The organism is Pontibaca methylaminivorans (assembly GCF_900156525.1).
Taxonomy (GTDB): domain Bacteria; phylum Pseudomonadota; class Alphaproteobacteria; order Rhodobacterales; family Rhodobacteraceae; genus Pontibaca; species Pontibaca methylaminivorans.
In genome coordinates this window covers 113,653-169,744 of sequence record NZ_FTPS01000002.1, presented here as the reverse complement: position 1 = coordinate 169,744, position 56,092 = coordinate 113,653, and the positions used below count along the sequence as shown (strand labels likewise).

Sequence of the window (56,092 nt, the reverse complement as noted above, 5' to 3'; positions counted from 1 at the left end):
TCCGCGCACTTCGCGCCGGCCTCGTGCTCCGTCAGGATGCCGATGATCTGTTCGTCCGTAAATCTCGTTCGCTTCATTGTCCGTCCCCAAGTTGGACCGGACTCTAATCGACGGTGGAGGAAAAATCCCGTGGCAGGTCATCTTCGATACGCTTTCCATCAATAGCACCCGCTCTTTCCTCCGCGCTGTTCAGCGGGTAAAATCATTGGGGAGTAGCTCGTAGCGCCGCTATGCTAGCATCCTTTCATGGAGCTCGATCGCCTGCTCCAGATTCTCGAAATAGCTAATACGCCCGTGTTCAAGCACGAGCCCCGCGTCACAAAATTGACGGAGCTGGTTCATGGAATGGCTTACCATGATCGCATTTGAGGTCTTCATGCGTTCGCGGAACACAGCCTTGCTCTTACGCTTGAAGGAGGCATCGCCGACGGCGGTCACCTCGTCCACCAAGTAGGTATCGAAATGGATCCCCATCGAAGTGCCGAAGGTGAGGCGCGAGCGCATGCCGCTTGAATAGCTGCGCACCGGCATGTGGAAATATTTCCCAAGCTCGGTAAAATCCTCGACGAATTCCAGCAGACTGTCGGTATCCACCCCGTAGATGCGGGCGATGAAGCGCACATTCTGCGCCCCCGTCAATTCACGGTGGAACGACCCGCCGAACCCGACCGGCCAAGAGATGCTGCCGTCGGACCAAATCCGCCCGCGATCGGGGCGCAGGGTGCCGGCGATCAATTGCAGCAGGGTCGATTTCCCGGCCCCATTGCGCCCCAGCAGCGCCAGTGAGCGCCCCGAGGGCAGAGTCATGTTCAGATCGTCGATCACCAGCTTGCGTTCGCCGCGGATGCGGAAGCTTTTGGTGAGATGTTCGAAATGGATCATGCGCCCGGCCCTTCTTGCACGCCAGATTTGTGCCGCCGGATCAGGCGTCGCGGGCGGCGGGTGTCAGCTGCGGTCGCGGATACTGTAATAGATCAGCGCCCCGACCGCCCAGACCAGCAGCAGGAACACCCCTGTGAGCAGGAAGATCAGCCAGCGGCGCGGATATTGCGAGGATCCGGCGAGCGTCGGTTTGATGTAGACCGCAAGATAGCGGCTGTTGCGAATCGCCTCGTCACGAGCCGATTCGAGCGCCATGAGCGAGGCACGATAGACCTGTTCGGCGAACTCTCGATCCAAGTTCAAACTTTCGTATTCCGAGATCAGGCTCGGGTAATCCTTGCCTAAGCCGCCGGTATCAGTGTTGTCCGAAGCGAAAGTCTGGCGCTCAATCCGGATACGCTGGCGGATCACGTCGATTCGCTTACGCGCGGTGACCATGCGCGGATCATCTTCGCGGGTGGTGCCCTGCAGAAGATCATAACTGATCAGCGCCTCCGCCAGCTGCTGCTGGAGGTTGTTCATCACTCCCATGCGACCCTGGATATCGGCCTCAGGATCGACGATCTGAGTGCGGCTGCGGAAGCCGGTCATGGCCTCGCGGGCTCCGCGCAGCCGCTCGAGCGCCTCTTCCACATCGGCGCGGGCATGGCGCAGCGTATCCTCACGCGCTTGCTCGCTCAGTTCGTTGATGCGCTTTTCGCTCTCATTGACGATGATACCGGCGATCTTTTGCGCTGTATCGGGATCATAAGCCAGAACTTTGATTTCAGTCAGTCCGCTCGAACTATCATAAGCCAGCCGCACCACCCGGCGCCAGTACCAGATCAGATCCTCGAGCGTGGAGCGGGGCCAGAGCGCAAAGGCGAAATCGCGCGGCCAGTTCTGTGTATAATGCTCGCGCAAATCGACCTGTTGGTTCACCGCAGTGACCATTTCCTGGCTCTGGATGAAGGCATAAAGGATGTCGCTGTCGGTGGCGATCCCGCTGCCGCCGGCGAACTGCGCCAGTCCACCGACGAGATCCGAACCCGAGGCGGCGTTTTCCTGGCGCACCGCGAAGCCAGCGGTGGAACTGTATTGATCGACCGAAAGCAGCCCGAGATAAAGCATCACCAGAAATAGCGGCACCATCACGAGGGCCAGGAAGCTGCCGACGAGCCCGCGGTGGCGGGTCTGCATTCGGGCGCGCTTAGCTAACGGGCGCACTAGGAGCGCCCCGGCCCGCGCCGCTCGGCTGCCAAGGGCGCGGGCGCTTTCCGCCCCCGGCCGGTTGGGCAATTGGTCCGCCGGTTTCAGCCGATCCCGGACAGTCGCCTTCAGGCCGGGCTTGCGGGCGGGTTTCCGCCCGGGCCTCTCGCCGGCGGGCGGCTGCGCCGCGGGGCGGCGGGGATTGCCCGCGCCGGGCTCCCGGGGGTCGTCTGCGCCCCGTCTGGCGAGACCACCATCGGTGCCGCCGGCGGCGGCGCCAGCGGAAGTGTCGGACTTGCCATCCATGCGCATGCGCTCCAGCACGAGGCCGTTTGAACTTCTCCGGCGTTTCTTACATAGTCGCGCGGGCAAATACCAGCATCGCCCGCGCGGCTATAATCCCGAAACCCAAACATCTGTTCTGAAATCTCTTACCGAATCCCCCATGTCAGAGCCTGCCTCTCCCACTGCTGATTCCCCGTCCCATGAAAATGCGTCCGCCATGGCGCCGTGCCCAGAGCACCGCCCGGCCCGCAGCTTCGCCACTATGCGCGTGATCGCGGCGCTGCTCCTGCGCGAGATGTCCACGCGCTATGGCAAGACTCCGGGCGGATATATCTGGAGCATCATCGAGCCCCTCGCAGCCATCATGGTGCTCAGCATCGGTTTCGCGTTGATCCTGCGCACCCCGCCGATCGGAACCAGCTTCATGCTGTTCTACGCGACCGGTTATATGCCATACGGTATGTTCAACACTGTCGCAAACATGGTGGGGCGGTCGATCTCGTTTTCGAAACCGCTTCTGCAATATCCGGCTGTAACCTGGGTCGATGCAGTGCTGGCGCGGTTCCTGCTCAACAGCCTGACCTCAACATTTATCACCCTGATCCTGATCACCGTCATCCTGGTGTTAAGCGACACACAAGCCGTGCTCGACATGATCCCGATCCTGAGGGCAGGCCTACTGGCTTTACTGCTAGCCTTTGGGGTCGGGGTGCTGAACTGCGCGATTTCGGGGCTATTTCCGCTCTGGGAAGTGATCTGGTCGGTGATCACGCGCCCCCTATTCATCGCCTCGGGAGTATTCTTCCTTTACGATGACATGCCCCAGCTCGCGCGCGAGATTCTCTGGTACAACCCCTTGATCCACGTGATCGGCGAATTTCGCTCCGGCTTCTATCCGATGTATATAGTTGATTACGTCAACAATCTTTTCGTGCTGTCAGTGGCACTAGTCAGCCTGGTCATGGGGCTTGTTCTGCTCGGCCGCTATCACCGCGAGATCCTGATCCGCTGAAGGCCGCGAACAGGGCCTGCCCCGGAATCCAGGCCGGATTCAGCCCTTTTCAGGCCCGGATTTCGACCCTTCCTCGACCGGCCCGGGTTCGGAGCCGGTGCGCGCCAGTGCCAGGATCTCCTCGTGTGTCGCATCCAGTCTCTGCGCCAGCCCGTCGCGAATGGCGCGCGTGATCAGGCGCAGAAAGACCCGCCGTTCGCCGCCATGGTGGCGGATCTTGAGCAACCATTTCGGCAGCACCGCAAGCAGCGCCGGCCAGAACAGCCAGCCCGCCGCCGCGCGATAGACGATCAGCAGGTTGCGATGGTGGTAATAGCTTTTCCACAAGAGACGGAAGCGGCGCTCATGCGCCTGTATGGTCGAGAAGTCATGCTCGAAGCGCAGCGCCGGGTCGAATGCGATGCGCCCGCCGAGGCGGCGCAGGTGCAGAGTGTAAAGCACGTCATCGCCATAGACGAACAGCCGCCCGTCGGGATAGCCGGCCCGCAGGACCGCCGCCCGCGACAGGAATAGCCCGACGAAGGAAACCCCGTCCACCGCCCTGAGCGCCGTTCCCTCGTAATCCGCGGGGCCGAGGTGGAACCCCTCGCGCCCCCCTCCCCGAAGCGTGCGCAGGAAGGCGGCGCGGTTCCAGAACGGATTGATCGAGGGGCGGTTGATGTCGCAGATCCGCCCGTCGGGGTGACGCACCGCCGCCGCCCATGCGTCCCAGCCGCTGCGGTCGCCTGCGTGGAACACCGCGAGCGCCCCGGGTTCGGGGCGGCCGTCGTCATCCATGAGCAGGATCCAGTCGGGATCAAACCGCGCCACCGCCTCACGCATGGCCAGCTCGAACCCGCCGGCGCCGCCGAGGTTGCGCGGGCTCGTCACCACCTCGAGGCGGGGATCCTCCGGCTCCGCGAGCCAGTCCCCGGTGCCGTCGCTGCTCGCGTTGTCGACCACCAGCACCGCCGTGAGCATGTCCGGCCCGGAGTCGAGCAGCCGCCCGAGCGTCCGGCGCAGATGCGCAAGGCGGTTATGCGTCACCACCACGGCAACGAGACTGGCGGAAGGCGGGTTCACATGTCACTCCTGACGACTGGCCCGGCTAGGCACATAAAAGCCCGGACAAGTCAATTGCGCCCTGATTGCGGAAAAACAAGGTCAGCTTTGCTGTCGTATTGTTTCGCGCGCGAAACAATGGGGCAACTACTGTGACCTTTTTCTTTGTGCCCTGAGCCAGTCCTCAAGCGCCTCGTAAAGCTCCTGCGTGACCGGGGCCCCCGTGATCTCGATCCGGTTGCGGCTGGCGGTAAAGCCGAGGGTGAGGCCGGGCAGGGGGGTCGTGTTCACGCGCTCGCCCGCGGCCATATCCGGCCCGGTCGAGCGCAGGCGCGGACGCGGACCCGCCGGGGCGGCTGTCCCGGGGGCGGGCGGCGGTGTCGCCCGGGCAGCATCCTGTCCGGATCCGTCCCGCTCCGTTCCGTCCGGCCTTTGCAGCTCCTCAAGCGCATCGCCAAGCGCCCGCATCTCGGCCTCTGCCCCCTCGGGCGGCGCCATGCGCAGGATGCGGCGCAGATGCTCGCCCGCGCCCGGATCCGCCGCGAGCGCCCGCGACAGCGCAAGCCCCAGCCGTTCGCTGATCGCGGTCGGGTGGCGCAGCACGGAATCGAGCGCCTCGACCACGGGGATGAAACTGCCGATCTTGGAGCGTTTCGAGCGCGTGGTCGCGCCGAACAGCCCCTGGAGCGCGGCGCGCTCGGTCTCGTAAAGATCCTGCTGCATGGCGCGGATGGCGATGCGGGCGCGCTCGTAGAGGCTGAGATTGACGCGGATCTCGTTCTCTTCGACCATCGCCACATAGGCGTCCCGCGCATTTCCCGGGGCGATGGTGATCGCGCGCACATGGGCAAAGCGGGGATCATCCGTCTCGCGATAGAGCCGCTCGAGCGCGCTCACCCGCCGCCAGCCGGACACGAGCCCATGGGTTTTCCCCTGCACCCCGCCACCCCCGGGCCGCTCGAGCGCCACCACCTCGATCGCGGTCTGCTGGCCCCGGGCCCGCAGCGAGGCCATGAGCGCCTGCATCTCTTCCTCGTCCTGCTCGATCCGGTCGCGCATCAGGTAATGCACATCTACCGCCGAGAGCGGGATTTCCTCGATCAGCCGCCCCGATTCGCGGGCGTCGTCCAGCGCCCCGGCGAGTTCGGCGAGCGCGGCGCTGGCGGCGGCCTCGCCCGCGACCTGCGCGATCGGGGCGGGGCCGAGCCCCCGATGCAGGGCAGGGGCATCAGCCCCCTCCGGGGTGCCGCTGCCGCCGGGCCGGGCGGGGGAAAGGCGCTTGCGTCGGGCCATGGTCAGGTTCCTGTTGCTTGCGCCGCGGTGTCGGCATCGGCGGCGATCTGGTCGCGCCGCCAGATGCCGAGCAGGAGGCGCTTGAAGGCGGCATAGGTTTCATCAAAGGTCTCGCGGCCCCGCGCATAGGTCTCGCGGTTGAAATCGCGGTAATCGGCCTCGTAGATGCCGGCGACCTGTTCGCCCGCCTGGCCGATCAGGGCGGTGAAATCCTGGCGGTGCGGCGACAGGGTCGGCCCGAGATAGGCCTGGATCAGCGCCGCCATCTCGCCCTGCTGGACGGCGTCATAGCGGGTGATCACCGCGCGCACCGCATCCCATTCAAAGGCGATCCCCGGGCGGCCAAGGGCGCGGGCGGCAATGTTTTCGCCCTCCTCGATGCTGGCGAAGGTCGAATGCAACATGTCGAAGAACCGCCCGGTCGAATCGAATTCGAGAAAGGACGCGCCAAGCGGCACGAGCAGGATATCCGCCGCCGCCAGCCCGTTGATGGTCAGGTAACCAAGCGCCGGGGGCGTGTCGATGAAGACAAGGTCATAGTCCGCCAGCACCCCGTCGGCCGCGAGCCGCTCGGCCAGCGCATCCCAGAGCTTCCAGCCCCGCGCCGCCATGCGCCAGACCGGGATCTGGAACTCGGCCCAGTAAAGGTTCAGCTGCGCCCCGATCAGGTCGATATTGGGCCAGTGGGTGGTCTGGATCACGTCCCCCGCGCGCATCCCGAGCGCGGCATCGAGCGCCTCGTCCAGCGGCTGCGGCGCCTCGCCCCGGTCCAGCCGGCGCTGGTTCTCGGCGCGCAGATATTCGCCGTAATGGCGCGCCAGCAGCGGAAAGGCGGTCTGCCACTCATCCGCCACCTGCCCGCCGAAGATCGAGGTCATGGAGCCCTGTGAATCAAGGTCGATCACCAGCACCCGGTACCCGTCGAGCGCCGCCGACATGGCCAGATGCGCCGTCGTGCTGGTCTTGCCGACGCCGCCCTTGAAATTCGCGACCGCCACCATCTTGGCCGGCAGCCCCTCGGGGCGCCAGGGCAGATAGTCCTTGGCCCGCGACCCCTGCGCCGCGAAATGGGCGCGCAGCAGCAGCACCTCGTCCAGGGTGAACCACTTGGCGCCGCCCGGGGTCTCGCTGTGGCCCTGGGGCAGGTCGGGATTGGCGCGCAGCACGCGGCGGAAATGGGCCTGGGCGACCGGGATCAGGTAGCGGGTGATTTCCCAGGTCGAAAACAGCCGCAGCGCCTTGCGCCCGGCCTCGTTCAGCCCGCGCCCGGCCAGATCGTTGCGCCCCTCGGCGCAGGCCCCGGCGATTGCGGCAAAGCCCGCCGTGTCGGTCGGGGCGCCCAGTTCGGCCAGCGCCGCATCCGGGTCGATATTGAAATAGGGCGGGCTCTCTCGGTTCTTCATGCTGCTGCTCTGTTCCCGGATATTCGGTCAGGTATCGCGTTTCGACCCTTATATCACGAAAGGCAGCATATGGAAGCAAAAGCGTGACTCCCATCCTGTTTTTCTTTGCCGATCCGGCACTTGCAGCAGGCGCGGGGGCGGCTGTGGTGGCCCTGCCGGGGCAGGCGGGAAAAAATTTCCCTGTTAGATTCGTGTTATTTATAGTTAGGGCACCGGATGCTGTCCTGAAAAGCCCGGTGCTGCAGGGGCTTGGGGCGGATTTTGGGGCCTTGGGTGACTCTGAACCCCCGAAAGAATGATTCCCGAACCCCGATCAGGTGACTCCGATCCCACGATCCGCAACCCGCCCGACCGTTGTCAGCCGATGTGGATAACTCTAGGGTCGGTGTCATCGAAACCACGAAAGCGATTCCCGCCCCGAAGCGGGAACGGAACGGGCAGGGCGGCATGGGCAGGACGGCGGTTGCGGATCGGGCGGGGGGACTGTTGCCCGGTCATGCGCGGGGGGATTTCTTCCTCTGCGATATTTTCGGCGCGATCCCCAAGGACGACATCGCCAGCATGGAACATCCGCTGTTCTCGCTCGCGACCCGCCCCGACCGGCGCATCCTCTCCTATGAGCACAACGGGGTCGGGATCACCGTCACCCCCTCGGTGCGCGGGCTGGCCACGATCCACGACAAGGATATCCTGATCTTCTGCATCAGCCAGCTGATGGCGGCGCTGAACGCCGGGCGGCGGGTGTCGCGGCGGCTGCAGCTCAAGGCCCATGACCTGCTGGTCGCCACCAACCGCGAGACCTCGGGCGATTCCTACCGCCGCCTGCGCGACGCCTTCGAACGCCTCGCCGGCACCCGCATCACCACCAATATCGTCACCGGCGAGACCGAGACCACGAGCGGCTTCGGCCTGATCGAATCCTGGGAGATCGTGCGCCGCACCCGCGGCGGGCGCATGGTGAGCGTGGCGGTGACGCTTTCGGAATGGCTGTATCGCGCGGTGCTGGGCAAGGCGGTGCTGACCCTGTCGCGCGATTACTTCCGCCTGCGCAAGCCGCTCGAGCGGCGCATCTATGAACTTGCGCGCAAGCATTGCGGCCGGCAGGACAGCTGGCGGGTCTCGGTCGACACATTGCTGAAGAAATCGGGCTCCACCTCGCCGCGGCGCGTGTTCCGCCGAATGATGCGCGACATGATCGAGGAACAGAACCTGCCCGATTATACCCTTGCCGAGGAACCGGGGGATCTGATCCGCGTTACCCGCCGCGAGGCCTTGATCGAGACCCCGCCGCCGGTGCTGAGCGAATCCGCTCTGGACCAGGCGCGCGCCCTCATGCCCGGCGCGGATGTGCACAGCCTTGCGGCCGAATGGCGCGGGGTCTGGGCGCGCACGGGGGGGCCGCGCCTGCGCAGCGCCGATGCGGCCTTTCTCGGCTGGCTGCGCAAGCAGGCCGGTTAACCGCACCCGAAGCGGCGCTGTTGCCTGGATAGCCCATGCGGGATAACCCTCGGATGGGAACATGTGCGGGAACATGGCCGGAAAACATATGGGGGCCGCGGCAGCAAGGGGCAGGGGCAGAATTGCAGATCGAAGAGACAGCCATTCCGGGGGTGCTGATCCTGACCCCGGCCCGCCATAGCGATGGGCGCGGGTTCTTTTGCGAGACATGGAACGCGCGCCGCCTGGGTGAGGCCGGCATCACGCTTGATTTCGTGCAGGACAACCAGTCGCTTTCGCATGTGCCCGACACGGTTCGCGGGCTGCATTACCAGGCGCCGCCCCATGCCCAGGCCAAGCTCGTGCGCTGCGGGCGCGGCGCGCTTTTCGATGTGGCGGTGGATGCGCGCCGCGGCTCGCCCGCCTGGGGACAATGGGTCGGGGTCGATCTCACCCCCGAAGACGGGCGCCAGCTGCTCATTCCCGCCGGCTGCCTGCACGGTTTCGCGACCCGCGCCCCCGATACCGAAATTCTTTACAAATGCAGCGATTTCTACGCCCCCGACTGCGACGGGACGGTGCGATGGGACAGCTGCGGCATCGACTGGGGCCTTGGCGGTGCCCCGGTGCTGAGCGAAAAGGACGCGGCCGCCCCCCCCTGGGCCGAATTCGATAGTCCCTTCACCTGGCCCTTTACCCGGGAGGGTACCCCATGCGCCTGATCGTGACCGGAGGGGCGGGTTTCATCGGCTCGGCCGTGGTGCGCATGGCGGTCTCGCGCGGCCATGACGTGCTGACCGTCGATGCGCTGACCTATGCCGCCTGCCTCGACAATCTCGCGCCGCTCGAGGGCGCGCCGAACCACGCCTTCCTGCAGGCCGACATCCGCGATCCCGCCGCCATGGCGCGCGCCATGGCCGGGCACCGCCCCGATGCGGTGATCCACCTGGCCGCCGAATCCCATGTGGATCGCTCGATCGACGCGCCCAGCAATTTCATCGACACCAATGTGCAGGGAACCTTCATCCTGCTCGAGGCGGCGCGCGAGTGGTGGGACGGGCAGGGGTGCCCCGAAACCTTCCGCTTCCTGCATGTCTCGACCGACGAGGTCTTCGGCAGTCTCGGCCCCGGGGGGATGTTCACCGAGACCACCCCCTATGATCCGCGCAGCCCCTATTCGGCCTCCAAGGCGGCAAGCGACCACCTCGTGCGGGCCTGGTTCCACACCTACGGGCTGCCGGTGCTGATCGGCAACTGCTCGAACAATTACGGCCCCTACCAGTTCCCCGAAAAGCTGATCCCGGTGGTGATCCTGAACGCGCTCGCGGGGCGCGAAATCCCGGTCTATGGCGAGGGCGCCAATGTGCGCGACTGGCTCTATGTCGAGGATCACGCCGATGCGCTGCTGTGCATCCTCGAAAACGGGCGGATCGGGCGCTCCTACAACGTGGGCGGCGAGAACGAGGCGCGCAACATCGACCTCGTGCGCCGCATCTGCGCGATCCTCGACCAGTTACGCCCCATGCCCGCGCCCCATGCCGACCGGATCACCTTCGTCGCCGACCGCCCGGGTCACGACGCGCGCTATGCGATCGACCCCTCCCGCATCCGCGAGGAGCTCGGCTGGCGCCCCTCGCTCACTCTCGAACAGGGGCTTGAACGCACGGTGCGGTGGTATCTCGACAATGACTCCTGGTGGCGCGCGCTGCTCGGGCGCGACGGGGTCGGTCGCCGCCTCGGCCGGGGCAGGTGACATGCTTCTTCTGGCGAAAAATATCCTCGCCGAAGGCCCGGCTTTCGCCAGAAAGCCGGTCAGGGGCGCAAAAGCGCGGATCCGGGGCCGGGAGGCACGTCCGTGACCCTGCTGGTATTCGGCGAAAGCGGCCAGCTGGCCCGCGAACTCGGCCGCGCCGGGGGTGTCACCTGCCTGTCGCGCGCGCAGGCCGACCTCACGGACCCCGAGGCCTGCGCCGCAATGATCCGCGCCCATGCGCCCGCGGGCGTGATCAATGCCGCCGCCTTCACCGATGTGGACCGCGCCGAGTCTGACGAGGCGCTCGCCACGCGCATCAATGGCGCTGCCCCGGGCGCGATGGCACGGGCCTGCGCCGGGCTCGGGATTCCCTTCGTCACGGTCTCGACCGACTATGTCTTTGACGGCAGCGGCAGCGCGCCCTGGGCGCCCGCGGACCGGCCGGCGCCGCTCAATGCCTACGGGCGCTCGAAACTCGCCGGCGAACGACTGGTACTGGACGCGGGCGGGGCGGCGGTGGTGCTGCGCACATCCTGGGTGGTCTCGGCCCACGGGCGCAACTTCGTCCGCACCATGCTGCGCCTCGGGCGCGAACGCGATCACCTGGCGGTGGTCGCCGACCAGATCGGCGGCCCGACTCCGGCGCGGGCGCTGGCCGGGGCCTGCCTGGTGATTGCACAGACCCTGCGCGACCATCCCGGACATCGCGGCATCCACCATTTCAGCGGCACCCCCGATATCAGCTGGACCGGCTTCGCCCGCGCCATCTTCGATCAGGCCGGGCTTGCGGTCCGGGTCGGGGACATCCCCACCAGCGATTACCCGACCCCGGCCAGACGGCCGCTGAATTCACGCCTCGATTGCGGCGCGACCCTGGCCGCCTTCGGCCTTGCGCGCCCGGACTGGCGCTCGGGGCTGCGCGACATCCTTGACGAACTGGAGGCGGCGACATGACCATGCGCAGGGGCATCATTCTGGCCGGGGGCAGCGGCACGCGGCTTTACCCGATCACCATGGGGCTTTCGAAACAGCTTCTGCCGATCTACGACAAGCCGATGATCTATTACCCGCTCAGCGTGCTGATGCTGGCCGGGATCCGCGAGATCTGCGTGATCACCACCCCCGAGGACCGGGAACAGTTCATCCGCACGCTCGGCGACGGCAGCCAGTGGGGCATCCGCCTGTCCTATGTCGTGCAGCCGCGCCCGGACGGGCTTGCCCAGGCCTATGTGCTGGCCGAGGATTTCCTCGACGGCGCCCCTTCGGCGATGATCCTTGGCGACAACATCTTCTTCGGCCACGGCCTGCCCGAGCTCATGGCGGCGGTGTCCCCCGGGGGCGGCACGGTGTTCGGCTATCACGTGGCTGATCCCGAACGCTACGGGGTGGTCGATTTCGCCCCCGACGGCGGCGTGCGCGCGATCATCGAGAAACCCGCGGACCCGCCCTCGCGTTTTGCCGTGACCGGACTTTATTTTCTGGACGGCAGCGCCCCCGAGCGCGCCCGCCGCGTCACGCCCTCCGCGCGGGGCGAACTGGAAATCACCTCCCTGCTTGAAATGTATCTCGCCGACGGGGCGCTCTCGGTGCAGAAGATGGGGCGCGGCTATGCCTGGCTTGATACGGGCACCCATGGCAGCCTGCTCGATGCGGGGAATTTCGTGCGCACCTTGTCCGAACGCCAGGGGCTGCAGACTGGCTGCCCCGAGGAGATCGCCTGGAACCAGGGCTGGATCAGCGCCGCGGATCTCGCCGCCCGGGCCGGGATCTTTGCCAAGAACGGCTATGGCCGCTATCTTGTCGGACTGCTGGAATAGAGCCTGATCCGGGCCCGGATCTAGGCCCGTATCAGGCTCTGTAAAAGGGAAAGCGACGAATGAATGACGATGGCCCGGACCATCTGGGCGAGGCGATCGCCCTGGCCGAAGGCAATGTCCGGACCGGCGGGCGCCCTTTCGGTGCGGTGCTGGTCAGGGATGGCGTGGTGCTCGGGGCGGCGGTGAACGAGGCCCATCTGAGCGGCGATCCGACCGATCATGCCGAACTGCTCGCGATCCGGCGCGCGGTCCGCGACTACGGGGTGGCGGCGCTTGCCGGTGCCACCATTCATGCCAGCGGCCAGCCCTGCCCGATGTGCCTGGGCGCCTGTCATGCGGTGGGCATTGCCCGCGTGGTCTTTGCCGGATCGAATGCCGAGGGCGCGCCGCATGGCCTTTCGTCGCAATCCGCGCTCGAGCGGATCTGCCGCCTGCTCGGGCCGGAAAGCGGGTCGCCGGAGCCGGAGTGCGAACCGGGCATGAGGGTCGAACATAAGCCCCGCCCGGACCGGATCGCGGCCCTTTACCGGGACTGGGTCGGGCGCGCGCAGGGGTGAGGGGACGGGACGGAAGGAAGGGCGGCAATCCGCTGTTAACCTTTTTGCAAGGCTTGCGCTGTTTCCTTCACAACCGGGTCGGCGTAAGACACGCCTTAGGATCAGACAAGACAATCGGGCCTTTGCAGGAAGACGGATGAGAATGGTGCGCACCCTTGTTCTCGGAGCAAGCGGGCGGCTTGGCGGCATGCTGCGGGTCTTCTGGGGGGTGCGGCCCGCGGTCCTCTGGCAGAGCCGCCGTGCCGGGATGCCGGGGGCGCTGTGCTTCGATCCGCTGGACCGGGGGGCCCTGCTGCGGGCGGCCCGGGGCGCGGAGACCATCCTCTGCCTGGCCGGGGTGACGCCGGCGCGGGCCGCGCAGGGCGCGAATCTGGCCGAAAACAGCGAACTTGCGCTCGCGGCGCTGCGCGCGGGGGCCGAGACCGGGGCGCGAGTGCTGCTCGCCTCTTCGGCCGCGGTCTACGGGCGGGGCAATGGCGGCGGGCCGGTGCTGGATGAGGATGCGCCGCCTGCCCCGCAGAGCGCCTATGGCCGCGCCAAGGCCGAGATGGAGGGCCGGGCCCGCGATTTTGCCGCGCGGCGCGGAGTGCCGCTCTGCCTGCTCAGGATCGGCAATGTGGTCGGGGCGGATGCGATTCTCGGCGGCTGGCGTCCCGGTTTCGTGCTCGACCGGTTGGCCGACGGGACCACCCCCCGGCGCAGCTATATCGGGCCGGCCACATTCGCCGGCGTGATGGCGGGGCTCTGCGGGCTTGATGCGGAGCGCAGGAGTCGGCCGGATCTGCCGCAGGTGCTGAACATCGCCGCCCCCGGCGCCCCAGAAATGGGGGCGCTGCTCGCGGCGGCGGGGCTGCCCTTTGCCTGGCGTCCGGCCCCGGCGGAGGTGATCCCCCGGGTCGAGCTTGCGACCGAGCGGCTTGAACGGCTGGTACCGCTTGCCCCCGATGTGGGGTACCCTGCGACGCTGGTGCGGGAATGGCGCGACTGGCGCAGGGCCGCCCCATGAGCCCGGGAAAGCGCGTCCTTGATCTCGTCCTTGTCGGAATCCTCGCCCTTCCGGTGTCGCTGGTGCTTTCGGGGCTGCTTATCTGGCTTGCGTTCAAACAGGGGCGGCCGCTGTTTCACGTGGCCGAACGCATGAAGGGGGTGGACCGGCCGTTCTGGCTCTGGAAGCTGCGCACCATGCACGTGGCTGCGGAGGACCGCGGGGTATCGGGCGGCGACAAGAACGCGCGCATTACCCCGGCCGGGGCCTGGCTCCGGGCGCGCCGCCTTGATGAACTGCCCCAACTCTGGAACATCCTGAAGGGCGATCTGAGCTTTGTCGGTCCGCGTCCGCCCCTGCGCGAATATGTCGAACGCTTCCCCGATCTCTATGCCCGTGTGCTGGAAAGCCGTCCCGGAGTGACAGGACTGGCCACTCTGGTTTATCATCGCCACGAGGAGCGCCTGCTCGCGCGTTGTGCCACGCCGCAGGAAACCGACGCGGTCTATGCGCGCAGCTGTGTGCCCCGGAAGGCACGGCTCGACCTGATCTATCAGCGTCACCGGAACGTATGTTTCGATCTGCGGCTGATGCTGCACACGCTCGGGCCACTTCTGCGGTATCAATCATGAGCGCCCCTTTCCCCGTGCCGCCCCGGATTCCGGCAGCGGTCCTGTGTTTTTCCATTCCCGTTCCTCTGGTGGAGGGTCCATGCTGCTGAAGCTGATCACCTCGCTCAACCGGTCGCAGAAGGCGCTGATCTTTCTTAGCGTCGACCTTCTGATGGTGCCGCTCGCGCTGCTGTTCGCGCTGCTGGTGCAGGAACTGCCCGAACCAGGGCGGGCGCTCGCGCAGCTCGTGCCGGTGCTGCCCTGGCTGCTCGGTCTGGTCGGAGTGCTCGAGCTCGGGCTCGGGCTGCCAAAGATCCAGCTCAAGGCCTACGAGGGGCGGGCGATGCTGCGCAGCCTGCTGCTGGCGGTGGTGGCGGGTATCGCGCTTGCGAGCCTTCTGCATCTGGCCCGTCTTGCTCTGCCGTCGGGTACACCGATCATATTCACGCTCGGGTATTTCCTGCTCATGGTCGGGACAAGGATGCTGCTGCTGCAGGTGGTGCGCGGCGCCTATCGCCGCGGCAATCCGCGCCGGCGGGTGATCATCTACGGCGCCGGCACCACCGGGCGGCAACTGGCCTCGGCGCTGCACAACCACGAAAGCATTGATCCGGTCGCCTTCGTCGATGACAATGCCTCGCTGCAGGGGGTGATGGTGGCGGGGCTGCCGGTCTATGCCCCGGCGCGGCTGCGCGAACAAGCCGGACTCCGCGGGGTGAAGCGGATCCTGCTGGCCATGCCCTCGCTCAGCCAGCCGCGGCTTGCGCGGACCGCGCGGCTGCTCGGAACCTGGGGGTTCGAGGTGCAGACCCTGCCGAGCTTTGCCCAGCTGATCGGCGAAGAGCCGCTGCTCGACAAGCTGACCCCGGCGGCACCGCAAAGCTTTCTCGGCCGCATTCCCCATGCCGGGGCGCTGGAAGAGGCGGCGGCGGCCTATGCTGGGCGGGTGGTGCTGGTCTCGGGCGCCGGGGGGTCGATCGGCTCGGAGCTCTGCCGCCAGGTGCTGGCCTGCCATCCGCGCCGGCTGATCCTGTTCGAACTGAGCGAGCTTGCGCTTTACAACGTGCACCGCGAGCTCGAACAAACGGCCCAGGGCATCGGCGTGACCCTGGTGCCGGTGCTCGGCTCGGTCACCGATCCCCGCCAGGTGCGCCGCCTGCTGGCGGAGGAGGCCGTGCAGGTGGTGCTCCATGCCGCCGCCTACAAGCATGTGCCCCTGGTCGAGGCCAACCCGCTGAGCGGGCTTGCCAACAACATCTTCGGCACCCAGACGCTCGCCGCCGAGGCGGGCGCGGCGGGGGTCGAGCGGTTCATCCTGGTCTCGTCCGATAAGGCGGTGCGCCCGGCGAATGTCATGGGCGCCTCCAAGCGGCTTGCGGAACTCGTGGTGCAGGATCTGGCCACGCGCCACGGAACGACGGTGTTTTCCATGGTGCGCTTCGGCAATGTGCTCGGATCCTCGGGCTCGGTCGTGCCGCTGTTTCAGGAGCAGCTTCGTCAGGGCGGGCCGCTCACCGTCACCGATCCGCGCATGCGGCGCTATTTCATGACCATCCGCGAGGCGGTGCAGCTTGTGCTGAAGGCCGGAGCGGGGGCCGAGGGGGGCGAGATCTTCGTGCTCGACATGGGCGATCCGGTGCCGATCCTGAAACTTGCACGCCAGGTGATCGAGAGTGCAGGTTACACTGTGCGCGACGCGGCGAATCCCGCCGGCGACATCGACATCGAAATCACCGGGCTGCGTCCCGGCGAGAAGCTCGAGGAGGAAATCTCGATCAGCGGCGATCTCGTCCCGACCCGGTACCGGAAAATCCTCTGCGCCCGCGAGGCGCGGCTGTCGGAAATCGAGGTGGCGACCGCCCTGCGCGGGCTGCGCGCGGCGATGGCCGCGGGCGATGTGGCGCAGGCGCGGGCGGTGATCGCCCGCTGGACGGAATGCCCGGAAGATGCGCCCGCCGGGCGGACGCGGCCGGGCAGCGGGGCTCCTGAGCCCGCAAGGCGCGGCCGCAGACCAGTAAAAAGTGAAGTTCGGTAACAAGTACGCAGTGGAGGGGGAAAATCACCGGAAACGGTGAGAGAAAACAGGCACGCCAGACAGCAGAGGGAGCGAAACGACATGCAGGGTGACGGGCAAGGCCACGAGGCGGAACGCAACCGGAAACCAGGCATTGGCCGGAGGCGCCGCCGTCTCGCCGCGGCCCTGCTCGCCCTGCCCCTTGCCGCCGGTGCTGCCCCCGCGGCCTTTGCCGGGCCGCTGGCCGATGGCCCTGAACCGGGCGATCCGGCCCCGGCCACCTTGGCCGCGCCGCCGGCCGGTGGCGCCATCCGTGAAACCCCGGCCGGATCGGTTGCCGGGACCATTGGCGAAACCCCGGGCAGGACCATCGGCAGGACAACTGGCAGCGGCGCGGTCAGCTTTGGCGCGGTCACCGATCCCTTTCTCGGCCAGCGCGGGATGCTGGGCTGGAGCGAGCGCGGCTTCGGGCGGATCGGCTATAGCTGGCGGGGCGCCGATTACAGCGTGACCGCGGCGCTCGGCTTCGAGACCGGAAGCGGCCGGCCGCGTTTCGACGGCACTATGATCGAGCGCTATTTCGGCAACTGGACGCTTGGCGCCGGCCTGCGCGAGCGGCACTGGTCGCCCTCGCGCTACCGCTCCCTGATCCTGTCGCGCAATGCCCGCCCGCTGCCCTCGGTCTGGCTGGAGAAATCGACCCCCAGTGCCGTCGAGACCCCCTTGCTGGCCTGGCTCGGCCCCTGGGACGGCGAGGTCTTCGTCACCGGGCGCGACGGGTCGGCCGATGCCCGCCTCTTCGGCATGCGCCTCCGGATCCGCCCGCTCGCGGGGCTCGAGATCGACTTCCAGCGCACGGCGCAATGGTCGGGCGGCGGCCTTGGCCGGTTCGGCGACATGCTGATCGGCAGGACCAACGAGGGGCGCAGCGCCGAGGTGAACCAGATGGCGGGGGTGGGCATTTCCTGGCGCCTGCCCGAACATGTCCTGCCGGCGCGTTTCTACGTGCAGGCGATCGGCGAGGACGAGTCGGGGGGGCTGCCCTCCTGTTTCATGTATCTTGGCGGGGTCGAGCTCGAGACCCGGCTCGGCGACGTGCCGACGCGGATCACGCTCGAGGGCGTGGATACCCGCATCAAGACCACGAGAAACGGCTTCTGCGGCGCGGACACGGCCTATAATCACCACACTCACCCCTATATCCGCGACGGGCGGGTGATGGGGGCGGCGATCGACAGCGAGGGGCGCGAGATCGCCCTGCACCTGGAACACGAACTGTCCGATTTCAACCTGTCCTGGGGGGTGTCGCATGTGATCGTGAACGACAAGGACAACCCCGATCACCGGCTGAGCAGCGGCCGGGTCTCGGGGGGACTGGCCTATGTCGGGGTCGCGACCGAGTGGCAGGGGCTCGAGATCGAGGCGCTGCTTGCGCATCAGGGCTTTGCGCTCGACCGCGCTGACAGCCCCCGCGGCACCCGCCTCGCGGTCGGGGTCACGAAACGGTTCTGAAGGGGTGCCCGGGCGGCCCGGGACCCCTCGCGGCCGGGGTGGGTTGCAGCCCCCTTTCCCGGGCTGGCGCTTCCGCGCCGGCCCTTCCCCGAGAATGGTTTTCCCGCCAGTCCCGTAATCGCCAAGGCGCCGCGAAAAACCGGCCCAAGGGCAGGGCGCGCGCGCCCCGTGCGGCGATGACTTCGCGGTGCGTTCAATTTCACCTGCCATCATCAAACGACCGTATGCCAACGGTGCCACATGCGCCATGCCCCGGCAAATACCGCAGAAATGCGGGGCTTTCCGGCAGAAAAGCGAGGCGGGGCAGGTCCGGCAGGAACGAAATCGGCGGGTTTGCCGGTTGCCGAAAATCTGCTTGCGAAAGATCTGTCGGTGCTGATTATAGTAGCCGTATAATGATCATTATGTATCGTATCATATGAACAATACATGAAATCTGCAAGGATCGGACAGATGGATCAAGGCCCTCGGATCCCCGCATCCGCGCCGCTGGAGAGCCAAGCGGATTTGCCGGTTGCCGACTGGGCCCGGGCCGAGGCGGGGCAGGCGGCGCGGCTTGCGCGGGTGGCCGGGCAGCTTGGCGCGCTTGACGAGCGTCTGCATCGCGGCCCCCGGGGCTGGCGGCAGCGGCTGGCGCTGACCGAAGCGGCCGAGCTTGGCTGGCTTTGCGGCGAGCGGGTCACGCCCGACCGGCTGGCGCTCTGGGCGGCGCTGCGGATCGCCACCGCGCGCGACGCCGATGACGACGGGCGGGCGCTGGCGCGGGTGGGCTGGGCCATGCGCCGGCTGGGCGCGGGTCCGGGGCCGGAGGCGGGCCTGGTTGCCTTTCTTGGCCGGCACGAGCCGGAAACCGGCCCTGACACGGGGGAAACGGCCGGTTTTCCGCAGCCCGACGCGGAGGGCCCGATTGCGGAGCGCGCCGCGCAATGGGAGCGCACGATGGCGCAGGGGTGCGAGCTGCACCCGATCACCCGCGCCTGCATGGGGTTCCGGCTGTGGTTCCTCGCGGGGCTCGGTGTGCGGGGCGAGCGGATCGAGGCGGCGGTGGCGGCGGCGCGGATCTGCGCGGGCGAAAGCCGGGCGGCGGTGTTTGCGCCGCTCGCCACCGGCGGGGGGCAGGCGCTGCGCGGCAGCGGGGATGCGGACGCGCGGCTGGCCTGCTGGCTCGAGGGGCTGGCCGCCGGCCTGCGGACGATGATGCGCGCCCTTGACGAAATCGAAGCCTGGGAGGACCGCGCCCGGGTGCGGATGGCGGGGCTTTCGGGGCGCACGCCCGCGCGGCTTTGTACGGTGTTCAGTGAATGGCCACTTGTTTCCGCCCCCATGGCCGAGGCGCTGGCATCGGCAAGCCGCGCCACCGTGCAGCGCAATCTTGGCCGGATGGAGGCGCTTGGCCTCGTGCAGGAAATCACCGGCCAGAGCCGCTTTCGCATGTGGCGCGCGGCGCTGTAGCGGCGCGGGTGGAAGATCCGGGCGGTCAGACCTGCCCAGGGCCGATACTTATATCAGGCCGGTGATGAGGATGAGCAGGATCGGACCAGCATGTCGCGCACCGCCTGCATGAAAGGGGCGGGGCCCGCAGCAGAACACCTCGCGGTCAAGGTAATCGGGGGCCATCAGCCCGAGCATCGCCTGACTGAGCCGCCCGCCACGCGCCCGAAGGCGCGCGGAAGGTGAAGGTGGCGGCGTCCGCGGTCTCGGGGACCATCATCACGCATTCGAGTGGCTCGGCTTCCTGCCAGGGCTCGCCCGACCAGTTGTAACGTTCCTTGACCATCGGATCACTCGGCCGCGATGGCGCCGGCGGCGTCGGGCTGCAGGCGGCGAACCATCAGGGCCGCATACCAGCCGAGGAACTGGATCAGCCCCGGTTCCTGCACCGGCGAATTGGGACCGGGGCGACAGGCGGGGGAAAGGGCCCTCTTCTGGTTCTCCTCGACCACCTGCCCGTCCTCATCATTGGTGTAGAGCCAGACTTCGGTCAGCGTCTTCAGGTCATGGTCGCGTCCTTCCACGGCATCGGCGCGCACCAGCCCGGGTGAGGCGCGCAGGATCATTTGCGACGAGTGCAGGGACAGAGGCGACCGGGGGGCTTTCCCCGGTGCTGGCGGCAGTCCTTTACCGTGGCCCCAGCCTGGCCGTTCGATAGAATAGACCGGCTGCCCGATCGGCTGGAAGTCGCGACATGCCGGGTGCAGGTCTTTTCGCCGGTTACTCCTCTGCCAGAATGGCGCGATAACCTGCTCGCCAGTCGGGATAGCACATGACGAAGCCCGGCAGGGCGAGCATGCGGTCGTTTCTCAGGCGGCGGCTTTCGGCAAAGAACGCGGCCATTCCCGGAGAAAGGGCCGCCGGATCATAGGGGACGACCACTGGCAGAGGCAGGCCCAGCATATCGGCCAGACCGCAAAGCAGATCGACCGATGAACAGGGATTGCCATCCGCGAGATTGATCAGCCGTTCGCCCGCCGCCAGCGACAGCATCGCCGCCAGCGTGGCCCCGGCAATGTCATCGCGATGGATTCGGTTGAATACCTGGCCCGGCTTGTCAACGACGTGAAGGCCGCCGGCACGCAACGCCGCCAGATGGTTGCGCCCCGGCCCGTAGATGCCCGAGATGCGCAGGATATCGCAGGCCGCGCCGTGGCGGCGGGCTGCCTCCTGCCAGATGTCCTCGGCGATCAGCCGCGCTTTCGCATCAGGGCTGCGCGGGGCCGGCGGGCGGGATTCGTCGATCCATTCGCCGCCGCAATCGCCATAGACCGCGGTCGAGGAGAAATAGCCGATCCAGCCGAGCCGCCCGGCATTCGCCAGCGCCCGGGCCGCAAGCTCGTATGCCGGGCATCCCTCCGGCCCGGGCGGGGCCGACACCAGCAGGTCGGTGGTATCGTCCATCGCATCCAGCGCGAGCGCGCCGGTCTGTGCCGGGGCAAGTATGTCGATTCCCTCGCGCCGCAGCGCCTCGGCCTTTGTCGCATCCCGCGTGGTGGCCGAGACATGGGCCCCCTCGGCAAGCGCAAGCCGCGCCAGCGCACGGGCCGAATAACCCATGCCGAGTATCGTCAGGTGCCGTCCCGCGAGCCGCCCCTCGCCCGCTATAATCATGCCGCGGCACCTTCCAGCAGCCGCGCCTGCAGCGCGTCCATGGCGGCGATCTGGTCGGGTTTCAGCGCCTTGTTCCCGTCCCGGCCCAGGTAGATCTTGAACATGCAGCTACCGTCATGGGCGTAGAACTGCACCGAGGCCGTGTCCATGCTGAAGAACCTGCGCCGCACGAAGGCGATGCGGGCGCATTTCCGGTAATGGATATGGCCGCCGATGGCCTTGTCATGCAGGTTGAACATGCCGTGGCCGACCTCGCCGGGACCGACCGGGGCCTTGACCTCGAAGATGATGTTGGGGGTGTTGACGATGAAGGTGATCTCGCCCCAGCGGGTGATGTCCTCCATCACCTCGGTGAACAATTCGCCGGAGAGGCTGACCACCTCGCCCTCGGGCAGGGCGTCGAGGACGGCGAGCGGCGTCACCCCGGCCTTTTCGGCAATGTCTTCGAGGGCGCCGGTGGGATTTTCGGCGATGGCGGCGCGGATGGCATCCTTTGTCATGTCAGGTCTCCAAGGTCAGGGTGCTGGCCCAGCCAGCTGATGAGCCGCCCGGTCATGGCCACCTGCCAGAAACGGCCGGCCCGGGTCAGGCGGTGAAAGCGGTGGTCGGGCTCGAACAGGCCGGCGCGGGTCCATTGCACGATCAGGGGCGCGGCATGAGTGTGAAAGCTGGTGGCTTCGGCACCGCACAGACCGGCAATCGCGCAGTCCACGGCGCGCGGGTCGAGGCGGCCGAATTCCATCCCCGACTTCACCGCATTGAGCACCGGCGCGATCAAACTCGCGCGCATCAGCCCCGGCGCCAGCGGCCGGATGCCGCCGGCATCGGCCTGATAGGTCGCGAGATCCGTGCTGATGCGGTAATGCAGCCCGTCCAGAAATCCGGCCGCACCGGCGCCGAAAGCCAGGCAGTCATGGCCGACCTTGACGGCGACGTTGTAGACGCTGCGTTCGCGCAGGGAACCGCGCCAGTGACTGGCCGAGATCCGCTCCCAGCCCTCGGACAGGGCGGCATCCTCGCCGGCGGCCAGATAATCGCCGAGGCCGGTGGTCGGCGCGGGCTCCATCTTGCCCTTTTCGATCGCGGTCAGCAGCGGCGTGCCGGGGATCAGGTGCAGGGAATAGAGCGATACCCCGTCCAGCCCCAGATCGGCGGCGCGATGCATGTCGTCGGCCACATCCTCGGGCAGTTGCCGGGGCAGGCCATAGATCAGGTCGATCGCGACCGCACCCCGGTCCAGCGCCACCAGCGCCGCGAGATCCTGCATCAGGTCATCCGTGCCGGCGCGGCGGCCCTGCGGGCGGCGCACCTTTTCGTTGAAGCTCTGCACGCCGAGCGAAATGCGGGTAACGCCGGCGTCATAGGCCGCAAGCGCCTTGTCGGCATCGAGCGTGGTGATGCGCCCCTCGAGCGTGATCTCGCAGTCGGGCGTCAGCGGCAGGTGGCGGCGGAGGGCCGTGATCAGCCGCACGATGTCGCCGGTGGCGAGCGCGGTCGGCGTGCCGCCGCCAAGGTAAACGGCCTGCAGCGGCGGGCCGTCACGGGCCGGGGTGCGGGCAAACGCCTCAAGCTGCGCGATCACCGCATCGACATAGGGCGCTCCTTTGGCCGCGTGCCAGGGATTCTGGTAAAAGCCGCAGAACAGGCAATGGTTTTCACAGAACGGGACATGGACATAGCCAACCGCCGGGCGCGAACGCGGCCGGGCGTGCATTCCGGCCCAGAGCGCGGGCACCTCGGTCTCCGCGACGGGGCGCATGCCGGTGAAGCTATGCACCGGACGGCGACCGCCGAAGGCCCGGGCCAGCGGGTCGCCGGTCTCCTCGGCGAACAGGCTCTCGAGCGTCGGCCTGCTGTCCCTGTGCCCCGGAGACGGGGCGCGCAGGCGGGTGGAGGCGGCTTGCCGGTCGGAACGGGCGGATGCGAACATGTTGATACTCCACGTCAGCGCGGCGCGGCAGTGACTGCCGCCGCATCAGAAGGTCCTGGTCAGGAACAGGTTCACCGAACGCCCTGCTCCGGTCATCTCGCCATAGGGCTGATAGGTGCGGTTGGTGATGTTGTTCAGTTCGATGACCGCTGTCACATCGTTGGCGAAGGTCATCGAGCCATGCAGGTTGAGCGTGCCATAGCCGCCGGTGCGGTCCGTGACGGCGGCGGTTTCATCCCGCATCCGCACACGGGTTTCCCCGCGGACGAACAGATCCACCTCGCCATATACGTCCGTCAGCGCCCAGTCCTTGCGCAGGCCGATCCGGCCCGACAGTGCGGGCGTGCCGCTGTCGGTGGTCGAATAGCCGTTGGCAAAGGAGAATTCGCGCCGCATCGCCGCCGCCGTGACATAGGGCGTCAGCCCCTGTCCGGCGAGGTCGTATTCCGCATGGAGTTCCAACCCCCAGGTCTTTGCCCTGTCCACGTTCCGATACTGGCTGATGACGTTGCGCGGATCGCTTGCGTCGATCACCATCGAGGCGATGTAGTTGCGGGCATTGCTGTAGAACAGCGTCGAATCAAGCAGCAGCCCGCCGAAATCATAGCGCGCGCCAAGCTCGTAGGTGGTCGCGCGCTCGGGTTCGAGCGCAGGGTTGCCGATCGTCGTGCCCTCGCCGCCGGCGGTGGTCGAAAGGAAAAGCTGCCCCAGCGAGGGATAGATATAACCCTGCGAGACATTGGCCCGCAGCGCCAGGCTGTCGTCGGGCGACCAGACCAGCCCGGCCGAGAACAGCGCGAGACTGTCCGAACTGCTTTCGCGCGGCAGATCGGCGCCGTCTTCGCGGGCGGTTTCGTGCCGGGCCTTCACGTTGTACCAGCGCCCGCCAAGGGTCAGCGTCAGGTCGCCGCCGAGGTCGATCTCGTGCTGGCCGAAGATCGAGGTGGTCCGCACCACGGCATCATCGTAACGCAGCCTTGTGCTGACGCTCGGGAAAGGCAGCATGGGCCCGCTGACCGTGGTGATCGTGTCCTTGTCGGCCTCAAGCCGGTCGTCTTCGTATTCCAGCCCGACCACCGTCCGCGTGCGGTCGGAAAACCGCATCTCGGCCCGCAGGCTGGCGCCCCAGGTCAGTTGCCGGTCGCGCGAGGCCGACACCACGTTCAGCGTCATCGGCGCCGGGTGGATCGTGACATCGTTGCGGAACAGACGGTCGATGGTCTGGCGATAGACATCAAGGCGCAGCCGTTCGAGCCACGGGGTAAGGTCGGTGCCCTCATAGAACAGCCCCACCTTGCGCAGGTCGCGCTTTGGCAATTCGATGATGAATTCCGGGTCGCCGGTCGGCACATTGGCCGAAAGGTCATAGCTGAGCGCCGTCACCCCGACATAGTGCCTGCCCATCCGATAGCCGAGATGGCCGGAAACCGTGCGGTCGCTGGTGTCCGACTGATCCATGATCCCGCTCGGCGTGTGCCGGTCGCCCTGCCGCATCCGTCCGAAGGTCAGGCGATAGTCGAATTCGCCCGCCCCGGCATCGACGGTGCCCGCCGCCGTGGCCGAGGCGCGCCAGCCCTCGGTCGCCGAAATGTAACCGGCGGTGGTCGTCAGTTCGAAGGGTTCTGCCGCCCCTTTCTTCGTGATGATGTTGACGACCCCGCCGATCGCCTGACTGCCCGATGTGACGGACGAGGAACCCCGCACGATCTCGATGCGCTCGATCGAGGCCGGGTCGATCAGCACCGGCTGGCCATAGTTGGTATGATCGGTCAGCTTCTGCCCGTCGATCATGATCGCGACGCGACGGGCGCTTTCGCCCCGGATCGAGATGCGCTCGATCCCCTCTTCCGAGATCCGCACCCCGGGCACGTCGCGCAGCAGCTTCGCCACCGAGAGCGGCGCGGTCCGGCGCAGCTCTTCTCCGTCGACGACGGTGATCGACGCCGGGTTCTTCAGAACTTCGGTCGGCAGCCCGGTCGAAGTGACCGTGATCGTGTCGAGATACTGGGGCGCGTCTTCGGGTGCGCTCTCCTGAGCGAGAACCGGCAGGGCCGTGGTCAGGGAAAGCAGCAGGCCAAGGGCGCGCGGCCCGGGCCTCCGGTTGTGCATGGTCGCCATGGCTGTCCTTCTTGATGACGGAACACCGTTGTTCCGGGCTGCCTGGCGATTTGCTGGGTGATGTCTGCGCGGAAATATCGCGCCGGAAATACTTGAGTATTTTACTAGCCTTTTGCTCCGTGCCCGACAAGATCATTTGACGGCTCAAGCTCTGGCCGATCATGTTCCCTGCCTTGGGAAAAGGCTCGATTCAGGCTGCTCCTGGCACTGGGAAAACGATAACAATGATATATATCAACTATCTAGGCGACGCTTCCAAAACAGAGCGTCGCCGTTTTCCGGCTCGTCACCCGCGTCACGACATTGTCTGGACATAATGTCGCGCCAGAGCTTTCCCGGCCCGCAAGGCGTGCCCGGGCTGTCATGAACGTTCAAAATGAGTTCTGACGCCAGTCCTGGGGAGCTTTGGTCGTGTTTCCAACGATTTCGACGTGATCGGACTTTGCTCCCGCGAGCGAAAAATTCCCCCGGGGAAGGTGTGCGGCCATCGGCAACCGCCGCGAACGAGCATGGAATGTGACAGGACGCGTGCCAAAGCTGTGCCAGACGCCACTCTTGCAGGCCGGTTCACACCCTGTCTTTCGTATTCTGCCTTGACCCTGCCCATCCCGCCATTTCCGCGCCCTTAGCCGCCATGACCCTTCGCCCCGTTCTCTGGCATTATCCTGCAGGGCCGTTCTTTGCGATTTCGGCCATAACCGCATGTGTATTCCCCTGGATATGGATTCTTCCGGGCGGAGACGCGCATCTTTTACATCTGCGCCTCGGGCTCTTCGGGTTCGGCGGCGCTGCGATCATCGGTTATGTCCTGACGGCTCTCCCGGCCTGGAGCCCGCATCGCCCGTTTTTGGATACACGGATGATGGTCGCCGCCTTCCTGCTGGCCCGCGGGCTGAGCGTCGCCTTTCCAGCCCAGATTTTCCCGTCATTCGTTCTTTCTGTCATGATCGGAGTGGCGATCTTCATGCCGGCCTTGCACGCTGCGGGACTTTCCCGCCTGCCGATCGCTGCCGCGCCGCTGTCGCTCGCATTCGGCGAAGCGATGATCGTCGCCGGGTGGATTCCGTACTCATGGGCGGTCCTGCTCATGGCCGGGTTGATCCTGCTGGTCGGCGGGAAGGCAGTGCCGGTCTTTGTCGCAAGCGATCTCGCCCGGCAGGGAAGGCACCCCTCGCCACTGCCGCCGCTCTGGCTGCCATTTGTGCTGGTGTTGCCCGTCATGCTGCTCCCGGGCCTCGCTGTCTGGGCTGTCGGCATCATACTTGCCGCCTCGATTTTCTGGCGCAGCGGTTTGACCGACCGCCCAAATCAGGCCACTGTGCTGCTTGGCGGTGCCTGGAGTTCGCTTGCGCTGACACTGCCCGGGCTGCTGTTGCTGACAGGCACGGAATTGCGTCAGCCCATTGAGCACCTCTTCCTGATCGTGACCATGGGCGGCACCATATTTGCCTTTGCAGGCCGTGCCGCGATGCCCCGCTCCTCTTCGGGCGGCCTTCGGCCACGATCTCTGCAGATCTCGGGGCTGGCACTGATCCTGTTGGCCGGACTGCTGCGCGGCACGGCCGCTCTCGCTCCTCCGTGGCTATGGTTTTCTCTTTCGGCCTGTTCATGGAGCGCCGGTTGGCTCTGCTTCCTGGCCGTACATCTGCCGGCATTGTGGCGCCCGGCGCCCTTCCCGATCCTCAGCGCCTCGCGCAAGCCCGAAAAAGCAAAAGATGATGACGGTGCGCCGCGGTCCGGGCATGGGGCACGGCGCCCGGCCTCTAAAACCAACTAAAACTATCAACTTGACACGTTCCGCAGCGCGGTTCACAAAACCGTCAGCCGGATCGGGCGTATGCGCCCGGCCATGCCAACCAGCCAGATTCTGTTAATGGAGGGCGGAGCATGGGCTTCTGTGCTGTCGATGATGGTGTGCGTTCCAGCGTTGCCACATCTTTTCCCGTCATGCTGTTTCCCGATCGTGCCGCTGCGCGCGCAATAATGCCCGTTGCGACCCGACCGGCCGAAACCGGTGCGCCCCCGCTTCGCCAGCATGGCTCCGGCCGGAAACGAAACCGGCGGTTCGGTGTGGGACAGGGCGTTTTCGCAATCCAGAACGGTGTGACTCCGGCTCGTGGCGGATGGTGCAGCAGCCGTAGTGCAAGGGCGGACAGCCCTCGCAGGAAACCGGTCAGGCAATCTGCCAATCATCCTCGGCTCACGCTCACGGCAGCAAATTCACAAGAAAAAGGAATGACATGGGACAGTTGAAAAATCATGCGGCAGGAGGGCTGACCTGTCTGGGCTTCTGGGCCGCATTCATGGCAGGGCCGGGCCTTGCACAGGAACTGGTTCTGGAAGAAACCCCGGTTTCGGAAGAGACCGAGGAGACCGGTGCGGGAGAAGAGCCGATCACCATGCTGGACCAGCTCGTGGTTTCCGCAAGCGGCTATGCGCAGACCCTGCCTGATGCGCCGGCAACCGTCAGCGTGATCGACGGGGAGCAGATCAACTCGAAACCCTATGCCAGCGTGACCGATGTGCTTCGGGACGTGCCGGGAGTGGTGGTTTCGGCGCCATCGGCAAGATCAGGTGCGGAAACCATCACCATCCGGGGGCTGGGCGAGAATTACGTATTGACGCTGGTCGATGGCCGGCCGGTGGGGAACTCGCGCGAGGCGACATATAACGGTTTCGGTTCAGGACAAAGCTGGTCCTATCTGCCGCCCCCTTCGGCAATCGAACGGATCGAGGTGATCCGCGGGCCGATGTCCTCGCTCTATGGTTCCGCCGCATCGGGGGGTGTGATCAACATCATCACCAAGCCGGTTTCGGACGTATGGTCCGGAACCCTGACGCTCGGCACCTCGACCTATCAGGACAGCGATGCGGGGAGCGCAAACGAAGGCCGGTTCTACCTGAGCGGCCCGCTGATCGGAGAGCGGCTCGGCCTCACGCTCTACGGTTCCCGTCACGAGCGCAGCCGGAAAAGGATGCAGGTCGCCGGACGCGGAGGAAGCATTACCGAACAGGCGCAGGATGTCGAGCGCAAGTCGCTTGGCGCGCGTCTGACATGGGCCATTACCGATATGCAGCAACTTGATTTCGAAACCAGCTACAACGGGAGCGATACAAAGACGGTTGCGACTGGCGGGACGCCGGGCGGCATCAAGCTCAAGCGCATGAATTACAGCCTGTCACACCGGATCAGCTGGGGGAACGGCCACGAAACCACCTCTTTCCTGTCATATGAGGATGTGGATTTCAGCAATGGCGACAATGTGTCGGGTTACGACATGCTCAACCTGAACACCAAGACCAACATGAGCCTTGGCCGCCACGACCTGACCTTCGGCATGGACTATATTGACGAGACGACGCGGCACTCGCCGAATCGTGTCAACGTCGACCCGAAGATGACCCGCTGGCAATGGGCGCTGTTTGGTGAGGACAACTTCCATCTGACCGATGACCTGACGCTGACGCTGGGGCTGCGCCATGACCAGAACGAACGTTACGGATCGCATGTCACGCCGCGTCTCTACGCCGTCTGGCATGCCACGCCATCGCTGACCATCAAGGGCGGCGTGAGCGGGGGCTACAAGACTCCGACACTGAAACAGGCCGACAGCAACATATTCGAACCATCGGGCGGGGACGGCCGGGCGCGCGATCAGGGCAACACCGACCTCAAGCCGGAAACCAGCACGAACTACGAGATCGGCGCGGTCTGGGAAAGCGCAAGCGGCGTGCAACTGGGGCTCACCGCCTATCATACGCGCTTCAAGGACAAGATCGAGCGCGAGACGATCTGCAACAACGAGGCACCCATACCGGGCCTGCCGTCGGATTGCGGAATGAACGGCCCGGGTGACCCGATCAAATGGATCAGCCAATACGTCAACCGGGACGCGGCCGAACTGAACGGGGTGGAAATGACAGCGGATTTCTCGGTGCGGGATCTCGATGTCACGTTCAACTACACCTATGCGGACAGCAAGATCACCAAGGGCGACAATGTCGGTGAGACCTTTAACAGCAGCCCGCGACACATTGCCAACCTGGGGCTTGATTGGACCGTTACGGACAAGTTCTCTCTCTGGGGAAATGCGCAATATCGCAGCGCCACCACAGATTCGGGCAGCAACCAGATCGGCGAGCATACGATTTTCGATATCGGAGCGGATTACAGTTTCAACGACAATGCCATGTTGAGCCTTGCCGTTTACAATGTCGGCGACAAGAGCTTCGGGCTGACGCATTACAACGACGGCGGCGCTTCTATGCCGGTCTGACCACCCGCTTCTGAAAGCAAACGCGGCCGTCCTTGCTGATGGCCGAACCATACAACGTTTAGGAAACCTTACATGCCTTTTCTCCTTCGTGTTCCCGTTCCCGCAGTGGCATTGGCGACCCTTCTGGCTTCGGGGGTCAGCGCTGACACCGTCTTCGATGCGCCCGCCGATTTTGTGGGTCGGATAATGTTCTCCGGTCCACAGCGCAGTGCGATTTATCCCGGAAGCAAGGTCGAAGTCACAGGCTCGGGCTTTGCTCCCCAGCAACGGGTCACGCTTCAGCGTGGCCAAGGCCTGCTATCGTCGCCGGATTTGCAGGCCGACGCTGAGGGCGGCTTTACCTTCAGCTTTGATCTTCCCACGGATGCCGTGGTCGGTCAGCATCCGGTCGTGGTGCTGGCGGACGATCCCGATTCTGCCGCAGTGACGCCGCTGAAGGTTTCACCGCAGGTGCCGCTAGCGGGAGCCGATGATTATGAGACCAAGGCGGTCAAGGTCACGCCTGGCGTCTATCAAGTCGCGCACAGCGCCAATAATGATACGGTGTTTGTCGCCTCGGCCGTGGGTCGTCCGCCCGAGGGCTCGTCCAGCATTGCCAAGCTGGACGCCGCCACGCTTGAAGTTCTCGCACAGACCGACCCCGGTGACTTTGGCGCCTTCGGGATCGGCGTGGACGATGCAAACGATACTGTCTGGGTGACAAATACCCGGCACAACGCCGTAGCGGTCTATACCCAGGGAGACCTGTCCCTGATCAAGCAGTTCGAGACTGACACAGTCGAGAAACCGCGTGATGTGGTAATCGATGAGACCAGAGGCCGCGCTTATGTCAGCACCCACCGCAATCGGATCGAGAGCTTCGACACAGAAACGCTGGAAAAGCTGGATGGGTTTGAGCTGCAGTCTGAGCAACGTGGCGAGAGCTTCGCGGCCATGAGTCTGGCTCTGGATCAGGTTGGGGGGCAGCTCTATACGGTTTCGCTGCGCACGCCTGAGGCGGCGCGGATCGACCTGGATTCGGGCGAGGTGACGATTTTTGCTCTGCCAGGCGTAAAAAACCCATCCGGTGTAGATATAGATCCGCGGACCGGACGCATCTTCGTAGCCTCGCAAGGAAGCGATAACGTAATCGCCATCAACGGCGAAAGCGGACAGCTTCTGTTTGACACGCGGGTCGGGGCGGGCCCACTGAATATCGCCTTTGACGTGGTTAGCGGTCAGCTGTTCGTCGCCAGCCGCGCTTCGGACACGATCACGGTATTGGATGGGTCCAGTGGCAAAATCCGGGCCAATCTGGATGGTGGTCCCTTTCCGAACCATCTGATCGTCACGCCCGATGGTACGGTTTTCTCGGTGAACAAGGCGCGTGGACAGGATGATTCCAATGGCGACCGACTTTCGCGCATAGCACCGGACACGTAACCGCGTGCAGAATGAGGCTATCGGTAGGCGCGCGACGACCTGAAGGCAGTCAATGAATACTTATGCGGGATCATCACGCTGCTATTCTTGAGAACCCCGTCGGAGAAAATCAGCGTGGAAGAACTGAAGCAGTTTTTCCGGGTGGTTCTTGAAAACCGGTGCGCCTTGGCGCGACCTGCCCCAGGAGTTCGGCAAGTGGTCATCGGTCTACCGTCAGTTCCGCCGCTGGACCCTTGCGGGACTGTGGGGGGTTATCCTGGACGCTCTCAACCACGCCGGGGTTGCGCCGGACAAGCTGCAGATGGTCGACAGCACAGTGATCCGGGCGCATCATCATGCGGCGGGCGCAAAAGGGGGACTCCGAAAGAGGCTCTTGGCCGTTCGAGAAGTGGGTTCTCGACCAAGATTCACCTCCGTCAACGGTGCTGGCCTCCCGATGAGGACCGAGATCACGCCGGGGCAAGATTCCGACTATACCATACCGGCTATGATCTGGTGATGGCCGACAACCTGCCCGTCGGCTGGCAACCCGCTACGACAAACCGCAGATAGTTTCCTCGGCTTTGTCGATATAGCCTGCATCAGGCTATGGCTTCGACATTTGTCAACATGACCTAAGAGCGACAGCCCATACTACCCCACCTGCTCGACACCGCCAATATGCTAAACTCCGACATGAACGTCTCTCTCGCGGAGGTTCCTACGAAACCGTTATGGCACATTCGATGGCGTCGGGTGGGGGCATCCACCGCATCAATCCAGTCTGTTAAATATTTCGTCCGTTTTGTACAGTGTCATATGCCGTCCAGAAGGTCTCATATAAGTCATTCAAATCGCTATTGTCAGCCATGAAGGCCTTTTCTTCTTTAGTCAGGGATACGCGCTTATCAGATACAAACTTTTCTGCCTGATTAGCTTTTCTTGTGGGATCTATATTTTTCAACCATACTTCAGATTCACTTAATTTAAGACGGGCCGCAACATGGGCAAGATGTAGTCGATCATCAGCCTTCATGCGATCTAGAGAAAAGGCTGTGAAATCAATCTCGTCTCTGGACAACATCTCCAATGCCGTAGCTATGGATATACGATATTGCTCAGCAACCTTATCAATTTTAGAGTTCCAACGGCTTGCGCAAGAAAGAAAATGTGCTTCAAAATTTCGCAAACAGTATAAGAATTTAAATCCACCTACCGCACGCGCCATACTTAAAGCACGCAATTCTACACGCGGCAGTTTGAAGCCTATAAGGTTTGTATTTTTAGGTGTCGACTTCACGCCATGTTTCTGGCCCGCACAAATCATTTGATAGAATAAGGCAGCGCGTTTACGTTTCCAGATTTTGGAGCTTACCTCATCTTTTTTCTTTTCTTCTATGTTTTTATAAAACTCATTATTTCTATGTAGATAGTCTAGAGTTGTCTCCAATACATTTGGATGCATCTCGCCCTGGATGACCACGTTCGAATGTGTATTCAAAGCGTTTGTTATAAACCTTGTTCCACTCCTAGGGGGGCCGCCAATAATTAAAAAGTCTTGCACGTTGAGCACCAATGTGTCTTTTTCTATAATGTTTTAGGTCAGTATCATCAGGCGATGACGCAATCTGTTCCCCGGTTGGGAGTTGACTCGGTTTCACGGGCGGCGATTCATGCCGGTTTCATAGTCCCAGCTATTGCAGATTGCGGCGACTGTTTCCAGCATAATGTAACGGCGCGAGACCGGCGATGTCTGTGGGAGCAGATCCTGGAGGCGCTGAATGAGAGGAGATCGCTGTGGCCTGCGCCGGATGCTTGCAGACGAAGCTGATCGCGTGACCGGGCTCCCAACGCAACGGCCTGGTGCGGCCGGGCAGGGCGGGTCGAGGTGCCGGATTGCGGACATGACCCGATTGGCCTGTGGCGGGGCTGGGCAAGGTTCTGATGTGAACGCGGCGACCGAGCCCGCCGGTCAGGGATATGGGAACGGGCTGATATCAGTCGATGTTCAGCTCGGCAATTCTCCGGGCAAACTCCGAGCGCAGGAACGGCATGTGTCCGGCGATTGAGATGGCTGCATTTCGGATCGCCTGGCCGCCACTGGATTTCATGGTGGCCAGTCGGGTCATTCTGTCCGTGAATGCGACGATATCATTCGCGACGCGGTGCCGCTCCGCCGCCCACATATCAAGAGCCGCACTGTCTGCACCCTGCGCCAGGACCTCGGCGAGCGAAACCGCATCCTGAATCCCCGTGTTCATTCCCTGCCCGCCTGCCGGGCTGTGAACATGTGCCGCATCTCCACACAGCAGAACGCGCCCGCTGCGCGGTGTCTGTGCCACGCGATGATGTATACGAAATCTGGAGCTCCAGACGATGTCATGAATATGACCGGGCCTTGCCGATGGACCGCGAGTATCGATCAATTCCTGCATGAAGGACCTTGAGGGGAGTTCCGGCGCGTCATCTATGGTCGCAACAATCCGAAAGTGCTCCCGGGGCAGCGGCGCCACCACCACAAGGCCGGCGGGCGAGAAGAACAGGCTGACCTCCTCGCGCCCGAGAGGCCAGTCCATCCGAACATCGGCGAGAACAAAGGATTGCTGATATTCAGCGCCGGAAAACGCGATGCCGGCCTGGTCCCGCACCCGGCTGTGCATCCCGTCGCAGCCGACAATCCAGCTTGCGCGAACGGTTCTTGTGGTCCCGTTGTCCAGAAGCGTCGCTTCGACCCCGTCGCTCGTCTCGGTGAACGAGACCAGCTCACAGGGCCGCGTAACGGCCCCTCCCAGCGTTTCCAGCCGATTCAGGAGAATCTGTTCAGTGCGGTCCTGAGGCAGCATCAATGCAAATTGATAGGCGCTCGATATGCCGGAGAGATCAATGGTGACCAACACGCGGTCGCGATCGCGCACACGGAACGTCGGGATGCGGAGGCCCTGTCCTGTCAGGGTCGACGTGACGCCGAGCGGTTCCAGCACCTCCAGGGTGCGGGCGTGAATGACGGCGGCTCTCGAAGTGTTCGCGCCGGCCGGCCGGCGATCGACCGCGATGACGCTTTCGACGCCGCGCCGCTGAAGCACGGCAGCGAGGGCGAGCCCGCTTGGGCCCGCACCGACAATGAGGATCCCGGCTTCCGCCATCATTGGTCCCGGTCGCGGTCGAAAGCAAAGGGTCGCGCATCGGGACGTGAATCGCAACCCGGGGCCAGAATTCGAATGCGCGTTGTTTCAGGATCACGATACTGAACCCGCCCCCTTTCGACCGGAAACCCGGGCATTCCCACGGAGGCCTGGGGATAGCCCCAGGCACGGCGGATTCGTGCTTCCTGCGGGTGTTCTGGACGGCCGGGCCGCCGGCAGATCCTCAGCCGGACGCAGCGGATTGCGCGTTCGTGAAAGCTGCAGATCAGATGCGGAGGTTGATTTTCGAGCGCCCGGTTCTCTTGACTCGGCATAATTTTGCCGATGTACAGTATACCATGTCAATTTTACGGGATGGGGGATTATGCGGATTTCACTTGTAGTGGCTGCGGTCGGCAGCCTCGGGATGGTCGCCTGCGGTGGAGGGAGTTCCGGGTCGTCTGGACCCGTCACTCCGGTCGACCCGGATGCGTCCTTTGCCGATCTCGTTGCAACAACCGGCCGGATTGTCGGCGAGCATCCTGTCTCCTGGGATGAAGACAAGCTTTCGCCGGCACCAGCCGTGGAAGAGCACGGCACGGCGACATATCGGGGGGCTGCGACCTATAGTACTACGGATGGGGACTTTACCAATCCCATCGCCGCCTCGAACGTGACTGTACACGCGACTATTGGCGGTGACGATCTGGTGGATCCCTACTCCGGGAGCATCACCGGCAGCCTTGATAACTTCCGCGATGCTTCGAACAATCCGATCGCAGGGCAGATCGACCTGGTCAATGGCACTATTGCCGGAAACACCATATCCGCAAGTATGGAGGGGGAGATAAACGGCCACTCGGTCAATATCGACAAAGACGCTGAAGGTGGATTCAGAGGCGGGTTCCGCGGCGATGAAGCCGAGGCCATCAGCGGCCCAATTGATGGTTCGGTAGACGGCACACGATATTACGGCCAGTTCGGCGCCGAACGATAGGCCCGGAACATCAGATCCGGGCGGCCGATATCCCTGCGGCCGCCGAGCACCTTCCGACTGTGTGATCATCTGTTGCTTCATAAAGCTTTCCGCATAGCGGCAACAACGATCGTTCTGCTCATCGTACTGCTTCCCTCTGCGGGGATGACGCAGGAACGCTGGCCGTTGGCACTTGCTTTCGGCTCTCCTCGGCTTGCGTTTCACAGCCTTCTGGCCGAGCAGCCCAAGGGATCGCGTGGCTATGTTTTTTCGCTGGCCCGGCGGCTGGCTGTGCAGCCCGGGCAGCGCTTTCCCGATGTTGTCCAATACGGCGTCACGGTCTCGCCGGTGTTGCGGCATGAATATAACGTGAATGGCGGAATCCCGTCCGATTATCTCAGGATCGGGGATTTTCTGTTCAAGGTAGACCCCGATTCCCGCGCCAAAAATGCGGTGATGGCGGGCCTGCGCGCCTCGGCCGGGCTGTCCGTGGCCGTTGCCAAGGGAGCGGTCCTGTCCTTCAGCGGCTACAAGGAGTATCGCAGGGCGGTCGGAGACGACCTTTCTGTCCGGGAGCACGGCGGCGCGGTCACTCTCAGCCATACGCGGGACGACTGGTCCTATATCGACGTGTCAGCCGGGCAGTATGAAAAGCGGCGCAAGCTCGGGGATGACAGCACGAAATATGCGGTTGTCACTGTCGGCCGCATTATCGGCAGTGCCGAAGCAACGCGGGATGTCTCGGGGACATTCATGCGCATCCGTGACAATTCGACCTGGCAGAATCGTGTTCGTTTCAACGTCGCGTCAGTCAATCCGCACCTCGGCCTCTGGCGCCTCTCCGTCGAGGCAGGAGACCGCTTGGAGGGGCGGCTCCTTCCCACGCTCTCTGTCACCGGCGCTTATTCCAACATCCTTTTCGGCTCCCCCACCACCCTGTCGCTTTCGGCAATTCAGGAGAGAGGGGGGAAATTCTTCGGAACAGAGCGCCGGGATGATATTCTGGTGGCACGAGCGGACCGTCGGTTCGGGCGCAGACTGGATGGCTATGTGTCGGTGGAGCGGAGGAATTCGAGCATAGAAGCATTCTCGCACACGAATATCGAGGCCGGATTTGTGATCAGAGGATTGGGCCTGGCGAATTAGGGGTCGACGCTGGCAACCGTTCCCCGCTGATCGGTCACCGGCGTCACAAAACCCGCTGCCGAAGCAGCATGGCAGATGGGGAACAGACAGAAGGGACAGAGGCGTGTGAAGCCGCACGACACATATCGAACCTCTGCGTGGTCAACGGCCCTTGCCGGGATGTCGCCGTCGTATTTCGGCCTTGCGATGGCCACGGGGATCGTATCGCTTGCAGCGGACGCAACCGGTTACGCGACCATTGCGCGATTGTTGTTCGGCCTCAACGTGGTGCAGTATCTGGTGCTCTGCGGGCTTTATGCATGGCGCGCCTGCGCATTTCCGCGCCGCTTCTTCGGTGACATGCTCACCCACGCCACCGGCCCCGGTTATTTCACGATGGTCGCGGGCACCGGGGTTCTGGCCAGTCAGTTCATTGTCCTCGACGGGAACATCGTGGTCGGGAAGGTGCTCTGGGGTCTTGGATGCCTGCTGTGGGTCGGCCTTACTTATACGATCTTCACCGCGCTGACGGTATGCCGCGACAAGCCGACGCTTGATCGCGGCATAAGCGGCGGCTGGCTTCTTGCGGTGGTGGCCACGCAGGCCGTTGCCGTGTCGAGTGCGCTCATCGCCACCGAGGTCGCGCAGCCGCACCGGCTCGAACTGAACCTCCTTGCGCTTTCGATGTGGCTCTGGGGCGGCATGCTTTACATCTGGATGATGTCGCTGATCTTCTATCGCTACACGTTCTTCCGCTTTTCGCCGTCCGACCTGACGCCGCCCTACTGGATCAACATGGGGGCCATGGCGATTTCGACGCTCGGCGGATCGCTTCTGATCGGCAACGCGCCCGATGCCCCGTTCCTGACTTCGATTCTGCCGTTTCTCAAGGGGTTCACGGTGCTCTACTGGGCGACGGGCACCTGGTGGATCCCGATGCTGCTGCTTCTCGGGGTGTGGCGGCATGGATACCGCCGCTTTCCGCTGCGCTATGATCCGCTCTACTGGGGTGCTGTCTTTCCCCTCGGGATGTATTCCACCGCGACCTGGCACATGATCGAGGTGATGCCTCTCGGCTTTCTCGAGCCGGTACCGCGCCTGTTCTTTCATGTGGCGCTTGCGGCCTGGCTTGTCGCCTTCGGGGGGCTGCTGCACCGGCTTTCCCGCATCCTGCTGGACAGAAATCCAGGAGCAAGCTCCTGACATCCGCCGGCGGCGGCTGCATCTGCGCGGTGTCCGGGCAGCATCCCGGTGCCTGGCGGCACATCCCGATGCGAGGCATCGAGACCGTGAATTGGTTGACCTTCTGACTAGATCTGCTGCCTATGCTGCTGACGCTTGCGGAGATCCGCGATCAGGCACGAAGCCAACGGAGTCCGGCTGCCGATCATCCCGGACTGGATCGCCTCAGCCTTGTCAGGAGCACTGCATCGGAAGCGCCCTGACAGCACGGGCCGCTGTAACCGACGGAAAACGGGCCCCCTTTTCGCATCCGGCGGGGGCCCGTAAGGTCAGCTTGCGACGGCGATGCGGGGCGCCGTGAAGGATTCGAGACGCTCACCCGCCCGCAGCCCGTGGGCATAGGCGAAATCGGCCGCGGCGAGCTTGTGCCCCGAGGCGGTGCGCACCTTGGAGATCTCGATCACGCCGCCCTGCGCCGCGACATGAATGCTCTGCTCCCCGATGCTGACGATCTCGCCCGGCTTGCCCTGCACATCGGCAAAGCGGCGAACCGGCTGCTTGCGGGCCGAGAACAGGTGGACCTTGACGCCGTTGACGACGGTCCAGGCCCCCGGCGCCGGATCGCAACCCCGGATCAGATTGTGAATCTGGTCGATATGGGCGCCCCAGTCGATGCGCGATTCCGCGTCACGGCACCAGCCTTCGTAAGAGGCGGCGGCCTCGTCCTGCGGGGTCTCGCTGTGGCGGCCGGCCACCACGCTGTCGGCCGCCTTCAGCATCGCCTGCACCCCGAGCGGGAACAGGTGATCGAAATAGACCGATCCGACCGTGTCTTCGGGGCCGACGGGGACCGTTTCCTGCAGGATGACGGGCCCTTCATCAAGGCCATCGGTCGGGCGGAAGATGGTCAGACCGGTTTCGGAATCGCCCTTGATGATCGGCCAGTTGATCGAGCTTGGCCCACGATAGAGCGGCAGCAGCGACGGGTGATACTGGATCATGCCATGGCGCGGGATGTTGACAAAGGATTGCGGCGCGAACTGCAGCACATAGGCCATGACCCCGATATCGGCGTCGAGTGCGGCAAGCGCGGCTGCGGCCTCGTCACCCTTGAGATTCGGGAACTGAAACAGGTTCAGGCCCCGTTCCTCGGCCGCAAGACGCAGCGGATCGGGGCGGGAGCCCGGCTTTTCCGGGGCGCAGAAGACGCCGGCGACCTCGTCGCCGCGTTCGATGAAGGCTTCCAGCACGGCCTTGCCGAATGCCTGCTGGCCAATGATGGCGATACGCATGGATTTCTCCTTGTTTGCGGTTGTTTCCGGGACGGGTCCGCATTCAGGCGGTCAGGCCCGGAACGGAAACGGAAAGATGAAGGCCGGCCCCGCGGGGAGGAATGCGGGACCGGCCCCGCGCGTCAGCGCCCGGTGTTGATCCAGACCACTTTCGGTTCGGTGAAGTTGTCGATGGCGGCTTCGCCATGTTCGCGGCCAAAGCCCGAGTCGCGCACTCCGCCCCAGGGCAGGCGGATATCGGTCGGTCCATAGGTATTGACCCAGACCGTCCCCGCCCTGAGTTCACGGGTGAACCGGTGCGCGCGGGTCACGTCCTTGGTCCAGACGCCGGCGGCGAGGCTGTAGGCGGTGCCGTTGGCGATACGGATCGCGTCGTCTTCGTCGGCAAAGGGCATAACCGCGGCTACCGGGCCGAAGATTTCCTCCTGCGAGATCCGCATCTCGTGGTGCACGCCGGCAAAGACGGTCGGCTCGACATAATAGCCCCTGTCACCGATGCGGTTGCCGCCGGTGACGATATGGGCGCCCTCCTTGCGGCCGATGTCGATGTAATCGAGAATGCGGTTCATCTGGGCCTCGGAAACGATCGGGCCCATGTTGGTGCCGCTTTCCAGCGGATCACCGATGCGCATGCCAGCGGCGCGCGCGGCGAGGCGCTCGACCACCTCGTCATGGATGCTTTCATGCACGAGGATGCGGGAGCCCGCCGAACAGACCTGCCCGGTGTTGAAGAATATGCCCGAGCCCGCCGCCTTCACCGCCGAGTCGATATCCGCATCGGGGAAGATGATGTTGGCGGACTTTCCGCCCAGCTCCAGCGTCACGCGCTTGAAGTTGCCGGCGGCGCCCTGCAGGATCTGATGCCCGACACGGGGCGAGCCGGTAAAGGTCACCTTGTCGATATCCGGGTGATCGACGATGGCCTGCCCGGCCACCTGGCCGAAGCCCGGAACCACGTTGAGCACCCCGGCGGGAATCCCGGCCTCGAGCGCCAGTTCGCCGATCATCAGGGCGCTGAGCGGGGTAATCTCGGCCGGCTTCAGCACCACGGTGCAGCCGCAGGCGAGTGCGGGCGCGATCTTCCACATGCCGATCATCAGCGGAAAATTCCACGGCACGATGGCGCCGACGACGCCCAGAGGCTCGCGGATGGTATAGGTCAGCGCATCGGGCCGCGCCGGGATCACCTGGCCGTTTATCTTGTCGGCCATGCCCGCGTAATAGGTCAGGGTGTCGATCACCGCCGGCAGATCCTGACGCCGGATCGCCGAGACCGGCTTGCCGGAATCGAGGCTTTCGATCCGGGTGAGCTCATCGGCATTTTGCCGGACCAGCTCGGCAAGCCGCAGCAGAAGCGCGCCGCGGTCGGCTGCCCGCATATGCCCCCATTCGCCATCGAGCGCCGCCCGCGACGATCGCACCGCGGCATCGACGTCCCCGGCATCGGCCTCGGCCACATGCGCCAGAACCTCGCCCGTGGCCGGATTGAGCGTCTCGAAACTGCGCCCCGATCCGGCGGCGATCCGGCGGCCGTCGATCAGCAGTCTCTGCGTGTCCGTCGTTGTTCGATCAAGCATATCGCCCTCCTTTAATATGCACAGGAAATCATATCTTTAATGATTGCCCACAAGCATGGTGATTGGATAAACTATGAATAACCCGTGTGAGCATGGGAATATGAAATCTTGTGCCGGACGGGGCTAGAAAAATATGAATATGTATTCATAACATTTCGGAGGCTTCGCCCGAGTGGGGCCATATGCGCCGCATGGCGCAGGCAGGGTCAGGCAGGGTCAGGCAGGGTAGGGACGCGCAATGATAAAAATAGAAATCGAGCCGATCTGGCGTTTCACGCGCGGCGAAGATGCGCAGTCGATGCAGGTCATGCTCGACTTTCTGGCAGAGATCAGGGCGACCGGGAAAATCACTGTCGCCGCTGACCGGGCCGGCATGTCCTATCGCCATGCCTGGAACCTCATCCGGAAATGGTCCGATTTCTTCGCCACGCCCCTCGTGGTGCGGCGGCGCGGCAGCGGCACCACGCTCACCCCTTTCGGGGAAAAGCTGGTCTGGGCCGGGCAGCGGCTCGATGCCCGGCTCGGGCCGCTGCTGGAGAACCTGTCACAGGAGCTTGAAAGCGAGATCAACCACATGCTGCAGAGCGGGCCCCTGATGCTGCGGGTCCATGCCAGTCACGGCTTCGCGGTGCCCCGCCTGCGTGAACTTCTGGCGCGGGAGCCCGATCTCGATGTCGATTTCCGCTATGTATCGAACCAGAATTCGCTGGTGTCGCTTGCGCATGACGGTTGCGATCTGGCCGGGATGCATCTGCCGCAGGGCGAATTGCGCAAGCGGGCGATCACGATCAGCAAGGGCTGGCTGCAGCCGCACATTCACCGCGTCATCGGGCTGGTCACGCGGGAACTCGGGCTGATCGTGGCGCGGGGCAATCCGCTCGGGATCACCACCGTGGAACGGCTGCTGGATCCGAAGGTGCGTTTCGTCAACCGCGAGACGGAATCCGGCACGCGGCTGCTGTTCGACCAGTTGCTGGCGCAGCACCGGGTGGATGCGTCACGCATCAACGGTTACGAACATGGCGAATTCACCCACGCCGCCGTTGCCGCCTATGTGGCGTCGGGCATGGCCGATGTAGCCTTCGGGGTCGAGGCGGCCGCGCATCAGTTCGACCTCGATTTCGTGCGCCTGCTGACCGAGGATTATTTCTTCGTCTGCCACAAGGACATCCTGGAGCTCGACGCCGTGAAGCGGATCCTCCAGATCATGCAGGGGCAGGCGTTTCACGACATGATCTCGACCGTGCCGGGCTACCGGCTCAAGGATCCGGGTGTCATCAAGACCATCCCCCAGGTGTTCCGGGAATCGAAATGACCTTTGCAAATATGTCTGCCTGTCCCCGAGCGCATCGAGGGTGGTGACGGCCAGCGGCAGAGGCGGGTTGCGATGGCGGGCCGGGCTGTTCGGAACGATCCCGGCAGAATGAATATGGTGCGGCAGGGCCTCCGCACGCTGCCCCGACAGCATCCAGGCCGTCGGATCGTTGCCGGCCGGCCGCCCGAGCGGCCCCATTCGATCACATCGGCCATCTGCGCAAAGATTGACCGAAAGCCGTGTCTTGATCATGATGAACCCGTCTCGGTCGGGCACCGTGCGCTTTTTCCGGGGCGCTCCACAGCAGACCACAGGAGACCGGAGATGTTTCAGAACCATTGTCACATGGGCTGGAAAACCGCCCTGGCCGCGGCGTTCCTGTTCGCCGCGCCCCTCGCGCAGGCCGGGGTGAACCCGGTTCCGCCCTATGAACCGATCACCGTGACCGCGGAGGACGAGACGATCACGCTGACCGGGCGCGACATGACCTATGGGGATGTCATCCGTATCGCCCGTGACGGCGCCCGGGTCGAGCTTGCCGACGAGGCGGTGCAGCGGGCGAAGGATGCCTATGGGCTCCTGCTGCAGGGCGCGGCCGAGGGGATGCCGATCTACTGGTTCAACCGCGGCGCCGGGTCGAACCGCGAGACGGTGATTTTCGAGGGCGATCCGACCAGCCCCGAAAACGCGGAGTTCCTGCGCAAGCAGCAATATGCCCGCTTCGCCAACGGGGCGCGCGGCGGCTACGGGCCGGAGATCCACGAGGAAAAACTCGTCCGTGCCATCATGGCGATCCGCGCCAACACGATCACCTACGAGGCGGCAAGCCCCGACCTCGTGCGGATCCTAGTCGACATGCTCAATCACCGGGTGACACCGGTGGTGATGTCACGCGGCACGCTTGGCGAGGGCGACCTGCCCACCATGGGCAATATCGCCGCCACCATGGTCGGGGTCGGCGACGCCTATTTCGAGGGCGAGCGGATGCCCGCGCGCGAGGCGCTGGAACGCGCCGGCATCGAGCCGCTCGTGCCCGAGGGCGCCGATCAGGCGGCGCTGATCAGCACCAATGCCTATGCCTATGCGCAGGTGGCGATCGCGCTTGCGGAGGCGCGGGAGGTGCTCGAATGGGCCGATCTCAGCTATGCCATGGCGCTGAACGGCATGAATTCGAGCCTCACGCCGATTTCGGCCCCGGTGCAGGCGATGCGGCCCTATGACTGGCTGAACTGGGACGCCGAGCGCGTGCTTGACATGTTGCGCGGCAGCTACCTGTTCGAGCTGGACCCCGAGCGGATCATTCAGGATCCCGAAAGCCTGCGCGCCTCGTCGCAGCGGCAGGGGGCCGCGTGGCAGGCCTGGGCCGTGCTGCGGGATTCGCTGCATATCTCGATCAACTCGTCCGATCACAACCCGGCCGTCGTGCCCGGGATCACGCCCGACAGTTCATGGGAGCTCTCGACCCCGCATTTCAAGCGCTACTATGTCGAGGGCGGGCCGCTCAGCGACGGCAAGTCGGGCTTCATCTTTTCCAACGCGAACTGGGATCCCTACCCGATCGCCAACGAAATCGAGTCCTTCACCATCGCGCTGACCAACATGGGCGTGGCCGTGGCACAGCGGATCGAGCGGTTCACCAACCCGTTCTTTACCATCGTTCGCCCGCAGGACGTGATCGACCCCGAAACGGCTGACCGGCACCCGGTTGCCCATGGCGGCTATCTGCCGACCGATCTGTGGCAGGATCTGGCCCGGCTCGGCACGCCGGTCACCCCGAACGGGCAGGCCATCATCGCGACGGTCGAGGATCTCGAGGCGCAGACCCGCATCAAGGGGCAGGTGGCGCGCCAGGCGATCGACGTGCTGTCGCATCTGGTGGCGCAGGATCTGATGACCGCGTCCTACTGGATGGACATCCGCCGGCTGCAGGATCCGGCCCGCGAGTTCGGCGAGGCGCCGACCCGGGCGCATGCGGCCCTGCGCGAGGAGATCCCCTGGGACATGGCCCCGGAGGATCGCCCCTTCCGCAACCCCGGGCAGATCATCCGCGACTTCATGCAGGAGCATCCGGCCTCCGAATTCTACCCGGGCGGCCCCGAGGAGCCCGAAGCCGCCCCCATCCCCCGCGCCGGGGTGATGCCCGAATAACCTTGCCGCGCCGGCGCACGGCTTTCGGCCCGAACCCCGCCCGGCCCGTGTTTCGCGGTCCGGGCGCTTTCATGCGCCGGGCGCGGGCCTTGCCGCTATTCATTCGCCGCGCTGATAGGCTTCGATGGTCACGTTCAGACAGCCGGTGTCGGGGTCGAACATGCGGCCCGTCTCGCCGTAGACCCGGAGCGTCTCGGTCCGCTCGAACCCGGCGCAAAGGCTGAATCCCCGCGGGGACGTCACCTCGTAGCGGTAGGGGGTGCCGTCGAAACGGTCCGTCAGGGGCGGTGCGCTCATGCAGCGGCCGTCGGGCGCAAGGGTTTCGGGCAGGGTGCCCTCATCGGCATTGGCCACGCAGCGCACGAAGCGCGCGAGGCGCTGCAGATCCTCCATGCGGGCCTTGTCGCGGACCTCGGCCTGACCGGTGCGCGGCCCTCCCATGCTCCAGAGCGCGAGCGCGACCGCACCCGCCGAAAGGACCGCGAGGCCAAGACGCCCGCCAAGTGCAAGCCGGGCCGGGTCAGTCATGGCGCCGCTCCTGCATGGCGAGGATGACGAGCGCGGCGACCAGCGCCACCGCCGCCGCCTTGACCACGAAAGCCGCCGTCATGTCGCCGGCAAGGAAGCGGTAGATGATCGCGAGCGCATCGCCCAGCAGCGTGAGCGCGGCGAAGAACACCGTCAGGTGCCCGATCCACACCGACAGGGCAGGGCGGCGCTGTTCGGGGGCGGGCCGCGTGCGCCACCCGGACCAGAGCCAGAGCGGCAGGAACACGATGATCGCCGCGACCGGCCAGCGCATCGAGGTCAATTGCCAGTCCGACAGCGGCTGGGCGGCGGGCAGGAAGATATCCGTGAGCGTCAGCAGCAGTTGCACGAGATGCCCGACCACCATGCCGAGCGCGACGAGCTGCAGCCCCTCGACCAGCGCGAGTCCCGCGGTCAGCGCGGTGCGTTCCCGCCGCGGCACCGGCGGCAATCCGGGGCGAATGTCCCAGGCGCCGAGCGCATCGCGGATTTCGCCCGCGCTCCAGCCGGTGGCGGCAAGCGCCGCGGCGATGTCCTCGGCCGGGTGGCCATCGGCCAGGGCGGTGCGGGTGAACTGGTGCAGATCGGAGTGGCGGGACATGGTGCTCGGATCGAAGAGAGGCCCGGGACTGGGCGCCCGGCGCAGGCTAGGGCCGCACCTTCCGTTTGGCAACTCTCGTGAAAAAACGGTCCGCCGCGCGGGTTCGCTCCCCGGGGCCGGCCGGGCTGACCTGCCCCGGCCCGCCGGAATCGCCCGCGTCGATCCAGGCCGGGAGTCAGGTGCCCTCGCGAAGGGCGGCCTCGATCGCCTGGACGTCGATCTTGCGCATCGTCATCATCGCGGCAAAGGCGCGCCTTGCCTCGTCTCCGCCGTTCGAGAGGGCCTCGTTCAGCACGCGCGGAGTGATCTGCCAGTTGACGCCCCAGCGGTCCCGGCACCAGCCGCATTCGTTTTCCTCACCGCCATTGCCGGTGATCGCCTCCCAGTAACGATCGGTTTCGGCCTGGTCGCCGGTCTCGATCTGGAACGAAAAGGCAAGGCTGTGCGTCACCCCCGGCCCGCCGTTGAGCCCCATGCAGGGGATGCCGGCGACGGTGAATTCGACCACCAGAACATCACCGGCCCGGCCGGAGGGATAATCCGCCGGGGCGCGGGTGACGGCCGTCACGCGGCTGTCGGGAAAGGTCGCGGCGTAGAACCGCGCCGCCGCCTCGGCCTCCTTGTCGTACCAGATGCAAATCCTGTTGCGGGTCATCGCGATATCCTTTCGGGTTGACGGCCCGGGATCCGGCCCCGGCCCGGATGTGCATGGCGGCACAGCGCTCACGCCCCGCCGCGCCGGACCAGTTCCTCGAACCCGCCCCACATCATGCGCATTCCGTCGAAGGGCATTTCGGGCATGTCCTGCATCATTGGTTCGGTCTGCATCGCCTCGGCGGCGCGGTCGCAGGTGGCGCGGTCGGGCCATTCCAGCCATGCAAACACCACGACTTCGCCGTCCTTGCGCTTCACGGCCATGGGAAATGAGGTCTCCTTCCCCTCGGGCGTGTCCACCCCCCAGCATTCGCGCATGGCAAGGCAGCCATGGCGCTGGAAAATGGCCCACGAATCCTCGGCCATCTGCCTGTAGGCGGCCTTGTTCTCTGCCGGAACGGCCAGCAGAAATCCCTGTATGTAAGCCATTTCATGCACCTCCCGGCTGTGCGGACTCTCCGCAGGTCATATCCACCTCCCGCGCGGCCCGGTTCAGTTCGTCCATGCCGACCTTGCGCACGGGCGTGGCCAGCGACCAGGCATGACCGAAGGGATCCCGCACCATGCCGAACCGGTCGCCCCAGAACTGTTCCTCGACCGGCATGACGACCACAGCGCCGGCCTGTTCGGCCCGCGCGGCCCATGCGTCGGCATCGTCCACGATCAGGTTCATCGACACGGGCGAACCGCCAAGCCGGTTGGGACCGGTGACCCCGGCCTCGGGGAATTCGTCGTTTAGCATCACCGAGGCGCCGTTGATGCTGAGACAGGCGTGCAGGATCCGGCCGTCCGGTCCGGGCAGGCGGAACATCTCTTCGGCGCCGAAGGCGGTCTTGTAGAATTCGATGGCGTCCGCCGCGCCGTCGCAGATCAGATAGGGTGACAACGGGCTGATCCCGGTTTCTGCCGCCTTCGCGGCCGCCTTGCTCATCGAGGTGGGCATCATTTCCTCCTGCGGTTCGTGTCCGATGCGCATCGGCTTCCGCCGCGATGCGCTTGCCCGCAGAAGGTTGCTTGACCTTTGGGTTGATGTCAACGTAACTGGCAGCCATGCGCCATGATTTGCCGATACAGACGACGCTCGAGGTCCGGGACCGGTGCCTTTGCCTGCATCTTCAACGGGCTGCGCGTGCCATCGCGCGCCGCTTCGACGAGGCTTTGCGCCCGCTCGGGCTGAACAATGGCCAGTATTCGCTGCTGATGTCGCTGAACCGGCCCGAGCCGCCCCGAATCAGCGACCTCGCGGCCTTTCTGGCGATGGACCGCACCACGCTGACCGCCAACACCAAACCGCTGGCGCGGCGCGGCCTGCTGGAGATCATCCCGGACGAGCGCGACCGCCGCAGCCGCCGCCTGCGCCTGACCGATGCCGGGCGCGATCTGCTGGTGGCGGCGGTGCCGGTCTGGCGCGCGACCCATGACGGGATCGACCGGCTTCTGCCCGACACCGACGCCGCCGCCCTTCGGGCCGATCTGCGCCGCCTGTCCAGCCCCGGCGGGGACCGGCCGCGGACCTGAGTCCCGGCCTTTTCCCGCCGGCGGGGCCGGTCAGGCGGCGGGCGGGGTCCAGTGCGGCTCGGGCAGATCCTCGCGGAACGCAAAGCGCGCAAGATGCGACCAGACCACCCGGCACCCGCTGGAAAGCCCGTCCTCGTCCGCCGCGGTGACGGAAATATCTAGCCCGCCGTCATGGGCGTTCAGTTCGACGGTGCTGTGCGGGAAGCGGCAGGTGCCGCTCTGCGCGTCGTAGCGGGTTTCGATCTTGTGTCCGAAATGCTTGCAGAGCTGCTGCAGATACCGGCTGGCATGGGGGGTGGCGATGGTGGTGGCGATTTTCATTGATCCTGGCCTTGTCCTGTCCTGTCCTGTCCTGTCCTGTCCTGTCCTGGAAACCTGTGCCCTGATCGTGCCGATCACAAGGGCGCGCGGGCGGAGCATCGGCGATTCGGCACCGCGCGGACAGCCCCGGCGTTCACGCTGTGCGGCCCGCCGGGAAAAGTTCAGGCCGCCGGGCCGCGGGCGGGGGGAGCGGAACCGGCTGGCCCCGGGCTCCGCGATGGAACCAACGCCGAAACCGCCGGTTGGAATCGGCGGGCAGCTTCTGCCCGTCCTCGCCGCGGGCATTATGTCACGTCGGCCCGATCCGGGGCAATAAACCGGGCATTCCGCTGGCCATCCGGCTGGCACGAGGTACACTTGCCCGCAACACCGGTGCCGGCGGTGCATGGCCCGGACCTGTCGTCCGCAGGCAGGGGGCCGCTGCAGGAGAACGGATAGCGCGAAATCCGCAACCGGAACCGGAAAACGGGGGACGAGGCGTCCGGCTCTTTCAACGCTGCGGCAAGACAGTCGCCGGCGAGGAGCCTGAACATAAGGAGTCCGATCATGGATGCGCTTGCACGCGATTATCCGACATTGCTTGCCGAACGTGAACCGCCCTGCCTGTCGCTTTACCAGCCGACCCACCGCACGATTCCCGACAGGCAGCAGGACCGGATCCGGTTCCGAAACCTGGTCAGGGAGCTTGAGACATCCCTGCAGCAGAAATATCCCAAACGGGAAATCGCACCGTTGCTGGCGCCGTTCCACGACCTTGCCGAAGACACCGAATTCTGGAACCACGCGCAGGACGGGGTGGCCGTCTTCGGAGCGCCCGGCCTGTTCAAGGTCTATCGCCTGCAGCGCTCGGTGCGCGAACTGGCCATCGTGGCCGAAAGTTTCCACACCAAGCCGCTCATGCGCATCCTGCAGTCGGGCGACCGTTATCATGTTCTGGGCATCGGGCGGCGCGAGATGCGCCTGTTCGAGGGCGACCGGTACACGCTGGACGAGATCGAGCCGGCGGCGGGCGTTCCGCGCACCGCGGGCGAGGTGATCGGCGACCAGGACACCGGCCCGGAACGGAGCAACCGAGTCTATGGCTCCGCCGGATCGCAGGTGACGACGAGCCACGGAATGGACCTGCGCCGGGCCGAAATGGACAATGAGGCCGAGCGTTTCTTCCGGGCCGTCGATGCGGCGGTGCTGACCCATCATTCGCAGCCGACGGGCAAGCCGCTCCTGCTGGCGGCGCTGGCAGAGCACCATCACCGCTTCCGCTCGATAAGCCGCAACCCCCATCTGCTGGACGAGGCGATCGACGTGGACGTCGATGCGGTTCCGGCCGACGATCTGCGGGAGCGCGCCTGGCGGATCATCCTGCCCCGCTATCTTGCGCGGCTCGACGGTCTGATCGAACGTTTCGGCACGGCGCAGGCCCGGCATGCCGGCAGCGTCGATCTTGCCGATATCGCCCGCGAAGCCGTGAACGGGCGGATCGAGACCCTGCTGGTCGAGGCGGATCGCGAGATTCCCGGCCGGTTCGACGATGCGACCGGCGCGATCGAATTCGCACCGCTCGAAGATCCGGGGGTGGACGACCTGCTTGACGATATCGGCGAACATGTGCTCCGCATGGGCGGCGAGGTGGTGATCGTTCCGGCGGAATCGATGCCGTCGGATACCGGGCTTGCCGCCATCTATCGGCACTGAACGAGCGGGCCGAACCCCTTGCCGGGGGTCCGCGCCCGCAATCCCGCAGGCGCGACTTTCACGCAGGGGTGATCGCCGGGACACCGGACTGGCGTGCGGTCATCCGTTTCGGGCCGGACCAGGGATTCGACTTGACGCGGGCCGGGCTGTAGCTACGGCCTGCGCACGGGACGTAACACGGGAAAAGAGGGTGCGGCAGCGACATGACACGCATCCACAAGATCGCCGCCGGCAGCATTCTGGTCGGCCTCCTTGTCCTCGGGCTGAAGTTCCTGGCCTATTGGCTGACCGGGTCCATTGCCCTTTATTCCGATGCGCTCGAAAGCATCGTGAACGTGGTCACGGCGGTGGCCGCGCTGTTCGCCGTCTGGACCAGTTCGAAACCGGCCGATGCCGACCATCCCTATGGGCACGGCAAGATCGAGTATTTCTCGGCCGTGCTCGTGGGTGCCCTGATCGTGGTCGCCGCGCTTCTGATCTTCCGCGAGGCCTATAACGGCTTTCGCCATCCCGTGCCGATAAATCCCGCCCCGCTCGGGCTGCTGATGAACGCGCTGGCCGGCGTGGTGAACGGTGTCTGGTGCTGGCGGCTGCTCCGCTGGGGGCGGGAATTGCGCTCGCCCGCGCTGGTGGCGGACGGGCGCCACCTTCTGACGGATATCGTGTCCTCGGTCGGGGTGCTGCTCGGGGTCGTGCTTGTCGCGCTGACCGGCTGGGCGGTTCTCGATCCGGCGCTGGCCGCGTTCGTGGCGGTGACCGTCCTGTGGTCGGGCTGGCAGCTTCTGCGCGATTCCATCGGCGGGCTCATGGATGTCGCCCTGCCGGATGCCGAACTTGACCGCATCCGCGAGATTATCGCCCTCACCGCCGATGGCGCGCTGGAGGCGCATGACCTGCGGACGCGCCAGGCCGGTCCCCAGACCTTCGTGGAATTCCACCTTGTCGTGCCGGGTGACATGACGGTCGAGACGGCACATGCGATCTGCGACCGGGTTGAGCGTGCCATCCGCAGGGAACTCGGACAGCCGCACATCACGATCCACGTGGAGCCGGAGGAAAAGGCCAAGCATTCGGGAATCGTGATAAGCTGATGCCCCGGCCTGAACGGGGCGGCATGACCGGCGATCTGGCGGGCGGCTGCCGGTGCCATGCGGCCCGAGGGCCGCATGACAGGGCGGGTTCAGAATGTGGAGGTCAGGCCGAGCCACAGGCGGCGGCCCTCGACCACCGTGTTGAACTCATCGGCCTGCACGTCCTTGTTGAAGACGTTGTAAAGGGCCGCGCTCACCGTCGCGCTTTCGGTCAGGCGATAGTTCATGCCGATATCCACGGTGGTGTAGGGCGCGTATTTCTGCCCCGATTCCCCGTTGATCGTGACCGGCCGGCCGTTGCTGCCGATCCGCAGGCCGGAGGCGATTTCCGAGCCGTGGTAATTCGCGCTCAGCCAGCTGTCGAGCCCCTCGACCGGCGTCTGCCAGTCCAGCCGCAGGTTGGCCATGTGCTCGGGCGTGCGGGCCAGCGGGAAGCCGGCGAAATCGCCCGTTTTCTGGCGCGAACGGGTGTAGGTATAGTTCGCGCGCGCCGTCAGGGTCGGGCTGAGGATCCAGTCGCCGGTCAGCTCCAGCCCGGTGATCTCGGCCCGGTCCACGTTGAAGTTACGGAAGATGTCGTAATAATGCAGGCTGCCGTCCGGTGCCGTGTATTGCGGACCGTCGGTCCACTGATCGGTGGTGCGGATCTGCTGCAGCTTGTCCTTGAACCGGGTGTGGAACGCGGTGGCGCCCAGTGTGAAATCCGTCCCCTCGTAGATCATGCCCAGTTCGAAATTGGTGGTCTGTTCGGGTTCGAGGTCGGGATTGCCCAGAATGACGCCGCAGCTTGGCGGGGTGTTGCCGGAACATCCGCGGCCGCCGGTCGTATAGGCATAACCCGGCGTGATGGTGCGGATGTCGGGCGCGCGATAACCGGTCGAGATGCCGCCCTTGATGGTCAGCGCGGGCGTGGCATCCCAGACGCCGTAGATCCGGGGCGTGATATGACCGCCGTAAAGTTCATGTTCGCTGTAGCGCAGGCCGAGCGTCAGGATGAAATCGTCACGCAGGTGCCATTCGTCCTCGGCATAGAGCGCCCATTCGTCGAGCGAGAATTTCTCGTCAAAACGATCCTCCTCGGGCAGATCCGCCTGCGCGCCGGGGTTCTGGTCCTTCACGGTGGTGTGGATGAACTGGCCGCCGAAGGTCAGGTTATGCGTGCCGAACCATTCGACCGGCCGCGATCCCTTCGCATCCACCACGGTGTTGCGGACTTCGGGCGAGCGGATGTTTTCTTCCCATCCCGTATCGAGCGCGGTGCGGCTGTATGTGGTGCGTTCGCCGATTTCCTGCGACAGGCTCAACTCGGTATCGAGATCACCGAACTGGCCCTTGTGGGTCAGCGACCAGTGGCGGCGGTCGTTGTCGCGATAGCCGAGATCGCCATAATCCTCGCTGGTGAGCAGGGTCTTTCCGGCCTCGAGCATGAGCTGGTTGTTCTCATTGAGCGCCCAGGTCAGCCGTCCGCCGAAATCGTAATCGTCCGACCCGTTCAGCCCGTCGGGAATGGGCGAGGCGGAGCGGTCGAACTTGCGCGCCCAGAGCTGCAGCCCGAGCCGGTCGCCGATCAGCGGACCGGCCGCATAGAACGAGAACTGCCGGCTGTTCTTGAAGCCGGCCTCGTCCTGCAAGGTGGTCTCGGCGGTCATCGAACCGGTCCAGACGTCGGAAACCGGCTTGGTGATGACGTTGATCACACCGCCCATCGCATCCGAGCCGTAAAGCGAGGACATCGGCCCGCGCACCACCTCGATCCGGTCGATCGCGGCAATCGGGGGGATGAAGCTCTGCTCGATGCCTGCGCTGCCGTTGGTGCGGGCATCGCGCGTGTTCTGCCGCTTGCCGTCCACCAGAATCAGCGTGTACTGGCCCGGCAGGCCGCGGATATAGATATCCTGCTCGTTGGCGGTGCCGGTCGCGACCACGCCCTGAATGTTGCGGATGGCGTCGGTCAGGTTGGTGAAGCTGCCCTTCGCCAGTTCCTCGCTGGTGATGATCGTGACACTGGCCGGCGCATCGCGCACGGTCTGGGCAAAGCCGCCGGCGGTCACGGTGATGGCATCCAGGGTCAGGGTGCCCTCGCCGCTTTGCTGGGCCTGCGCGATCACCGGCGCTGTGAGGGCGGTCAGGGCCAGCAGGGCCGCATGGCGTTTGCGCCAGCGGCGCCGGACGAGCGGTATGCTCTTATTGGTCATGGTATTACCTGTTCGATGTCCGAGGGATAGGATGTTCTCTGGGTGGGCCCTGGTAACAAGGAGCAGGTGTGCCGTGCCTTGAGCGTCATCGGAAACCCGTTAGTTTAGTGAAAAAGTCGGGTAAAGAAGCCCGCTGCAAATAAAGCTGCAGCGTTACAATCTTGTAACAGCGCCCTGCCTATGGGGCCGTCGCCGTCACGAGTCCGGCGTTACGGATCCGGCATCGCGGCCGACGGCGCGGGACCATGGGACGCCGGGCCCGCGGCCTGCGGCAGGACGAAGGGCACCCATGGGCGCGGCGGCACCGAAACATGCAGGTCGCAGTCATAGGCATCGGACAGGATCCGGTCGGTCATGACCTCGCCCGGGCGCCCGGTGGCGGCAATGCACCCTTGTCGCATGACGGCGATCCGGTCGGCGAACATCGCGGTCAGGTTCAGGTCGTGCAGCACCGCGATGACCCCGCCGCCGGCGCGGGCGTAATCGCGGGCAAGCCCCATGATCAGAAGCTGATGGCGGATATCGAGGCTGGACACGGGCTCGTCCAGCAGCAGCCAGCGCGGCATGCCCTCCAGCACCGGCCGCCAGATCTGGCAGAGCACGCGGGCCAGTTGCACGCGTTGCTGCTCGCCGCCGGAAAGCTCCTGATAGTAGCGCCCGCCGAACCCGTCGAGATCGACGTGGCGCAACGCCCGCTCCGGCAGGTCGCGGGTCTCGGCGCTGCCCGCCCGCCCGGCGCTGAGGCCGAGCGCGACCACCTCGCGCACCGTATAGGGGAACGCGAGCACCCCCGATTGCGGCAGCACCGCGCGCATCTCTGCCGCCTGCCAGGGCGCCATGGCGTGCAGGTCGCGACCGTTGATGCGGATCCGGCCCCGGCTGGGCAGATCGCCGCAGACGGCCTTGATCAGGGTCGATTTGCCCGATCCGTTCGGCCCGACGATCGCGGTCACTTCGCCGGGCGTCGCGGTCAGGGCGATGTCCTGCAGGATCTCCCTGCCGCCGAGCGTGACGCCCAGGTTCTCGATCTCGATCATCAGGGCCTCACAGGTCGACCACGCTGCGCCGGCGCAGCAGGATCCACAGGAAGAACGGCGCGCCGACCAGTGCGGTGACGATGCCGATCGGCAGTTCGGCCGGGGCGACGATGCCGCGCGCGACCGAATCGGCCATGAGCAGCATGCTTGCCCCCAGCAGGGCCGAGGCCGGCAGCAGATAGCGGTTGTCCGGCCCGATCAGCAGCCGCAGCAGATGCGGCACGACGATGCCGACGAAACCGATGCTGCCGCTGACCGCGACGCAGGCGCCGGTGGCGGCGGCGACGGCGATGATGGTCGCGTTCTTGAGCCGCTGCACCGGAATGCCGAGGTGATGCGCCACCGCCTCGCCGAAGGCGAGCCCGTTCAGCCCGCGCGCAAGAAAGGGCATCGCGGCCAGCGCGGCGATCACGATCGGCGCGGACGCCGCGACCTTGGCCCAGGTGGCACCGGCCAGCGAGCCGAGCCCCCAGAAGGTCAGGTCGCGCAACTGCCGGCCGTCGGCATTGAAGATCAGCACCCCCATCACCGCCCCCGCCAGTGCCGCGAGCGCGATCCCGGCAAGCAGCATGGTCGCGACCGACGTCTGCCCGCGCCGGGTCGCGACATTGTAAAGCAGCAACGTCGAGGCCAGCCCGCCGGCGAAGGCGGCAAGCGGCAGCGTATAGCGCCCGAACAGCGCCGTCACCGGGCCAAGGAAGGTGCCGCCCAGAACGATGACCCCGACCGCGCCGAGCGCCGCCCCGGCCGAAACCCCGATCAGCCCCGGATCGGCAAGCGGGTTGCGGAACAGCCCCTGCATCGCCGCGCCGGAAACGGCAAGCGCCGCTCCGACCATGATGCCCAGCACCGCGCGCGGCAGGCGGATGTCATAGACGATCAGGCGGTCGTGGGCCGAAAGCCCGGTATCCTGCGCCGACAGCAGGTCGCGCGCCACCGCCAGCGCCGAGGCGTCCGAGGCGCCGTAGGACAGGCTGAACAGCAGCGCCGCGACCAGCATCAGGGCCAGCCCGACCATGGTGAGCCGCGCCCGCCGCGAGCGGTCGCCCTCGGGCGCGGCGTCTTTCATCCGCCGGGACAATCGCGGGAGGTGAAGCATCTCGGGGTCACTGCTCATCTTTCGGCCTGTCCTTTATGATCAGCGCCAGATCATGGATCGCCGCCGCCGTGCGCGGGCCGAAGCCGAGCAGATAGGTGCCGTCCATGCTGATGATCCGGCCCGCCTTGCCGGCCGGCGTGGCGGCGATCGCGGGCAGGGCGTGCAGTTCTTCCCCGGTCGCCAGGTCCGCCGCGTCCACTTCCATCGTCAGGATGATGTCGGGGGCGGCTGTGATCAGCGCCTCGTCGGTCAACTGCTTGTAGCCGGAATAGCCGGTGATCGCGTTCTCGGCCCCCGCCATCCTGATGATGCCGTCGGCCGCGGTGCCGGTGCCCGATGCCATGATCTTGCCCGCCTGCAGCGAAATCACGAAAAGGATGCGCGGCTGTTCCCCGCCGGCGGTCTCGGCCATCACGGCCCGGATATCGCGCTCGATCCGCTGCGCAAGGGATCCGGCCTTGTCCTCGACCCCGAGCGCGCTGCCCACGGCGCGGATCTTTTCAAGGATCCCGTCCAGATCGAAGGTTTCGGGGATTGTCACGATCGGGATATCCGCCTCGCGCAGCACGTCGATCGCCTCGGCCGGGCCGCTGCCTTCCAGCATGATGATGCCATCGGGGTCGACCGAGAGCGTGCCCTCGGGCGACAGCGCGCGCATGTAACCCACATCGGGCAGTTTCAGCGCATCCTCGGGATAGGTGCTGGTGGTATCACGGGCGACCAGGCGATCCTGTTCACCAAGCGCATAGATGATTTCGGTGATCGAGCCGCCGACCGAAAGGATGCGCGACGCATCGGACAGGTCGGCGGTGTCGGCGGCGGCACCCTGCAGGGGCTGGGCGAGCAGGCAGAGGGCAAAAGCCGCCCCCCGTCCGGTCCGTGTGGCGATGGATCGCATCATGTCATCCGGCCCCGCCTCATGCCGCCTGCGGATGGGGGCGCCGTTCCAGCGCATCGACGATGGCGCGCCATTCGGCGGGTTCGTCCTGACCGTTCCGGCGGGCGCCGAAGAACTGGATGACAAGGCGCCCCTGCGCATCATAGGCCTCGACCGAGGACAACTGCCCCTCGGCGATCGGCCGGCGCAGGGCCCAGACCTCGGCGATATGGTCGGTGCGCAGGTGCAGGTGGAATTTCGGATCCATCACGTTCAGCCACGGGCCCATCGGCCTTACGGTGCCGATCGGGCCGCCGTAGATCTGCGTGCAGCCGCGGCTGCCGACAAAACACATGGTCTCGGTCCCGCTGGCGGAAACCGCTGCGAGCACCCTGTCGATGGCGTCACCGGCGAGCGGCCAGGCGCAATCCTCGCCCACGCAATGCACCGCCACGCGGCGAGGGACGTTGATCTTCTGCAGGATGTCCCAGAACTGGTGCACATCCGTCATCCCGGTCCAGAGCTCGCGCAGGTCGTCGCGGCGGGCGAAATTGTCGACGGTGACGGCATCTTCGGGCGCGGGCGGGTAGGGGGCGGTGGAAACCGTCTGCGACTGGTCGGACGAGATCAGCCGCGTGACCAGGGCCTCGAAGGCGGCAAGGTCCGATTCCGGGCGCAGGTGGATCTTCTGCACCGCCTCGCCGGCGGGGTCGAAGAACTGCAGGCTGCGTTTCACCGTGTCATTGTCGCGCTTTTCGACCGCGAAACCATGTGCCCAGTGCTTGAAGAACAGGCGCAGGTTGATGTTGTCGCCAAAGGCGGCAGCGGCGCCGCCGCTCGACATGAACCGGCCGAAGGTGCCGATGGTTTCGTGCACTGCGCTGTCGTTGCGGGTCAGCGACATGACCTCGCCGAGCTTCGGCAGAAGGCCAAGCAGTTCCCGCGCGAAAGGCAGGATCCGGCGCGCGGTGAGGGGCCCCTCGGCACCGACATGGGCGGCGATGTAATCGGCCTCGGAAATGCCGAGATCGCGGGCGAAGTCGCGCTCTCGCATGTCGGGATTTTCCTGCCGCGCCTCGCGGATCTGTTCCGGTGCGGGTTTCCTGTCGTGGGTCATCTGC

At 65.4% G+C, this 56,092-nt stretch carries 50 protein-coding genes and 2 pseudogenes; 26 read left to right on the top strand and 26 right to left on the bottom strand.

All coding sequences use genetic code 11. From position 1 onward, the window contains the following. Positions 1–228: 228 nt before the first annotated feature. Entirely contained in the window at positions 229–882 is a 654-nt protein-coding gene (locus tag B0B01_RS12135; RefSeq protein ID WP_076650316.1) for an ABC transporter ATP-binding protein, read from the bottom strand. 63 nt (positions 883–945) lie between these two features. Continuing rightward, on the bottom strand, positions 946–2,061 hold the full coding sequence (locus B0B01_RS12130) for a KpsE/RkpR family capsule polysaccharide export protein (protein WP_143733100.1): 1,116 nt from the start codon (positions 2,059–2,061) through the stop codon (positions 946–948). A gap of 99 nt (positions 2,062–2,160) precedes the next feature. On the opposite strand from B0B01_RS12130, the gene B0B01_RS13095 reads away from it, so the two are divergent. Together B0B01_RS13095 and B0B01_RS12125 are read left to right on the top strand one after the other, a co-directional pair. Beyond that, entirely contained in the window at positions 2,161–2,406 is a 246-nt protein-coding gene (locus tag B0B01_RS13095; RefSeq protein ID WP_143733099.1) for a hypothetical protein, read from the top strand. Positions 2,407–2,515: 109 nt separating this feature from the next. After that, on the top strand, positions 2,516–3,367 hold the full coding sequence (locus tag B0B01_RS12125) for an ABC transporter permease (protein WP_083946351.1): 852 nt from the start codon (positions 2,516–2,518) through the stop codon (positions 3,365–3,367). Between the two features lie 39 nt (positions 3,368–3,406). Here the strand turns inward: B0B01_RS12125 and B0B01_RS12120 are convergent, their stop codons facing one another. From B0B01_RS12120 to B0B01_RS12110, 3 genes are all read right to left on the bottom strand, one after another. Beyond that, positions 3,407–4,429 (bottom strand): glycosyltransferase, encoded by a 1,023-nt coding sequence (locus tag B0B01_RS12120; RefSeq protein WP_083946349.1) that lies wholly within the window; start codon positions 4,427–4,429, stop codon positions 3,407–3,409. 126 nt (positions 4,430–4,555) lie between these two features. Then, a complete protein-coding gene (locus B0B01_RS12115; RefSeq protein ID WP_076650313.1) occupies positions 4,556–5,701 on the bottom strand; it encodes a ParB/RepB/Spo0J family partition protein in 1,146 nt (381 codons plus the stop codon). 2 nt (positions 5,702–5,703) lie between these two features. Continuing rightward, positions 5,704–7,104, bottom strand: a complete 1,401-nt coding sequence (locus tag B0B01_RS12110; RefSeq protein ID WP_076650312.1) for an AAA family ATPase — start codon at positions 7,102–7,104, stop codon at positions 5,704–5,706. An 83-nt stretch (positions 7,105–7,187) separates the two neighbouring features. Here B0B01_RS12110 and B0B01_RS13090 point away from each other — a divergent pair, with 83 nt between their 5' ends. The 12 genes from B0B01_RS13090 (at position 7,188) to B0B01_RS12055 (ending at position 19,242) form a co-directional block, all read left to right on the top strand. Continuing rightward, complete coding sequence (locus tag B0B01_RS13090) at positions 7,188–7,403, top strand: hypothetical protein (protein WP_143733098.1); 216 nt, start codon at positions 7,188–7,190, stop codon at positions 7,401–7,403. A 148-nt stretch (positions 7,404–7,551) separates the two neighbouring features. Beyond that, a complete protein-coding gene (locus B0B01_RS12105) occupies positions 7,552–8,562 on the top strand; it encodes a replication initiator protein A (protein WP_076650311.1) in 1,011 nt (336 codons plus the stop codon). Between the two features lie 122 nt (positions 8,563–8,684). Further along, the gene (rfbC, locus tag B0B01_RS12100; protein ID WP_076650310.1) at positions 8,685–9,263 is read left to right on the top strand and encodes a dTDP-4-dehydrorhamnose 3,5-epimerase; all 579 of its coding nucleotides are present in this window, start codon (positions 8,685–8,687) and stop codon (positions 9,261–9,263) included. Continuing rightward, on the top strand, positions 9,254–10,294 hold the full coding sequence (gene rfbB, locus B0B01_RS12095) for a dTDP-glucose 4,6-dehydratase (RefSeq protein ID WP_076650309.1): 1,041 nt from the start codon (positions 9,254–9,256) through the stop codon (positions 10,292–10,294). The genes rfbC and rfbB overlap by 10 nt, the downstream gene beginning before the upstream one ends. Positions 10,295–10,396: 102 nt before the next feature. Continuing rightward, entirely contained in the window at positions 10,397–11,248 is an 852-nt protein-coding gene (gene rfbD / locus B0B01_RS12090; RefSeq protein WP_076650308.1) for a dTDP-4-dehydrorhamnose reductase, read from the top strand. Next, complete coding sequence (rfbA, locus tag B0B01_RS12085) at positions 11,245–12,111, top strand: glucose-1-phosphate thymidylyltransferase RfbA (protein WP_076650307.1); 867 nt, start codon at positions 11,245–11,247, stop codon at positions 12,109–12,111. The genes rfbD and rfbA overlap by 4 nt, the downstream gene beginning before the upstream one ends. Positions 12,112–12,170: 59 nt before the next feature. Further along, positions 12,171–12,668 carry a nucleoside deaminase gene (locus tag B0B01_RS12080; protein ID WP_076650306.1) on the top strand — a complete coding sequence of 166 codons (498 nt, stop codon included), beginning with the start codon at positions 12,171–12,173 and terminating at the stop codon, positions 12,666–12,668. A 142-nt stretch (positions 12,669–12,810) separates the two neighbouring features. After that, the gene (locus B0B01_RS12075; protein ID WP_076650305.1) at positions 12,811–13,674 is read left to right on the top strand and encodes an NAD-dependent epimerase/dehydratase family protein; all 864 of its coding nucleotides are present in this window, start codon (positions 12,811–12,813) and stop codon (positions 13,672–13,674) included. Next, positions 13,671–14,285, top strand: a complete 615-nt coding sequence (locus B0B01_RS12070; protein ID WP_076650339.1) for a sugar transferase — start codon at positions 13,671–13,673, stop codon at positions 14,283–14,285. Before B0B01_RS12075 ends, B0B01_RS12070 begins: the two co-directional genes overlap by 4 nt. A gap of 79 nt (positions 14,286–14,364) precedes the next feature. After that, positions 14,365–16,299 (top strand): polysaccharide biosynthesis protein, encoded by a 1,935-nt coding sequence (locus B0B01_RS12065; protein WP_076650304.1) that lies wholly within the window; start codon positions 14,365–14,367, stop codon positions 16,297–16,299. Positions 16,300–16,380: 81 nt separating this feature from the next. Further along, the gene (locus tag B0B01_RS12060; protein WP_076650303.1) at positions 16,381–17,790 is read left to right on the top strand and encodes a capsule assembly Wzi family protein; all 1,410 of its coding nucleotides are present in this window, start codon (positions 16,381–16,383) and stop codon (positions 17,788–17,790) included. A gap of 453 nt (positions 17,791–18,243) precedes the next feature. Then, positions 18,244–19,242 carry a helix-turn-helix domain-containing protein gene (locus B0B01_RS12055; RefSeq protein ID WP_076650302.1) on the top strand — a complete coding sequence of 333 codons (999 nt, stop codon included), beginning with the start codon at positions 18,244–18,246 and terminating at the stop codon, positions 19,240–19,242. An 86-nt stretch (positions 19,243–19,328) separates the two neighbouring features. On the opposite strand, the pseudogene B0B01_RS13590 reads toward B0B01_RS12055, so the two are convergent. The 6 genes and pseudogenes from B0B01_RS13590 to B0B01_RS12030 form a co-directional block, all read right to left on the bottom strand. Beyond that, positions 19,329–19,437 (bottom strand): annotated as a pseudogene (locus B0B01_RS13590) (hybrid-cluster NAD(P)-dependent oxidoreductase); the annotation flags it as partial. Between the two features lie 134 nt (positions 19,438–19,571). Beyond that, the gene (locus B0B01_RS12050; RefSeq protein ID WP_076650301.1) at positions 19,572–19,847 is read right to left on the bottom strand and encodes an SRPBCC family protein; all 276 of its coding nucleotides are present in this window, start codon (positions 19,845–19,847) and stop codon (positions 19,572–19,574) included. A gap of 154 nt (positions 19,848–20,001) precedes the next feature. Further along, complete coding sequence (locus B0B01_RS12045) at positions 20,002–20,895, bottom strand: NAD-dependent epimerase/dehydratase family protein (RefSeq protein ID WP_076650300.1); 894 nt, start codon at positions 20,893–20,895, stop codon at positions 20,002–20,004. Further along, a complete protein-coding gene (gene hutX, locus B0B01_RS12040) occupies positions 20,892–21,395 on the bottom strand; it encodes a heme utilization cystosolic carrier protein HutX (RefSeq protein ID WP_076650299.1) in 504 nt (167 codons plus the stop codon). The genes B0B01_RS12045 and hutX overlap by 4 nt, the downstream gene beginning before the upstream one ends. Further along, positions 21,392–22,825 carry a heme anaerobic degradation radical SAM methyltransferase ChuW/HutW gene (gene hutW / locus B0B01_RS12035; protein ID WP_083946341.1) on the bottom strand — a complete coding sequence of 478 codons (1,434 nt, stop codon included), beginning with the start codon at positions 22,823–22,825 and terminating at the stop codon, positions 21,392–21,394. The genes hutX and hutW overlap by 4 nt, the downstream gene beginning before the upstream one ends. A gap of 45 nt (positions 22,826–22,870) precedes the next feature. Further along, on the bottom strand, positions 22,871–24,943 hold the full coding sequence (locus B0B01_RS12030) for a TonB-dependent receptor (RefSeq protein ID WP_076650298.1): 2,073 nt from the start codon (positions 24,941–24,943) through the stop codon (positions 22,871–22,873). A 634-nt stretch (positions 24,944–25,577) separates the two neighbouring features. Here B0B01_RS12030 and B0B01_RS12025 point away from each other — a divergent pair. The 4 genes and pseudogenes from B0B01_RS12025 to B0B01_RS12930 all read left to right on the top strand — a co-directional run. Continuing rightward, positions 25,578–26,720, top strand: coding sequence for an NnrS family protein (locus B0B01_RS12025; RefSeq protein ID WP_076650297.1), 1,143 nt, complete (start codon positions 25,578–25,580; stop codon positions 26,718–26,720). Positions 26,721–27,183: 463 nt separating this feature from the next. Next, positions 27,184–29,220 (top strand): TonB-dependent receptor domain-containing protein, encoded by a 2,037-nt coding sequence (locus B0B01_RS12020; RefSeq protein ID WP_076650296.1) that lies wholly within the window; start codon positions 27,184–27,186, stop codon positions 29,218–29,220. Between the two features lie 72 nt (positions 29,221–29,292). Further along, entirely contained in the window at positions 29,293–30,642 is a 1,350-nt protein-coding gene (locus tag B0B01_RS12015; protein ID WP_076650295.1) for a Vgb family protein, read from the top strand. 142 nt (positions 30,643–30,784) lie between these two features. Then, positions 30,785–31,255, top strand: a pseudogene (locus tag B0B01_RS12930) (IS5 family transposase); the annotation flags it as partial. Between the two features lie 153 nt (positions 31,256–31,408). On the opposite strand, the gene B0B01_RS12005 reads toward B0B01_RS12930, so the two are convergent. Beyond that, positions 31,409–32,194, bottom strand: a complete 786-nt coding sequence (locus B0B01_RS12005) for a sulfotransferase (protein WP_234967800.1) — start codon at positions 32,192–32,194, stop codon at positions 31,409–31,411. A gap of 424 nt (positions 32,195–32,618) precedes the next feature. Continuing rightward, positions 32,619–33,767 (bottom strand): FAD-dependent oxidoreductase, encoded by a 1,149-nt coding sequence (locus B0B01_RS12000; RefSeq protein ID WP_143733097.1) that lies wholly within the window; start codon positions 33,765–33,767, stop codon positions 32,619–32,621. A 361-nt stretch (positions 33,768–34,128) separates the two neighbouring features. Between B0B01_RS12000 and B0B01_RS11995 the strand changes: the two genes are divergently transcribed. The 3 genes from B0B01_RS11995 (at position 34,129) to B0B01_RS11985 (ending at position 37,047) form a co-directional block, all read left to right on the top strand. Then, a complete protein-coding gene (locus tag B0B01_RS11995; protein ID WP_143733096.1) occupies positions 34,129–34,740 on the top strand; it encodes a transferrin-binding protein-like solute binding protein in 612 nt (203 codons plus the stop codon). 165 nt (positions 34,741–34,905) lie between these two features. Continuing rightward, positions 34,906–35,865 (top strand): hypothetical protein, encoded by a 960-nt coding sequence (locus tag B0B01_RS11990; RefSeq protein ID WP_076650292.1) that lies wholly within the window; start codon positions 34,906–34,908, stop codon positions 35,863–35,865. 159 nt (positions 35,866–36,024) lie between these two features. Then, entirely contained in the window at positions 36,025–37,047 is a 1,023-nt protein-coding gene (locus B0B01_RS11985; RefSeq protein ID WP_083946337.1) for a tellurite resistance/C4-dicarboxylate transporter family protein, read from the top strand. A 308-nt stretch (positions 37,048–37,355) separates the two neighbouring features. On the opposite strand, the gene B0B01_RS11980 is transcribed toward B0B01_RS11985, so the two are convergent. Continuing rightward, on the bottom strand, positions 37,356–38,318 hold the full coding sequence (locus B0B01_RS11980; protein ID WP_076650290.1) for a methionyl-tRNA formyltransferase: 963 nt from the start codon (positions 38,316–38,318) through the stop codon (positions 37,356–37,358). A 122-nt stretch (positions 38,319–38,440) separates the two neighbouring features. After that, on the bottom strand, positions 38,441–39,895 hold the full coding sequence (locus B0B01_RS11975; protein WP_076650289.1) for an aldehyde dehydrogenase family protein: 1,455 nt from the start codon (positions 39,893–39,895) through the stop codon (positions 38,441–38,443). Between the two features lie 238 nt (positions 39,896–40,133). On the opposite strand from B0B01_RS11975, the gene B0B01_RS11970 reads away from it, so the two are divergent. After that, positions 40,134–41,210, top strand: coding sequence for a substrate-binding domain-containing protein (locus B0B01_RS11970; protein ID WP_076650288.1), 1,077 nt, complete (start codon positions 40,134–40,136; stop codon positions 41,208–41,210). Between the two features lie 324 nt (positions 41,211–41,534). Further along, positions 41,535–43,358 carry an aromatic amino acid ammonia-lyase gene (locus B0B01_RS11965; RefSeq protein WP_083946335.1) on the top strand — a complete coding sequence of 608 codons (1,824 nt, stop codon included), beginning with the start codon at positions 41,535–41,537 and terminating at the stop codon, positions 43,356–43,358. 99 nt (positions 43,359–43,457) lie between these two features. On the opposite strand, the gene B0B01_RS11960 is transcribed toward B0B01_RS11965, so the two are convergent. From B0B01_RS11960 to B0B01_RS11940, 5 genes are all read right to left on the bottom strand, one after another. Beyond that, entirely contained in the window at positions 43,458–43,886 is a 429-nt protein-coding gene (locus tag B0B01_RS11960) for a hypothetical protein (RefSeq protein ID WP_076650287.1), read from the bottom strand. Continuing rightward, the gene (locus B0B01_RS11955) at positions 43,879–44,487 is read right to left on the bottom strand and encodes a DUF5671 domain-containing protein (protein ID WP_076650286.1); all 609 of its coding nucleotides are present in this window, start codon (positions 44,485–44,487) and stop codon (positions 43,879–43,881) included. Before B0B01_RS11955 ends, B0B01_RS11960 begins: the two co-directional genes overlap by 8 nt. Positions 44,488–44,662: 175 nt before the next feature. Next, positions 44,663–45,142: a VOC family protein gene (locus B0B01_RS11950; protein ID WP_076650285.1), complete on the bottom strand. Its 480-nt coding sequence runs from the start codon at positions 45,140–45,142 to the stop codon at positions 44,663–44,665. Between the two features lie 68 nt (positions 45,143–45,210). Beyond that, entirely contained in the window at positions 45,211–45,570 is a 360-nt protein-coding gene (locus B0B01_RS11945; RefSeq protein ID WP_076650284.1) for a DUF1428 domain-containing protein, read from the bottom strand. Between the two features lies 1 nt (position 45,571). Further along, positions 45,572–46,117: a VOC family protein gene (locus tag B0B01_RS11940; protein WP_234967799.1), complete on the bottom strand. Its 546-nt coding sequence runs from the start codon at positions 46,115–46,117 to the stop codon at positions 45,572–45,574. Between the two features lie 74 nt (positions 46,118–46,191). Between B0B01_RS11940 and B0B01_RS11935 the strand changes: the two genes are divergently transcribed. Continuing rightward, positions 46,192–46,659: a MarR family winged helix-turn-helix transcriptional regulator gene (locus tag B0B01_RS11935; RefSeq protein ID WP_076650283.1), complete on the top strand. Its 468-nt coding sequence runs from the start codon at positions 46,192–46,194 to the stop codon at positions 46,657–46,659. 30 nt (positions 46,660–46,689) lie between these two features. On the opposite strand, the gene B0B01_RS11930 is transcribed toward B0B01_RS11935, so the two are convergent. After that, positions 46,690–46,980, bottom strand: a complete 291-nt coding sequence (locus tag B0B01_RS11930) for a DUF2218 domain-containing protein (protein ID WP_076650282.1) — start codon at positions 46,978–46,980, stop codon at positions 46,690–46,692. Positions 46,981–47,526: 546 nt separating this feature from the next. Between B0B01_RS11930 and B0B01_RS11920 the strand changes: the two genes are divergently transcribed. Next, positions 47,527–48,672, top strand: coding sequence for a baeRF3 domain-containing protein (locus B0B01_RS11920; protein ID WP_076650280.1), 1,146 nt, complete (start codon positions 47,527–47,529; stop codon positions 48,670–48,672). A gap of 203 nt (positions 48,673–48,875) precedes the next feature. After that, a complete protein-coding gene (locus B0B01_RS11915) occupies positions 48,876–49,763 on the top strand; it encodes a cation diffusion facilitator family transporter (RefSeq protein WP_076650279.1) in 888 nt (295 codons plus the stop codon). A gap of 89 nt (positions 49,764–49,852) precedes the next feature. Here B0B01_RS11915 and B0B01_RS11910 read toward each other — a convergent pair whose 3' ends face one another. The 5 genes from B0B01_RS11910 to B0B01_RS11890 all read right to left on the bottom strand — a co-directional run bounded on the left by B0B01_RS11910 (position 49,853) and on the right by B0B01_RS11890 (position 56,088). After that, entirely contained in the window at positions 49,853–51,958 is a 2,106-nt protein-coding gene (locus B0B01_RS11910; RefSeq protein WP_076650278.1) for a TonB-dependent receptor domain-containing protein, read from the bottom strand. 209 nt (positions 51,959–52,167) lie between these two features. After that, entirely contained in the window at positions 52,168–52,995 is an 828-nt protein-coding gene (locus B0B01_RS11905) for a heme ABC transporter ATP-binding protein (protein WP_076650277.1), read from the bottom strand. A 7-nt stretch (positions 52,996–53,002) separates the two neighbouring features. Continuing rightward, positions 53,003–54,064 (bottom strand): FecCD family ABC transporter permease, encoded by a 1,062-nt coding sequence (locus tag B0B01_RS11900; RefSeq protein ID WP_200805455.1) that lies wholly within the window; start codon positions 54,062–54,064, stop codon positions 53,003–53,005. A 37-nt stretch (positions 54,065–54,101) separates the two neighbouring features. Continuing rightward, positions 54,102–54,995, bottom strand: coding sequence for a heme/hemin ABC transporter substrate-binding protein (locus B0B01_RS11895; protein WP_076650333.1), 894 nt, complete (start codon positions 54,993–54,995; stop codon positions 54,102–54,104). Between the two features lie 16 nt (positions 54,996–55,011). Next, positions 55,012–56,088 carry a hemin-degrading factor gene (locus B0B01_RS11890; protein WP_076650276.1) on the bottom strand — a complete coding sequence of 359 codons (1,077 nt, stop codon included), beginning with the start codon at positions 56,086–56,088 and terminating at the stop codon, positions 55,012–55,014. Between the last annotated feature and the right edge of the window lie 4 nt (positions 56,089–56,092).

Coding starts and splice junctions, on each gene's coding strand:
- B0B01_RS12025 (WP_076650297.1), top strand. CDS start 25,578: ATGACCCTTCGCCCCGTTCTCTGGCATTATCCTGCAGGGCCGTTCTTT.
- B0B01_RS12115 (WP_076650313.1), bottom strand. CDS start 5,701: ATGGCCCGACGCAAGCGCCTTTCCCCCGCCCGGCCCGGCGGCAGCGGC.
- B0B01_RS11910 (WP_076650278.1), bottom strand. CDS start 51,958: ATGACCAATAAGAGCATACCGCTCGTCCGGCGCCGCTGGCGCAAACGC.
- B0B01_RS11890 (WP_076650276.1), bottom strand. CDS start 56,088: ATGACCCACGACAGGAAACCCGCACCGGAACAGATCCGCGAGGCGCGG.
- B0B01_RS12060 (WP_076650303.1), top strand. CDS start 16,381: ATGCAGGGTGACGGGCAAGGCCACGAGGCGGAACGCAACCGGAAACCA.
- B0B01_RS12015 (WP_076650295.1), top strand. CDS start 29,293: ATGCCTTTTCTCCTTCGTGTTCCCGTTCCCGCAGTGGCATTGGCGACC.
- B0B01_RS12105 (WP_076650311.1), top strand. CDS start 7,552: ATGGGCAGGACGGCGGTTGCGGATCGGGCGGGGGGACTGTTGCCCGGT.
- B0B01_RS11950 (WP_076650285.1), bottom strand. CDS start 45,142: ATGACCCGCAACAGGATTTGCATCTGGTACGACAAGGAGGCCGAGGCG.
- B0B01_RS12045 (WP_076650300.1), bottom strand. CDS start 20,895: ATGATTATAGCGGGCGAGGGGCGGCTCGCGGGACGGCACCTGACGATA.
- B0B01_RS12020 (WP_076650296.1), top strand. CDS start 27,184: ATGGGACAGTTGAAAAATCATGCGGCAGGAGGGCTGACCTGTCTGGGC.
- B0B01_RS11965 (WP_083946335.1), top strand. CDS start 41,535: ATGTTTCAGAACCATTGTCACATGGGCTGGAAAACCGCCCTGGCCGCG.
- B0B01_RS12030 (WP_076650298.1), bottom strand. CDS start 24,943: ATGGCGACCATGCACAACCGGAGGCCCGGGCCGCGCGCCCTTGGCCTG.
- B0B01_RS11920 (WP_076650280.1), top strand. CDS start 47,527: ATGGATGCGCTTGCACGCGATTATCCGACATTGCTTGCCGAACGTGAA.
- B0B01_RS11955 (WP_076650286.1), bottom strand. CDS start 44,487: ATGTCCCGCCACTCCGATCTGCACCAGTTCACCCGCACCGCCCTGGCC.
- B0B01_RS11935 (WP_076650283.1), top strand. CDS start 46,192: ATGCGCCATGATTTGCCGATACAGACGACGCTCGAGGTCCGGGACCGG.
- B0B01_RS12130 (WP_143733100.1), bottom strand. CDS start 2,061: ATGCAGACCCGCCACCGCGGGCTCGTCGGCAGCTTCCTGGCCCTCGTG.
- B0B01_RS12080 (WP_076650306.1), top strand. CDS start 12,171: ATGAATGACGATGGCCCGGACCATCTGGGCGAGGCGATCGCCCTGGCC.
- rfbB (WP_076650309.1), top strand. CDS start 9,254: ATGCGCCTGATCGTGACCGGAGGGGCGGGTTTCATCGGCTCGGCCGTG.
- B0B01_RS12110 (WP_076650312.1), bottom strand. CDS start 7,104: ATGAAGAACCGAGAGAGCCCGCCCTATTTCAATATCGACCCGGATGCG.
- hutX (WP_076650299.1), bottom strand. CDS start 21,395: ATGACAAAGGATGCCATCCGCGCCGCCATCGCCGAAAATCCCACCGGC.
- B0B01_RS12050 (WP_076650301.1), bottom strand. CDS start 19,847: ATGATCCTGCGCGCCTCACCCGGGCTGGTGCGCGCCGATGCCGTGGAA.
- B0B01_RS11905 (WP_076650277.1), bottom strand. CDS start 52,995: ATGATCGAGATCGAGAACCTGGGCGTCACGCTCGGCGGCAGGGAGATC.
- B0B01_RS12125 (WP_083946351.1), top strand. CDS start 2,516: ATGTCAGAGCCTGCCTCTCCCACTGCTGATTCCCCGTCCCATGAAAAT.
- B0B01_RS11975 (WP_076650289.1), bottom strand. CDS start 39,895: ATGCTTGATCGAACAACGACGGACACGCAGAGACTGCTGATCGACGGC.
- B0B01_RS12055 (WP_076650302.1), top strand. CDS start 18,244: ATGGATCAAGGCCCTCGGATCCCCGCATCCGCGCCGCTGGAGAGCCAA.
- B0B01_RS11895 (WP_076650333.1), bottom strand. CDS start 54,995: ATGATGCGATCCATCGCCACACGGACCGGACGGGGGGCGGCTTTTGCC.
- B0B01_RS11960 (WP_076650287.1), bottom strand. CDS start 43,886: ATGACTGACCCGGCCCGGCTTGCACTTGGCGGGCGTCTTGGCCTCGCG.
- B0B01_RS11985 (WP_083946337.1), top strand. CDS start 36,025: ATGTCGCCGTCGTATTTCGGCCTTGCGATGGCCACGGGGATCGTATCG.
- B0B01_RS11995 (WP_143733096.1), top strand. CDS start 34,129: ATGCGGATTTCACTTGTAGTGGCTGCGGTCGGCAGCCTCGGGATGGTC.
- B0B01_RS11970 (WP_076650288.1), top strand. CDS start 40,134: ATGATAAAAATAGAAATCGAGCCGATCTGGCGTTTCACGCGCGGCGAA.
- B0B01_RS11915 (WP_076650279.1), top strand. CDS start 48,876: ATGACACGCATCCACAAGATCGCCGCCGGCAGCATTCTGGTCGGCCTC.
- B0B01_RS11980 (WP_076650290.1), bottom strand. CDS start 38,318: ATGCGTATCGCCATCATTGGCCAGCAGGCATTCGGCAAGGCCGTGCTG.
- B0B01_RS11930 (WP_076650282.1), bottom strand. CDS start 46,980: ATGAAAATCGCCACCACCATCGCCACCCCCCATGCCAGCCGGTATCTG.
- hutW (WP_083946341.1), bottom strand. CDS start 22,825: ATGTTCGCATCCGCCCGTTCCGACCGGCAAGCCGCCTCCACCCGCCTG.
- B0B01_RS11940 (WP_234967799.1), bottom strand. CDS start 46,117: ATGCGCATCGGACACGAACCGCAGGAGGAAATGATGCCCACCTCGATG.
- B0B01_RS12000 (WP_143733097.1), bottom strand. CDS start 33,767: ATGATGGCGGAAGCCGGGATCCTCATTGTCGGTGCGGGCCCAAGCGGG.
- B0B01_RS11945 (WP_076650284.1), bottom strand. CDS start 45,570: ATGGCTTACATACAGGGATTTCTGCTGGCCGTTCCGGCAGAGAACAAG.
- B0B01_RS12135 (WP_076650316.1), bottom strand. CDS start 882: ATGATCCATTTCGAACATCTCACCAAAAGCTTCCGCATCCGCGGCGAA.
- B0B01_RS12070 (WP_076650339.1), top strand. CDS start 13,671: ATGAGCCCGGGAAAGCGCGTCCTTGATCTCGTCCTTGTCGGAATCCTC.
- B0B01_RS12075 (WP_076650305.1), top strand. CDS start 12,811: ATGGTGCGCACCCTTGTTCTCGGAGCAAGCGGGCGGCTTGGCGGCATG.
- B0B01_RS12065 (WP_076650304.1), top strand. CDS start 14,365: ATGCTGCTGAAGCTGATCACCTCGCTCAACCGGTCGCAGAAGGCGCTG.
- rfbA (WP_076650307.1), top strand. CDS start 11,245: ATGACCATGCGCAGGGGCATCATTCTGGCCGGGGGCAGCGGCACGCGG.
- B0B01_RS11900 (WP_200805455.1), bottom strand. CDS start 54,064: ATGAAAGACGCCGCGCCCGAGGGCGACCGCTCGCGGCGGGCGCGGCTC.